Consider the following 57,109-nt stretch of genomic DNA (forward strand, 5'->3'; position numbering starts at 1 on the left):
AATAACGATCAATGATAATTGCACCGATTCCTGAAATGAGTGTCGCCAAAATGGTTGGTCCTACAATGTCTGTCGGCTGATCTGCGCCATAGGTCATTCTAATGGCAATGACGGTTGTAGGCACAAGTGTGATAGAGGATGTGTTGACCGCTAAAAATGTAATCATAGACCGGCTTGCCTCATTTTTCCCACCGTTTAATGCTTTCATCTGCTCCATCGCCTTAATCCCAAGCGGTGTAGCGGCATTTCCGAGACCAAAGAAATTCGCCATCAGATTGGACAAAATATATCCCATCGCTGGATGGTTAGGCGGAACATCCGGAAATAGCTTTGAAATAAATGGGCGGCACAATTTACTAAAGAAATTTAACAGACCTGCCTCTTCTGCAATCTTCATTAGACCGAGCCAAAAAACAAGGACACTAATTAGACCAATTGAAATGGTAACCGCTTCTTTTGAGCCCTTAAAGACAGCCTCGTTCACTTCCTGCATCGTTCCATTAAACATCGCATAGACAAGACCGATGACAGTGAGAAACACCCAAATTAAATTGACCATGAAGATCCGCCTATAGATGTCTGAAAGACAGACTTAAACATTTCTTGAAAGCTTTTTTGAGGCATGCGGTTTCGTTTATTTTCATAAAAAATCGGGACTTGCTCGATCACCTTTCCATCTAATATAAACGTCATTTTCCCAACAACATCTGGGATGGCTTCGGCGTTTTTTTTCCATTTCTTTTTAGGAGTGAGCATTTCCGTTTCAATTTCGACAAGTTTTTTCTCATCTTCATTTAAAAAATAGTCCACATCACGCTTGATAAACGCTTTTTTTTCATAAAAGGTTCCTTTTAACGAAGCAAGCCTTCCTTTTTCAGCAAGTACATACGTTTTGTAGTGATCAAATGCATACTCGAACATAGAGATATGATCCTTCCAGTCATCCGGCGCATTTATGGTCACAGCGATCAGCTCAGCATCCCCTTTTGCAGCTGTAGAAACGAGTGTCCGTTTTGCAAGTTTTGTATATCCTGTTTTTCCTCCAGTAGAATACTCATATAAACCGGTGAGCAGCTTGTTTTTATTTTTCCAATAGCCTTCCATTGTCTTTGCTTTATAAAAGGTCGTGCCGGCGATTTTTTGATATTGTTTATGCTCCATTGCGTATTTTGTTAGAATGGCCATGTCATAAGCTGATGAATAGTGATTTTTATGATCATCTAGTCCGTGTGGATTTTGAAAATTCGTATTCTTCATTCCTAGTTCAGCTGCCTTTTGATTCATCATAAAAATAAAGCCTTCTAAGCTGCCGCCAACATGCTCTGCAATGGCAACAGCTGCATCATTTCCAGAACGCAGCATAAGCCCATACGTCAAATCTTCTAAGCTTACCTTCTGCCCTTCCTTCAAATAAATGGATGAGCCCTCCGCTTGAATCGCGTGTTTTGATACTTTGACGGTGTCTTTCATTTTTCCTGATTCAATGGCTAATACAGCCGTCATAATTTTTGTAATACTAGCGATTCTTCTTTTTTCATGCTCGTCCTTTCCAAATAGGACTCTGCCTGACTGTCCATCTATTAAAATGGCACTTCTTGCACTCACTGATAATGATGATCTATCTGCTTTGGCATGTGAGGAAAAAGGCAGTAAGAGTGTAAATAGAAGAAGGACTGCTGTTCCAATTTTTAAATAGGGCATGTTCATTCACGTCCTTGTCCGTTTTGTACAAGTGTATGCACGGCTGAAAAAGTTATGATGCCTCGTCCATAAAAAAGCGCCTCTACAAAGTAGAGACGCTTCTTAAAACTTACTTATACCATTTTCATTTGCGGATGAGATGTCGTATATTCCAGCTCTTCTCTCATCGCTAAAAAATCCTTTTCTAATGAAGAAAATAATTGTTTGATATCCGGGGATACTTCATGGTGAAAAACAATGCTGCTTTTTCCTGTATAAGCCGAACGGCTGTCTTCGTACCATGTATCCTTTTTCGGCGTAAAAAATTCTTCAATACATTGATGATAAATACGGTGAAGCATCTGCTGTGCGGCTTGCTGCGGGAATGTCTGCTGCTGCCTTATTTTCTGACAAACTGCTGCTGCATCCTCGCTATACACTGCAAGCTTCCGTAATGTACTTAATATGTCACAATAATAGGCTTCCGCTTCGGGGTTTAATCGTTTCAAGCTTGATAAGGTGGCTTCGTTCAGAAAACCATTCATTTCAATTGCAACCTTTGATAAAAAGACGCCTGCTTGATCAACTTGAGCCTTTACATTCATATGTGCCATTTGTTTCTTGTTTACCTTCCCCTCATGGCTTTGTCACCATTTTATCTTTCATCAAAAGATTTTAGACCTAAAATCTTTTTTATATTTTATCATATGTTTTTCCTTCTTTTGAACTATTTTATATCTTCAAATGTTTGATTGAAGTTTTCAAAAAATAGATCAGCCTCTTCTTGTACACCATCTGCTTCCACATTCTCTGGAAGAGGCGGTAATTCATCTAAGGCTTTTAAACCAAATTGCTCTAAAAAGGTAGGGGTTGTCCCATAAAGAATTGCTCGTCCCGGGCCATCAGCTCGGCCAACTTCACATAGCAGTGCTTTGGCTACTAAGCTATGAAGCACACGCTCTGATTTGACGCCTCTGATCTCCTCTACCTCACTGCGTGTAATCGGCTGTTTATAAGAAACAATTGCAAGCACCTCAAGCGCTGCCTGCGACAAACCTTTGGATGGTGTTTCGACCAATTTTTTTAAATAAATACTGTATTCTTTTTTCGTCAGCAGCATATATGAATCTGCATATTCAATGAGCTCGATCCCTCGTTCTTGTTTTTGGTATTCTTCCTTTACGGCAGACATAATGTCGAGTAATACCGACTCATCTACCTCAAGAACAGACATGAGCTGTTTTCTTGTTAAGCCTTCGTCACCTGCTGCATAAAGCAGCGCTTCTAAGATGGCTTTCCAATTCACGATATCAAGCGTCATGAATCGTTTCACTCCCTATGATATAAATGTCTTCAAAGTTCCCTTCCTGCTCTAGCATGATTTGATGACTTTTCATCAATTCGAGAACAGCAAGAAACGTCACGACAAGGTGTTCCTTTTGATCATGTTGAAATAGAGTCATGAAATTGGTCCGCTTTTTTGTTTTTCTTAAATGGTTCATAATCTCATTCATTTTGTCTTCAATCGGGATTTCTTGTCTTGTAATCTTTGATGGTGCTGGTTTCGTTATTTTCTTTCGGTTTAATACCTTTTGGAACGCACCTAACATATCATACACCGTTACGTGTAAATTTGTGTCCTTCGCTTCTGATTCTTTTGCAAATTCGCTTAAATCACTCGGTGGTTTTGTAAAGGCATTTTGCCTTTCTTCTTCGCGCTCCTTCAGTTCTTGTGCTGCATTTTTATATTTGCGGTATTCAATCAATTTGCCAATCAGCTCTTCTCGAGGGTCCTCTTCCTCTTCGAGCAGGTCTTCATCAAACAGCTCCTCCTCTTGTTTTGGAAGAAGCATTCTGCTTTTAATACTGAGAAGGGTTGCGGCCATGACCAAGTATTCACTCGCAACATCGAGCTCAAGCTCCCTCATCGTGTGAACATATAATAAATACTGCTCCGTAATTTTAGCGACGGGAATATCATAAATATCAATTTCCAACCGGTTGATTAAATGTAAAAGTAAGTCCAAAGGACCCTCGAACGAATCTATTTTCACCTGATATTCCAGCATCTTTTTCTCACCATTTCTACTGTCTTCTAAGTACCGTTTCACCGGCTAACCTTTAGTATAAGACAGGATAAAGCTCTCGTCCAATATAATTTCGGCCATGATGTCCTAGGCAAATCAAGAAAAACAGTGGATTCGCCCATACCAATGAGGGCATTTATACATAGAATACCATTGTAATCAGAACTGATGAAAAAGGAGGCCGTATCATTATGGGAGATGGCTATAACTTTGGCGGAGGATTCGCGCTTATTGTCGTGCTTTTCATCTTGCTGATCATCGTTGGCGCGGCTTGGGTTTATTAAAGAAACAGAGCGTCCTTTCACGAAGGGACGCTCTTTCTTCTTTTCTTTTCGATATGTTAGACTGAGAGTGGAAAAGGAGATGACCGCTGTGTATCCTGACGCGTACGTGGCTTTTTTACACGAATTTCATACGACAAGAGATTATTTTGAGTGTCATGAAATTCTTGAGGAATATTGGAAGGAAGATCCCCCTGAGCAGCGCAAAGAATATTGGGTTGGGCTCATTCAGCTCGCTGTTGCCTTGTATCATCAAAGACGGGGAAATGGAAAAGGAGCAAAACGGCTCATTTCAAACAGTCTTCATTTGTTAGAAGCAAACCGTCCCGTATTATCGAATCTTGGTCTGGACGATGAGGCATTTCTGATGCTTCTGAGAACACTAAAGAAGAAAATGGATGAAGACATGCCTTACAAAAGTGTGATGCTGCCAATCAAGGATGAAGCGCTGCTTTCTTTATGCCAAGAAATGGCCCAAAAAGAAGGACTGCTCTTTGGACAGGAAAGCAACTTATCCCATATTTTTTTAATCGAAAAACATAGACTCCGTGACCGGACAGATGTATTGCTTGAACGAAAAAAACAAATCGAACGTAAAAAAAGCAGAGGATTGTAGCCTCTGCTTTTACATGTGTGATATTCAATTTGTTTCGCTGTGACACTTATGAAAAAAGCCTTGCGTTAATTCATTTGGAATGAGTGTTTTGGTTTTGAATACCTCTTCTACGGCTAAAACCATTTCCTTACCGATTCCTTGATCACGATGGGATGGATTCACACTAATATGCTCGATTTGCACTTGGTCGTCTGTTTTCAACACACCAATGGCACCTACAATATCCTCGCCATCTTTCCATAGGAACAGCTGCCGGTCTTCATCCATTTCATACGACTTCATCGTCTGCTGAAGCTGTTTGACGTCTTTCTCACCTGGCATAAAGGACAGAAGCCCCATGGCAATTTTTTCAAAAGACCTCTTGTAACGAATTAACATATATACCCCTCAATATTCAAATTATCCTAATGTCCAGCAAATGTCTCATGAATCATTTGCTCATCACACATTATAAACATTTTTATATCGTTTTTAAACTCTTTTTCACTAAATTAAGAAAACGTTCGATTTAGATTCGCCATTTCAATAGCAGCTGCAGCCGATTCACTGCCTTTATTACCAGCTTTTGTACCAGCTCTTTCAATGGCTTGTTCAATGGATTCTGTTGTCAGTACACCAAAGATAATCGGTACCCCTGTTGACATAGCACTTTGAGCAATTCCTTTAGCAGCTTCATTACAAACGTAATCATAGTGAGTTGTTGCACCCCGGATCACGGTTCCAAGTGTAATGACCGCATCGTATTTATTCGTTTCCGCTAATTTTTTAGCCATGTACGGAATTTCAAATGCACCTGGTACCCACACGACATCAATATCGTCACCGTTTGCTCCGTGTCTGAGCAATGTATCTTCTGCTCCATCTAACAGTTTACTTGTAATAAAGTCATTAAATCTCGCTACGACGATTGCAAATTTTAGTCCTTCTGCTACTACATGCCCTTGTATTGTATTCATATGTTGATCATCCTTTTTTGTGATTTTTATTTTGTTTCGAAAGTCGCTGTTTGATGACTGTTTAAATATGTCTGTAATGCTTCTATTGTAAGCATCTTTAAATCATGTTGTTTTTGGATTTCCTTTAGTTCAGGGACGCGTGCCATCGATCCATCTTCATTCATGATTTCACATATGACACCCGCTGGCTCTGACCCTGCCAGTTTAGCAAGATCAACCGCCGCCTCTGTATGACCTGGTCTTTCTAATACGCCGCCCTCTTTTGCAATGAGCGGAAAAACATGACCTGGGCGGGCAAATTCTTCTGGTTTTGCATCTTTATTTAACATGGAAAGCATGGTTGTAGAGCGCTCAAAAGCACTAATACCAGTCGTCGTTGTCACATGGTCGATGCTCACTGTAAATGCTGTATGGTGTGCATCCGTATTATGTTCTACCATTGGATGCAAGTTTAGATGTTGGGCGATCGACGCATCGACTGGTGTACAAATGAGGCCTCTTCCATGTAAAGCCATGAAGTTAATTACCTCAGGTGTGGCATGCTCAGCAAGTGCCACAAAATCTCCTTCATTTTCTCTGTCTTCATCATCCACTACGATAATGATTTCTCCTTGTTTAAGAGCATTTACTGCCTCATCAACTGAATGATACATACAATCGCCTCCTAGAATCCGTGCTCTTTTAAAAATGATGGGGTCAATCGGGATGGTTGCTTTTCGCCTTGCTCTTTCGTTAAAAAGCGATAAATGTATTTACCGATCATGTCACACTCTATATTTACTACTTCCCCCATAGATTTAGTCGGGAAAATAGTTCCTTCAAGCGTATGAGGAATAAGAGAGACTGTGACAAGTGAATCTTGCAAATCGAAAATGGTCAAGCTGACACCATCAATTGCGATCGAACCCTTTTGGGTGAGCATATCTGTGAGGGTCTTGTTCATCTTTAGATCATAGTAAATGGCATTACTCTTCTTTTCTATTCGGGTAATGACAGCCGTTCCATCAACATGACCTGAGACAAAATGGCCGCCGAATCGTCCATTCGAGGACATGGCCCGCTCTAAATTCACTGGACTGCCTACTGTCAGCTGATCCAGCGATGTCGCTTTGACCGTCTCTGGCATCACATCTGCCGCGAACTGTTCTTTTGTGAAGCTTGTGACTGTGAGACATACTCCATTAATCGCGATACTGTCTCCAAGATGGACATCTTCCAGCACACGGCTGCACTTAATGACAATTTCCATGGCATCCGCTGATTTTTTACTTAATGACTGGACGGTGCCAACTTCTTCAATTATCCCCGTAAACATGTGATCCTCCCTTTCTTTTCATTTGTATTTCTCACTTTATAAAAAAGCGATGTTTGGGACATGTGATCGATTGAGCACCTTCGTCGCTTTTTATGGTCCATACAAGGTAGATGAGGGATCACCTAATAAACACTGCATGCAGTCTACTAACGACAAAAACATACAGAAAGCCCCGGAAAAAATTCCGGGGCTGTGGTTTTTTTGCATCAGAAATAGAACTATGATCAATAAATATTTTTAATTCATAGCTTTCTTTATCCTTCTCCCATCCAGACTTTCACTGTCGGCTTCAGCTTTTCACTGAATCAACCGTTAATAAATTAACGGGTCACGGGCTGTAAAGCATTTGCTTTATTACCGTCGGTCGGGATTTTCACCCTGCCCCGAAGGATACAATCGATATTTAACTGTCCTTAGAGGCTATTATAGCGATCCTTGTTGACAAATGCAACAATCAAGATTTCTTGATTTATTTCACAAAAAAAGCCTCCTTATAGGAAAGGAGACATGTTAATTAACGACTTTTACTACTTTTATCAGTCCATCTATTCTTTTTTCATTACTAAAATAGGCTTTAATATGATCGCCTTTCTTCAAATCAGCCACATCATCTTCAAATTTCTTTCCATTAAAAATGATTTTTGTGCCGTTCTTCGCTTGACCGTAATATTCATCTCCATCAATCTTCGTAATAGTATATTCATAGATGGTGTAATCTTTATCATTATTTGTTAAGCTTTCACCAATGGCTGTTGGTACATCTTCAATTTTCATATCATTCATGTATAAATAACCTGCGCCTAAACAAAGCAGTAAGACAAATAAAATCGCCATTTTCAATTTAATTTTCCCCATATTTAGAACCTCCATCATTTGCACTTCGCCTATTTGTATGTTTTATTCCTTCTTTTGCTGAAATAAAACCCAAAAAGTTGATTTTCATTAATGGTTACTTATATAACGATTCAGATGGCCCTTTGGTTCCACCTCTTAATCATGCCATATGATACGAATATGCGTTCTTTATTAAGGGGGTCTTTTTCCTCTTTATCCGTTCGTTCAATACAAACCATAGACTGTTGGCTTTTTGATTATATTCTTTTTTCAAGTGCGAATAAGTCTTCCTCTAACAATTGCGACCGCTGAACAGCGATGCTGCGGCTGTCACGAACCCCTTGATTATAATAGTAGACTCCAAGATTTTTTGTAATAAATTCTAGCATATTAATCGCTGCTAATTCACCAATCTCTTCTTCTCGTTCTTCGGCAAAGTAACGCTGAATGGCATTCATCATTTGATTTTTTTCTTCTTTTGTTAATGGTTTCAAAGTATCCCCTTCTTTCCGCATATGCAGCTGGATGTATTGACATCCACGTATACGAATGTTTGTTCTCTTATCATATCATAAAAAAGGGGGCTGTGCATGCTGTCCTAAAAGAAAAAGCGTGTTTTGATGGAATAGATCAAAACACACTTTTCGCTATATTGAATGATTTTTTTCACGGCAGGTCTCATAGCGTGCTGCCCAATTCATTTTAATACGGACAGTATCGTCGCTACAGAATTCTCTACAAATGAACGCTCTGGACGAGACTTCATGAAGACCGTCAGTCCGATGAAAGAAACGACCAGTGTCTGTGCTAAGGCTTTAGCATTCGGGCTGCTCTCGAGTTCACCCGAGCGAATACCTTGCACAATCTTTTCTTCAAAAATGACAGAAAGATACATCTGGTGCTCTCTCGTCAGAATTTCAAATTTCTCTTCGTGTGGAGCAAGCTCCACTATAGTATTAATGCAAAAGCAACCCTTACTCGGACCATCTTTATATTCCTCTTCCACTACATCTGCAAATAATGTATAAAATGCTTCTTTTACAGATCGATTGTTTTGAAGTTTTGTTCGAATACGAGCTGCATGCTGCTTTGTATATTTGCGTAATGCAGCCTCAAATAATTCCTCTTTATCCCCAAAAGCAGCGTATAAGCTTGGCCGCTTTATTCCCATTTTGGCAGTCAAATCGCTCAATGAAGTAGCCTTATATCCCTTCTCCCAAAAAAGCATCATTGCCTCGTCCAACGCTTTTTCCTCATCAAATTCACGCTGTCGAACCATCATTTATCCTCCATTTCAACAATAAAATCTCTTCTCGATAACAACTATCTATTTCTTTGTTTGTAAGTTTTCATTACCAATCGGTACATAATAATTTTATTTTATTCATGTAACATTGTCAATTTGTCTATCTGATCTTAAAATCAGCATAGAATAACTGAAATAAAATCTTGACTTTAAAACATTTCGCTGGTTATTCTTAACTAAAATTATTTTATACCGATCAGTATATTACAAAAAGAGGAGATGCAATGAATGGTTAAAGAAAAAATCACTTCAATCGATCATCGTGATATGAAAACAGCTCATTTACAAATAAAACCTAGATCAACGATGACCCGCTATATGGCGCTACTGTTTGCTACGGCCTGCGGGATGGCTGTTGCAAACATATACTTCGCACAACCGTTACTAGACTCACTAGCAGACGAGTTTGGCATGACCTATTCATCCATCGGTATTATCATGACGATTACTCAGCTTTGTTACGCGGCAGGACTGCTACTATTAGTACCACTTGGGGATCTAGTGAATCGACGACGGCTCATCATTGGTCAGATGCTTTTATCCGTGCTGTCTCTCATTCTAGTTGGCATCGCTCCTATTGTTACTGTCCTGTTTATAGGATTAGCTGCGGTCGGACTTCTTGCCGTGGTCACTCAGGTTCTCGTAGCGTTCGCAGCGACTTGGGCCGCTCTAGAAGAGCGAGGCCGTATAGTTGGCTTGGTGCAAAGTGGAATTGTGATCGGTATTCTTCTCGCACGAGCGTTTGCTGGTGTACTAACTGATCTTGCTGGCTGGAGATCGGTCTACCTCGTGTCTGCGGTCATTATGCTTCTCATAACTGGGGTGTTATTCAGAGTCCTCCCTCGTGATGACATCGAAAGAGAGTCCTTATCCTATGCAAACCTAATTCGTTCAATGTTTACATTGTTCATACAAGAACGAATTCTCCGCATCCGCGGGATTCTGGCTCTTCTGATTTTTATCGTGTTTGGTACATTATGGACTTCACTCGTCCTGCCTCTCAGTACCGAGCCATATTCTCTTTCACATACTGCAATTGGCGCTTTTGGTCTTGCTGGAGCAGCCGGAGCATTAGGTGCCGCTCGGGCTGGCAGTCTTGCCGATAAAGGATTAGGGCAGTTTACAACCTGCATCGCCCTTGTCCTATTATTCATTTCGTGGTTTTTCATCAGTTTAACTGAACATTCACTTATTTTATTAATCATTGGCATCATGATTCTTGACCTATCTGTGCAAGCAGTACATGTGACCAATCAGAGTATGATTTTCACAGTCCGGCCTGAAGCGAGAAGCCGTCTTACTGCCGCTTACATGATTTTTTACTCTATCGGCAGTGCGACTGGTTCAATTGTTTCAACCAGCATATACGCAAACTATGGCTGGAATGGGGTATGTTTATTTGGTGCCTCTATCAGCGCCATAGCCATTTTGTATTGGATCATCACCTACCGCCTAACAGAACAAATAACCGTAAAATCAGATACAAAATAAAAAACACCGCGTTTAGCGGTGTTTTAGATTAAGCATCTACAACTTCAACTTTTTCCATGCCTTGTCCTTGTTCCATATCAAGAACAGCCTCGATACCAGAAGTTACCTTACCGAAAACAGTGTGAACACCGTTTAAGTGCGGCTGCGGGTCATGTACGATAAAGAATTGGCTTCCGCCTGTGTCTTTACCAGCATGTGCCATTGATAATGAACCTCTTTCGTGTTGATGTGGATTTCCTTCTGTTTCACATTTAATTGTGTAACCAGGGCCACCTGTTCCATTCCCGTTTGGATCTCCGCCTTGGCTGACGAAGCCTGGGATCACGCGGTGGAATTTCAATCCATCATAGAAGCCTTCATTCGCTAATTTTTCAAAGTTTGCGACTGTACCTGGAGCTGCCTCTGGGTAAAGTTCAAACTCAATTTTCTTACCATTCGTTAGTTGTATGTATCCTTTTTTCGCCATTTTTCACATTCTCCTTTCAGGTTAAACAACGCTCATTATAGCACATTTTCGGTGATGTTAAACATCCCCTGCTTTATGATAATGATTTACCTCTTTTCTTATTATTGATAAAATGGAATGAGCTTGATCCTATTTACCTAACAAAATGATGACAGAATGAGCAAAACGTCTTCATTGATTGGAAGAAGAAAACATCTTCAAAAGAAAATTGAAACGCCAGACGGATTTGTTACGTCTAAATGATGGAGTGCATTTCATCGTGTACTCAAAAGATGAGTTTCTCTTGAAAGAGGAACGCTTTCGACTTGAAGGAGGTCAACATGTTTAAAAAAACGATGCTTGGTATGATGGCAGCGCTCCTTTTCCTAATTGGTGCGCCAAAAGTCAGCTTAGCGGATGCAGCTGTAGGCGATGTCATCGTCACACTCGGGCAAGACTTAACTCCGGCTGATCGCCAAAAGGTGCTTGACGAGTTGAATCCACCTGAAAACGCGACAAAAATTGAAGTAACCAATAATGAAGAGCATGAATATTTAGGAAAGTACATCCCTCGTTCACAAATTGGGACGAGAGCATTGTCATCTTCATCTATCACTATCGAAAAATCTGGTACTGGTCTGACTGTAGATACACACAATATCAAAACCATTACAGATGAGATGTATTTAAATGCTTTAATGACAGCAGGTGTTAAGGATGCGAAGGTTGTCGTGACTGCTCCATTTGAAGTCTCTGGTACAGCCGCACTGACGGGCTTATTAAAAGCGTATGAAGTGTCAAGTGACAAAGCCATTCCAGAAGATGTGAAGCAGGTTGCAAACGAAGAGCTTGTGACAACTTCTAAATTGGGTGATTCCATCGGGAAAGACAACGCTTCTGCCCTTATTGCAAAAATCAAAGATGACATTGCGAAAAACGGTGTCCCTAAAACAACAAAAGAAGTAGAAGAAAAAGTCGATCAAGCTGCTTCCGATTTGAATTTAAACTTAACACAAGACCAAAAAGATCAGCTTGTCTCTCTATTCGATAAAATGAAAAACATCAATATCGATTGGAAACAAGTCGGATCTCAAATTGATAAAGCAAAAGACAAGATTACGAAATTCATAGAATCCGATGAAGGGAAAAACCTTCTTCAAAAGATTTGGGATTTCTTTGTCTCCATTTGGAACGCAGTCGTCTCTGTATTCACTGGAGGAAAATAAGTCATAAAAAAAGCTGCCTGTATACCAGGCGGCTTTTTTTAAGTAGATGATTTCACTTTTGATTGATACGGTAAATCGAGTTTGACAATGTCCTCATATGTTTCACGCTCAACTACAAGCTGCGCTTCCCCGTCTTCTACAAACACAACAGCTGGGCGCGGGATACGGTTATAGTTGTTTGACATACTGTAGCCGTAAGCACCGGTACAAAAGACAGCTAATAAATCACCTTGTGATAACTCTGGCAGATCGATGTCCCAAATGAGCATATCTCCGCTTTCACAGCATTTTCCGGCAATTGAAACTGTGTGATCATGCGTTTGGCTCATTTTGTTGGCACTTGCCGCTTCATATTTCGCTTGATATAAAGCCGGACGAATGTTGTCACTCATACCACCATCTATCGCAACATAATCACGGATGCCAGGAACATGTTTTGATGAGCCGATCGTATAAAGTGTCGTCCCTGCATCTCCAACAAGAGAACGGCCTGGTTCAATCCAAATCTCTGGCATATCGAACTCGTAGCGGGCCACATTTTCTTTTACCGCTTGGATAATTTTCTCGACATATTCTGTCGCAGGAAGCGGTTCATCCTCTTCTGTATAACGAATGCCAAAGCCCCCGCCCAAGTTTAATACTGTAGAAATAAAACCAAATGATTCTCTCCATTCATCCAGCTTCAAAAAGATTTTATCTGCTGCAAGGACAAAACCAGCCGTATCAAAAATTTGCGAACCGATATGGCAATGGACACCTAAAAGCTCAATGACTTCTGATCCAAGCACTTGTTTCACCGCTTCATCTGCTTGTCCATTGTGAAGATCAAAGCCAAATTTTGAATCCTCTTGACCTGTCGTAATGTAATCATGTGTATGCGCTTCGACACCTGGCGTGATGCGGAGCAATACTTTCACTTTTTTTGACAGCTCTTGACCAAGCTGTTCAATGAGCTTCATTTCATAGAAATTATCCACAACAATACAGCCAATCCCATGCTCTAATGCCATCTTTAATTCTTCTCTGCTTTTATTGTTCCCATGGAAATGAATTTTTTCTACTGGGAATCCAGCGCGAATGGCTGTGTGAAGCTCGCCGCCTGATACGACATCAAGAGATAATCCTTCTTCTTTGGCAAGCTGAAACATTGCAATGGAGGAAAATGCTTTACTCGCATACGCTACCTGCGCTGTTAATTCTTCTTCTATAAATGCTTTTTGAAAGCTTTTTGCGCGCTCCCGTATTAAAGCCACATCATATACGTAAAGTGGTGTCCCATACGTTTCAGCTAACGAAACGGCATCAACACCACCAATTTCTAAATGACCGAGTTCATTTTGTCTGCAAGTGCCGTGTAAATACAATGTCATTCCCTCTTTCTCCGCCTCGGCTGAAAAAAGACAGCTGCGTGAGCTGCCTTTTGCCGTTTCTCAAAGTTAAAAATACAATATCACAATCTTCAGCCACTTTCAATGAGCGCTAAGAATTTGGCGGAATTTTTGATCTGTTTTGAGGGTGCACAATGCTTGGCCTTACTTTTGAGCCCGGAACAGACGTCCGAATCAGCACTTGCCACAAAGCTTTCCCATTAAAAGGAAGGAACGGCCACATATAAGGCGTCTGCAATGAACGAATGGACGTTAAATAAATGAGTAACAACGTAAACCCAATGATCAGTCCATTCAGCTTAAAGATCGCCACTAGTGCTAGTATGATAAGACGTACAATCTTATTGGCTACACTTAATTCATAGCTCGGCGTCGTAAATGTACCGATCGCAGCTAACGAAACGTACAGGATGACCTCTGGCGTAAATAAACCGACATCAATGGCGATTTGTCCAATTAAAACGGCCGCAATCAGACCCATGGCGGTCGACAATGCGGTTGGCGTATGAATGGCTGCCATCCTTAAAAATTCTACCCCGAAATCAGCAAGGAATACTTGGAGAATGACAGGGATATGAGAAGGTTTGTTAAATCCAATATAGCTTAAATGGTCAGGCAGGAGATTTGGTTCTAGGATAAAAAGAAACCAAATCGGCAAAAGAAATGTAGAACATAAAATACCTAAAAAACGTACCCACCTTAGGAACGTACCAACGGCAGGCGCCTGACGGTATTCTTCTGCATGCTGAACGTGGTGAAAAATAGTGGTTGGTGTAATGATGACGCTAGGGGATGTATCCGTAATGATGATGACATGCCCTTCTAATATGTGGTTAGCGGCGACATCTGGGCGCTCGGTGTAACGCACTAGCGGAAAGGGATTATATCCTTGCTTTATAATAAATTCTTCAACCGTTTTATCAGACATCGTCAGCCCATCGACTTTGATTCCTGATACTTCTTTTTCTATAATATCCACAAGATCTGGGTCTGCAATATCTTCAATATAGCAAACACAGACATCCGCTTTCGAACGTTCGCCTACTTTGAGCATTTTGTATCGCAGCTTTTCATCTCGTACTCTTCTTCGAATAAGCGCTGTATTTACAATAATGTTTTCAACAAATCCGTCTCTTGCTCCCCGGACAACCTTTTCAGTATCCGGTTCCTCCGGCATTCTGCCAGGATAGCTTCTGACGTCAATGATAAATGCGTAGTTTTCACCTTCTACAACGACTGCTACAAGCCCAGAAAGCACTTGATCCACCGCTTCATCCAGCGTTTCTACTTTGGAAACCTGCTGATTGACAAGGCGGTTCTCAACCACACGGGCAAGGTCATCTGATTCAGGTTCGTTGTCATTGATTTCGATTAGTTCTTTTAATAAGTAGATGATATACTGCGTATCACACAATCCGTTTACATAGTAAAGCTGGATTTCCTGATCGTGTATATAAATTTTCCGAACACCAAGGTCGAAGCTGAGACCCATTCCCACATTTTCCTTGAAGTAATCTTCATTTTTCTTCGGATCTCGGTACACGCTTACCTTGTCTTTCTTCACGGAAACCACTCCTTTCTAATATCAATTCAACTGCTTTCATCGTGATTGGAGATCCTTTGCTCAGATCATCTTTCCGTCCCATTTTGCCAATATCTCCAATCCCGACAACGAACGGAAGATTAAGGGAGTCAAGACAATACACTGTATCCCCGCTCATTTTATGGGGCTCCATTTCGGGAAGACCGTGCTTGTCGACACCGTATTCAGTCAGTTCCCCTTCCCTGTCAATGGAGACATGGACTTTTGTCCATTCGGCTTGATGCGTCTTGGATGCAACTGCGATCGCTCCAATGACTTCGATTTCAGGGTGGCGTGCCACATGTTTCATCGCCGTCTCCCCTGTTCCTTCACCTGTCAGACCAGAATCATCAAACATTACAAAGACTGGATCATATGGCGTTTTTAAAATCATCTGAACAAGTTCAGGTCCTGTCCGTTTGCTTGGATTTCCTTTTGAGCTGGAAATACATCGTCCGCCGACATTTTTAGCGGCAAGCTCAATGGTTTTGGCAGCATATATATCTCCGTCTGTCACTAAAATGACCTTCCGTCTTTGCCCCATATTAGGTTATCCTTTCGGTTTAAAGATAAGTGCGATAATAAATGAGAATAAAATCGCAGCTGATATACCAGCAGAGGTTAATTCAAAAATACCGATGCCGATACCGATGAATCCATGTACATCCGCTTGGTGCATCGCCCCGTGAAGCAAGCTATGACCAAAGCTGACGATTGGTACGGTTGCGCCTGCACCGGCAAATTCAATAAATTTATCATAAATACCGAATCCATCTAAAATGGTACCCGCCACAACAAAAGTAGTCATGACATGTGCAGGTGTGAGTTTGAGTACGTCTAGCAAAAGCTGGCCGATGACGCAAATAAGTCCGCCTGCAACAAAAGCGATAAGATAATCCATTAGCTCTCTCCTCCTGCACGCTCAAATACAACACCGTGAGCAATGGTTGGAATGGTCTCTTTTTGCTGAACCATCATCGGGCTGAGTAATGCCCCGGTTGCTACAACCAAAACTCTTTGCAGATTCCCTGCTTTCATTTCTTGAAAGATATGACTAAATGTCACAATCGCTGAACAAGCACAGCCGCTGCCCCCAGCGAATACATTTTGATCGGGTGTATAGATAATTAATCCGCAATCATCGTGTTTTCGACCAAGCTGAATGCCGTCTTCTTTCAAAAGATCCTTTAAGATCGGTGAACCAATACCAGATAAATCTCCAGTTAAAATGAGATCGTAATCATCAACTGTTCTTCCTAAGTCTTTTAAATGCTGCTTGATGGTGTCTGCTGCTGCAGGTGCCATGGCCGATCCCATGTCAAATGGATCTGTAATGCCAAGATCCATCACCCTGCCTACCGTTGCGCTCGTAATTTGAATTTGAGAGGGCTCTTGGCTGATAATAACAGCTCCGCTTCCGGTCACTGTACTTGTTGCTGTATCGGGCTTTTGTCCGCCGTATTCTGTCGGATTACGAAATTGGCGTTCTGCCGTCGCATTATGGCTGCTCGTCGCCGCAATGGCTTTATTTGCAAAACCGCCATCAATGAGCGCTGACGCAATGGCGACCGATTCCATTGAAGTGGAGCATGCCCCGAACAAACAAAGGAATGGGATTTTCAGTTCTCTTGCCACATAGTTTGCTGTAACGTTCTGATTGAGTAAATCTCCAGCCAATAAAAGGTCAATATCATTTTTTTGTAAATTTGCTTTTGATAAAGCGGTTGATATCGCATCATCCATGAGCTTCCTTTCAGCCATTTCCCAGTTCTTTTGATCACAATGCATTTCATCGTATGTTTTATCAATTAAATGTCCGATCGGTCCTTCTTTTTCCTTCGGTCCTGCAGCGGTGCCTTCTGCATTGACATAAAGCTTGTTCTCAAATACCCAAGACTGTTTACCTGTTAGTTTCACCTTTCATTCCTCCTACGAAAACATCTTTTCCAAGATGTATCGAATGATCCCTACGACATATGCCGAGACAACACCAAACACAATGACGTTCCCAGCGAGCTTAAACATATTTGTGGCAACACCTAAAACAAGCCCTTCACTTCTATGCTCAAGGGCAGCACTTGTCATGCTGTTTGCAAAGCCTGTCACCGGTACAGCGGATCCTGCTCCAGCAAACTGGCCAATTTTATCGTAAATCCCGATACCAGTTAATATAGAAGAAATTAAAATGAGGGTCGCCACTGTCGGGTTCCCTGCTGTTTTTTCGTTAAAATCAAAAAAGTGGATATAGAAATTTTGCAGCCCCTCTCCTATCAGACAGATCAAGCCGCCAACTAAAAACGCCTTGATGCAGTTGAGGACATAAGGAGGTTTAGGCTGATACGTTTTCACCTTAGATGGATAGTTCTCTTTTAAACTCGACACGTGTTGTTCCCTCCAATTTCTTAAATATAAATAAGCCAATGAAATAACGAACCAAATACCTTTCCTAAGACGATGGCCATGAGCAGCAAAACAATTTTCCCGTCCATTCCAATTCTCTTCGTTAATATAGGAAGTACATTTAATACTTCAGTGAGTGCAGCTGCAAGCATGCCGACGAAGATGCCTGATAAAAGACCAACCGGCAGCACCAGCCATTTGGTTAAATGCAGATGCATTTGACTTAAGGTTGCCCATCCGCCAACGACCGCCCCGCTAATAACAGCCGCCTCGTACCCTTGTATGAAGCGCTGCGTTTTGGTTAATTGCATTAAGCGAGGAATGATACCAAGCACTGTAAGAAATGCCACAAATCCTGCTCCGACCGTTAAACCGCCGCCAAGTCCAACGAGTACGACAAAAAGCCATTTACCGATCATGGATATCTTTCAATGTTTCTTTATTTTCGTTGAGTGCGACGTAATGATCGAGATCGAGCTGATATTTAAACATTTCCACCTCAAGCGGACTTGGCTCTTCATTTAAACGCTTTTTAAACACATGATTGAAAAACAAAATCATGCCAAAACCGAGTCCAAAACTATATGGAATTTGTAATAAATACGGGTGCTCAACCGTTTTCCCAGTGATCATTTCATATAGGCGGATATGAACAAGCCGCATACTGACATCCTCGTGGAAATTCATAATGGCAAGCGCCGCTCCGACAAATAATAGGAGCCATACAAACACAAATAAAACGGGAGAAAGCTGGCGTTTACCTGTATCAATTTCAACAATGGCCTCAGAGCCGCCAACGGTTTGAATATCGATATCTGGCCACGTTTTTTTGATCGTTTTGACCACATGCATAATATCAAGAACAACGATGTGACGATCCTTTTTACTGACATGATACACCGGCATTTTACTTAGCTTTTGCACAGCAAACTCATCACCAGTAATTTGGGCGATATCCTCTAAATAAATGAGCTGATCAATACCTGTCTTGATTCGATGGCGCAGCCGAATAAAGATTTGTCCGTCCATCCAAATCACTTCCTATACGATGGGTTAAAATTAGTATGTGGTGAAAAATGGTTCTCATACTGGCAGAACTCGATTTACCGGTAATTACCACACAAAAAAAGCCAGCCGAATTGGCTAGCTGTCTTTCTGATCCATTTGCATTTGGATTTGTTTTAAAATTTTCTTTTCAAGCCGTGAGACTTGTACCTGTGAAATACCGAGCCGCTCTGCCACCTCAGATTGTGTCTGGTCTTTATAATACCTTAAATAGACAATGAGCTTTTCCCGCTCTTCTAATTCCTTGATCGCTTCTTTCAATGCGATTTTATCAAACCACCTTTCTTCGGAATGATCGGCAATTTGATCAAGCAATGTAATCGGATCACCATCATTTTCATACACAGTTTCATGAATGGATGATGGTGAGCGGACCGCTTCTTGGGCGAGGACGACATCCTCTGGTGTAATATCAAGGTATTCGGCAATTTCCTGAACGGTCGGCATTCTTCCATGAGACTTCGATAATTCATCTCTTGCCCGCCGAATTTTATTTCCGAGTTCCTTTAATGACCGGCTGACTTTGACTGTACCATCATCCCGAATGAATCGCTGAATTTCACCGATGATCATCGGAACGGCGTACGTCGAAAACTTCACATCATATGACAAATCAAATTTATCAACAGATTTTAACAGTCCAATACAGCCAATCTGAAACAGATCATCTGGTTCATATCCTCTATTCAAAAAGCGCTGAACGACGGACCAAACAAGACGCATGTTTTTTTCTACGAGGAGGTCTCTTGCTTGCTGATCACCGTCTTGGCTTTTTTTGATGAGCTCTTTGACTTCATCATTTGACAGCTGGGCTTTTTTTGCTTGCTTTTTTACCTCCACATCCATATGAGCAGCTCCTTTAATTACAAAGCGCTTTGCTTTTTGATAGATGCTTTGTTAAACGGATGGTCGTGCCCATTTCTGGAGATGAGTCCACCATGACATCATCCATAAAATTCTCCATGATGGTAAAGCCCATACCAGAGCGCTCTAAGTCTGGTTTTGTAGTGAAAAGAGGCTGTCTTGCTTCCTCAAGATCTGTAATTCCCATGCCTTCGTCACGGATGGTGAGGTACACGACATGATCATCTAGTGTGACATGAATATACACCTTGCCGTCTGGATTCCCATCATAGCCATGGATGATGGAGTTTGTTACTGCCTCTGATACGACTGTTTTGATTTCTGTTAATTCATCCAATGTCGGATCAAGCTGGGCAATAAACGCAGCAACTGTTACTCTCGCAAAGGATTCATTTTGACTTAAAGCAGAAAAGGTCAGGTTCATTTCATTTCTCATGATGCCACCCCCAATGTTTGCAAAGCCGTTTGCTCAGAAGGCTCCATACGAATAATTTTAAACAAGCCAGACATATCAAATAACCGGTTCACCGCTGGCGAGATGGCACAGACGACCATTTCCCCGCCAAGCTGCTTAATTTCTTTATATCTTCCTAAAATCACTCCAAGTCCAGAGCTGTCCATAAACGATAAATCAGCCAAATTCAGCACGATGTGGCGAATGTCCTCTGTTTCCAAATAATTCGTCACCTTTTGTCTCAACGTTTCTGCGGAGTGATGATCGAGCTCTCCTGTTAACCGAATGCAAAGTACGCTCTCTTTTACTTGAAAATCAATACCAAGGCTCATCTTTTCTTCCTCCTTGCTCTAATTTCGGATAAAGAGTGTTTCTCTTTTATATGAAGTAAATCCTTCACCATGACAAAACTAGTGACCATTCGTCACATTTAGATGTTCTTTTCTTCTTCATAGCAAAAAGACTGCCAATTACAGCAGCCTTTCGCCTTTTATTTCCATTTTACAAATTCAGCCATCGCTCGTTTGAAGAAAGTCCAAACGCCCGCTTTTTCCATTCCTTCTTTTGCTTGTACAGGGCTCTCATGCAGCACTTTCCCGTCTTTTTTCAAGACAATCGTACCCAGTTCCGTTCCTTTTGAAAATGGAGCCGTGACATCATGAGACAATTTGATTTCTTTTTTAATCTGATCCACATTTTCGCCTTTTTTCGTTAAAAGGGAGATGGGTTCAGATGTGACGAGCTGAACTTTTTTCTTTTTTCCTTTGCTCACTTTGATCTCCGCCACATCCTGCCCTCGTTTGTAAAGCGGATGGGTCGTATATTGACTAAATGCGTAATCTAACATTTTAACTACCTGAGCATTTCTGTCTTTCGGTGTACTTGCGCCGAAGACGACTGCAATGACGCGCATGTTGCCTTTTTTAGCGGATGCGGTTAAACAGTATTTCGCTTCACCTGTAAAACCTGTTTTTATCCCATCAACACCTGGATAAAATTTAATCAGACGGTTTGTATTGACAAGCCAGAATTTTTTATCCGTGTTTTGCCTGAGATAGTCTTCGTAGACACCTGTGAATTTGGTGATTTGTTCATATTTCAATAGCTCTTTTGCCATTTTTGACATATCATGAGCTGTACTGTAGTGGTCTTTTTCAGGAAGTCCCGTTGGGTTTTGAAAGACGGTAGAGGTGAGCCCAAGCTCTTTCGCCTTTTTGTTCATCTGCTCAACGAACTGTTCTTCAGATCCGGCAATATGCTCTGCCATGGCAACAGATGCATCATTTCCTGACGCAATGGCAATGCCTTTCAGCATTTCTTTCACCGTCATTTCTTCTCCAGGTTCAAGGAAGATTTGTGAGCCTCCCATAGATGCCGCATAGTCGCTCGTTCTGACCTTATCTGTCATTTTTAGTTTCCCTTGATCAATGGCTTCCATGATCAGAAGCATCGTCATGATTTTGGTCATACTTGCAGGAGCAAGTTTTTCATCACTGTTTTTGTTGTAAAGCACCTTCCCCGTGTCACGTTCAATTAAGATGGCTGATTTGGCTTCGTGCGCCAATTCTGATGTTTGTTTTTCTCCTGGTTTTTCAATCTTTTCTTTTGCTATCGCTGATGGTGAAATCATTGAAATAAGGATCATGAAAATAAACAATGCACATATATGACGTTTCAAGTGGCAGACCTCCATTATCGTAATCCTTTGTATTTTTTCCTTATACAGGCTGTTTTATTCAGAGATCGTTTGATTGCCATAAAAAAAGCCTTCTGCTTAAAAAACAGAAGGCTTCTGGAAACTTGCTATGAGAGTTGTTTAACAATATCTTTTACTAAATCAAGGAAACTTGCTTTCACTTTTTCCGTTACTTCAATGACTTCATCATGAGTCAGCGGTTGATCTAAAATACCAGATGCTGCATTGGAAATGCATGAGATCCCAAGCACCTTGATTCCTGCATGACGTGCAACAATCACTTCTGGAACAGTCGACATACCCACTGCATCTGCTCCAAGTGTTCTAAGGAAGCGAACTTCAGCAGGTGTTTCATATGAAGGACCCGTCATCCCTGCATAAACACCCTTCTGTACAGAGATACCTAGACGCTCGGCTATTTCTTCTGCAAGTGCCAGCAACGCTTTATCATATGGTGCTGACATATCAGGGAAACGAACGCCCTGACTGTCATTAGGTCCAATTAATGGATTGGTCCCCATCATATTGATATGATCTGTGATCAGCATGAGATCTCCTGGATGGAAGGACGTATTCACACCGCCAGCTGCATTTGTGACAATACATGTCTCAATGCCAATTTCTTTCATCACACGGACAGGAAATGTCACTTGCTTCATATCATATCCTTCATAGAAATGAAAACGTCCTTGCATAGCGCAAACGACAGTGCCTTTCAGCGTTCCAATCACGAGCTGCCCTGCATGTCCCTCTACTGTTGAAACAGGGAATCCAGGAATATCTTCGTATTTTAATTTGATTGGATTTTCAATCTCATCTGCTAAAACACCCAGCCCTGATCCTAAAATGAGCCCAACTGTTGGTACGTATGTCGATGCTTGTTTAATGTATGCCGCCGCTTCTGAAAACTGTGCTCCCACGAGATTTCCCCCTATTTGAGTTTAGATAAAAAGCTTGTTCCGTATTTTGGCATCGTTGACTTGAAATTATCTGCAACCGTTGCCCCAAGATCAGCAAAGGTTTTTGCCGTTGGCAGTTCATTTGCTTCCTGATGCTTTTTACTGTAAGCAATGAGCGGAACGTATTCTCTTGTATGATCTGTTCCGTGATGAACTGGGTCATTTCCATGATCTGCTGTGATGACAAGAAGATCATCCTCTTTCATCAGGTCAAACACTTCTGGAAGACGTGCGTCAAATTCCTCTAGTGCTTTTCCGTAGCCCTCTGGATCTCTTCTATGTCCGTAAAGAGCGTCAAAATCAACAAGGTTTAAAAAGCTGATTCCTGTAAAGTCTGTTTTAAGTGTATCGACCAGCTTGTCCATTCCATCCATGTTTGATTTCGTTCTGAGTGAAGAGGTAATTCCTTCGCCGTCGTAAATATCAGAGATTTTTCCGATCGCGATGACATCGAGTCCATCATCTTTCAGTTCATTCATCACTGTACGGTCAAATGGTTTTAACGCATAGTCATGACGGTTTGGCGTTCTAACAAATGCGCCAGGCTCTCCGACAAACGGACGAGCAATAATGCGTCCAACCATATATTTTTCATCTAATGTCAGTTCACGTGCAATTTCACAAATGCGGTACAGCTCATCTAACGGCACAACTTCCTCGTGCGCAGCAATTTGCAGCACAGAATCGGCAGATGTATACACGATTAAATCGCCTGTTTTCATGTGCTCTTGGCCAAGCTCGTCTAAAATTTCAGTACCAGACGCAGGTTTATTTCCGATAATGCCTCGGCCTGTTTTTTCTTTTAATTCATTTAATAGTTCATCTGGGAATCCGTCTGGAAAGACTTTAAACGGTGTGTCTATGTAAAGACCCATGATTTCCCAGTGTCCTGTCATTGTGTCTTTTCCGTTTGATGCTTCTTGCATTTTCCCATAATACGCAAGCGGTTTTTCATCCGCTGGAATTCCTTTGATTTCTTTAATATGACTCAGCCCAAGCTTCGCCATATTCGGCATATGAAGCCCGTTCATTTTTTCAGCAATATGTCCAAGTGTATCTGCACCTACATCATTAAAATCAGCAGCATCTGGTGCTTCCCCAATCCCTACTGAATCCATTACGACGAGGAAAATGCGTTTATACTGATAATCAGGCATTAAAAAGCGCCTCCTTCAATATTCTTGTCTTTTGACCTTTCAAAAAGAGAGAGGTCAGACATCTCAAGTATAAACCGTTTACAAGCCAGTTGACAACCATAAACGGTGCAAACATGAAAAAGCATGACACACGCTCACCGTGTCATGCTTTACTTATGCCCTTGGATGGAATTTGTGATACACATCTTTCAGTCTTGTTTTCGTCACATGCGTATAAATTTGTGTTGTTGAGATATCGGCATGTCCGAGCATTTCCTGTACGGCTCTTAGATCAGCACCATTTTCAAGCAGATGTGTAGCAAATGAATGTCTAAGCGTATGCGGGGTCAGTTCCTTTTGAATCCCTGCTTCGATGGCTCGTTTTTTTAAGTTCTTCCAAAAGCCCTGCCGCGACATCTTTTTCCCATGATGATTGAGAAATAGGGCATCTGCCGGCTGTTTTTTTAACAGCTTGCCTCTTCCTTTTTCAATATATTCTTCAATCGCACTTGCAGCAGTCTCGCCAATTGGCACAATTCGCTCTTTTCTTCCTTTTCCAAAACAGCGGATAAAGCCCATTGTGAGGTGGACATCGGCAAGGGTTAGATCCAGCATTTCACTAACGCGTATGCCTGTTGCATATAAGAGCTCAAGCATCGCTTTGTCACGGTAGTCAAAGGGCGTGTGCTGATTTGGTGTATCAAGCAGTTTTTCGACTTCTCCTAGTGATAGAACTTTCGGTAATTTACGCTCTGTTTTTTGCGATTCAATGTTCCATGACGGGTCATCCGTTGTCACTTTTTCCCGGAGCAGAAATTGATGAAAGGAACGGATCGATGATAAATGCCGTACAGACGTTTTACTCGATTTCCCTTCCTCTTTTAGCTGCTTTAAATAATGAATAATATGCAGGCGCGTGACATCTTTGATATCCGTCAGTTGTTCATGTGTCATTAAAAAAGACAAATAGCTCTGTAAATCTCTTTTATAAGAAACAATGGTATTTTCAGAGAGTCCTCTCTCTACTGTCATAAAATGAATAAAGTCGGATAATTGATCGTTCAATGATTTCTACTCCCCGTTTTGATAAAAATAAATCAATCGGTCTTGCCAATTGTCATGATTCGGCTGATCCATTTCCATCACTTTAATTGCTGCACCCTCTGGTTTATCATAACGATGGTAGCTTTCATATTCTGAATTTATCCATATCATAGCATAATAGAACAGGACGGTAAAACCAGTGAACAAGATAAAGACTTTCATCACTTCACCTGTTGTTTTGAGCCATTTTCGCATGATCCTCATGTCCTTTCTCATCTTCTCATTACTTCAGCATATGCCAGGTAGGACAAGGATTATACAGCGAAAATGCAAAAAACCTCTTCATCTTAAATGAAAAGGTTCCAATTCGGATTATTTGCCGGATTCATCATCATGACACCGGTGGCAAATACCATGGAATGTCAATCTATGATCCTTAATTTTAAATCTCCAGTCGCGTTCAATAATCTCTTCGACATCTTCTAATAAATCATCTTCTATCTCATCGACTGTTCCGCATTCCATGCAGACAAGATGATGATGGAAGTGGGCAGCCCCTTCTTTGCGAAGATCATATCGCGAAACGCCGTCTCCAAAGTTAATTTTATCAACAACTTTTAGTTCAGTAAGCAATTCTAACGTCCGATAAACAGTAGCAAGACCAATTTCAGGAGACTTCTCTTTTACGAGGAGGTATACATCTTCTGCACTTAAATGGTCTTCTTCATTCTCAAGCAGTACTCTTACTGTTGCTTCACGCTGTGGCGTGAGCTTGTAACTGGAAGAATGAAGCTGTTTCTTAATTCGATCAATTCTATTTTCCATTGACTTTCCCTCCTACGCCACATTACTTGATCATTATATCAAATGATGTGCTGAGAGCCAACTATAATCATTTTAAATTGATAAATAAATTGATTATTATTTAATAACAATTATAAAATATTTAAAAAAGAACACCTGCCAGCTTTTTCATTAGCATAAATGAAATGTACGATTCAAAAAAGGACGAAAGTGCAGCAAGCGCTAAAATCATCAGCAGAACAGATGCATACCGGCCAAACCACTGAACAGGTGCTTGACTGATGGTTTTCTTCATGAAAAGCTGTCCAATGAGACGGATAGAAAATGCAATCGCACAGGTGCCTATCACTAAATAGGCTGGAATGAGCAAAATGTTTTGCGGAAGCACTGATACAAACGAGAGAAAAAATCCGCTGAGTCCCATTTGATTTACTAGAAAACCAACCGTAAACCCTACAACAATTCCTTTTAAAAAGATCATGAGAAAGATGAGCGGCAGACCAATGATAGATATTCCTAGTATCCACATAAGGCCTAAATATTTCATATGATGCAGGAAGCTTTGCAAAAACATTTCTTTTGATTCTGCTGCTTTCTCATTCGTCAGCTGACCAAAAAATTGATTTAAATAATAAAATAAATCCTCTTTCTGACTGAAAGTCATACTATTAACAATAATGGCACCGAAGATCACACCCATTAAAAAGAGTACAGAGACAAATAAATAAATCGAGAGATGATCTTTTACGTGCTGAAGAAGATGTTCCTTCCAAGACTTTTTCCGCATGCGTCTTCCTCCCAAATAGTAAAGGTTACTAGATTCTATGAGAGAGATTACGAAACATGACAGTTTTATTAGAAAGAAAAAAGAGAAAGCAGCTGTAACCTGCTTTCTCTTTTCGTTTATCGTGCGGCTTTTTGTACATTCACAAGCCCAGCACCATAATAAAAAGGATCTCCAAGCTTTGTCGCCGTTTGTGACAGTCTCTCACGCACTTCGTCGTTTGTCAGATTCGGATGTTTTGATAGAATGACAGCCGCAGCGCCCGTGACATGCGGGGAAGCCATTGATGTTCCGCTCTTGTAACCATACTCGTTATGAGGAATGGTGCTCAGCGTTGAAACGCCTGGTGCTGAGACTTCCACTTCCTCGCCAACAGATGAATCAAAGGCTCTTTGCTTTGTTTGGTCAACAGAGGCAACAGCCACAACTGAGCTGTATTTAGCTGGATAGTCAATCGTATTGAGAGAGCCATAGCTTCCTGCATTCCCTGCAGAAGCTACAATGAGAATCCCTTGATCATACGCTCGATCTACCGCCTCTTTCAGCGCCTCAGATTCACTTGCGCCCCCCATACTAATATTGATGACATCCATATTGTTCTCAATGGCCCATTCAATCCCTTTAATGATCCAGCTATAATAGCCTTCACCATTCTCATCTGCCACCTTAACAGCATAGATCGAAGCTTTTGGCGCAACGCCAACGACACCTACCTTATTATCTAATGCGGCAATGGTGCCTGCCACATGCGTTCCGTGTTCATGCGGGTCAACAAGCGGATCTGACTCTGTGGGAACAAAGCTGATCCCGCCCGTAACATGTAAATCTTCATGCTTACCATCGATGCCGCTGTCAAGAACTGCTACTTTGACATTCTGTCCGGCGTATCCTCTTTTATGTACCTTTTGTGCTTTGATGCTTTTGATGCCGTATGGGACAGTTTGACCGCTTGTTTTTGCTTTATGGTCCTCCTCAATGAAGGTTACTTCTTTTGCTTTATTTAGTTTCTCTTTGGATGTCTCATTCAATGACACTTTCATCATATCTATTTGCTCTATGGATTCTTTTACATGCCCACCAGCTTCTTCTACAAGCTGTTTTTGTGTTTTGTCTTGAACGGAAGAAGAAAAGCCGATCATGTACTCTTTTTTCGCTTGCTCCTTTGCAGAAATATCTGACGCGCCAAACGTGATCGATGCCACAAGCATACTTGCCATACAAAGCCCTGCTCCAAATGACTTGACGTTCACAATCCTCACTCTCCCTTTCATTTCTTTTTGTCATTTAACTACATTTTTAGACAAAAAGAAACGATCATTTGTCCTATTTTTTAAAATTTTACCATTTATTTGATCTAGTTGTCATAAAAAAGCAAAATAAAAATGCTTATGATCCTCTTGATAGTGATCATAAGCATTTCGTCCTTTATGTTTCTTCATCATGTTCTGTAAGGCTTCTTGTTTTGTTTTTGTCTTTCTTTCATGTGTGCTAAAATGCGGCATATTTCCTCTCGACAGTTCTGGGTTTCGGCTGTGCTGCCTTTGAATATGTTCTCGTTTTTTCTTTGCTTTGCTTTTTCCCATTTGGCAAAACCCCTTTCGTTGACGTTATGATACACGATGTCACATAAAAAAGATAGACGTATACACGTCTATCTTTCTTCTCTCACCATATCAAGATGGGGAATTCCATCTTCGTCATAACAATTTGAAACGACTTTGAAGCCGAATGATTCGTAGAATGATTTTAAATATGCCTGCGCCTGAATTTTAATCCTTGTTTCACCTAACTCATTCAGCTTTTCAATTGCCTTATCAAGCAGGATTTTCCCGTAGCCTTTTTTCCGGCCGGCCTGCGTCACAAGAACACGGCCGATGGAAGCTTCTTTGTACATGATTCCGCTTTGGAAGATGCGGCAATAAGCGACAATCGCGTTATCTTCTTTTGCAACGAGATGAAGCGCTTCTTGGTCCCGGTAATCAATTTCAGGGTAAGGACATGTTTGTTCTACAACAAACACATTGACTCTTTCCATAAGAATCAGGTAAAGATCCTCTTTTGACAGCTGTTCAAACGTTTGACATGTCCATTTCATTTCATTCATGATTCATATCCACCTTACCGTACACTCCGCCTCCACCAGCGATCAGTCCGACTTCACCTTTCCTTGCTTTTATGATGTAGCCCGCTGTTTTTTCTGGAAGCACAGCTTTTAGTTCTTGTTCTGTAGCTTGATGAAGAATATTCATTTCCGTGTGAAAAACGGATTTTAGCTTCTCTAGCGTTTTGGGTCCAACACCCGGAATAAACTGAAGCGGGAGCTGATGAATATAAGGAGGTCTCGTTCCTTTTTCGCTTTCTTGGTCAGCAAGCTCCTTTAAACGCTCACTCACCCCTTTTGTCATTCGGGTATGCCCGCATTCGTGGCACTTTTCTTGGTCTAGCGCGCGAGGTCTTTCCCCGCATTTCTCGCAGGTCGTATGATAGTACTTCCCAAGCCGAGGGGCAAGTCCATAATTTCCAGTGATGGCTCTGCCATCTTTTCCTTCAAGGGCTAGCTTGAATTCAGCAAAGGAAGCATGATTCATTTGAATTTTTGTATATTCTCGCGCAATTTTCCCTAAAGAATGAGCATCTGAATTCGTTAAAAAGGGATAACGGTCCAGCTCACTTAGATGAGACGCCATGGACGTATCACAGCTAAGACCAAGCTCAACAGCATCAATGAGATCTGGATCAAATACTTCCGTTAAAGAAGTGTTGACCCCTTTACCGTATAGGCTTTTATGCGGTGTGAAAATATGAGCAGGAATAAACAATCCTCCCAGCTCCTTAACCTTGCGCTGAAGTGTTTTCCCATCAACATAGAGGCGCTGTGAACTCAAATGCACATTTTTCATATGAAGAGAAAGCCATGCAGAAAACTCAGACATCTTGTCTAGTGTGGGCATAAATGCAAGCACGTGAATTGGACCCTTTGAATGCTCGTCATTGATTTCTAATTCACTGCCTAAAAGCAGCACTGTCTGTCCAAATGATAGGCCGCCGTCTTCTAGTTCAGAGTACGTACCTTTCTCGACACCCTCTATTAACTCTTCAAGGACTTCTGGAGATTGTGCATCAATCACACCAATCATCCCCATTCCTTTACTTTGCGCTGCTTCAATGAGAATTTGGTCAATTGTTAGTGACCTTGCACCTGTAATTTTGACAGCTCTGCCTGTTCTTGTTCTGCCAATATGAATATGGATGTCTGCAAAAAACTCTTTCATTTTGTTGACTCTAGTACCTCTTGCAGCTGTAAGTATTGAATGGCATAGGCTGTTTTTGCATCATAAATGTGCTGCTTTTCAATGAGGTGCAAGGCTTCTTCTAATGAAACTTCCATCACTTCGACAAATTCATCTTCATCCAGCTCTCTTTTTTCTTCAAGCGGAACTAGCTGATCCGCTAAATAGATGTGGACAATTTCATCTGCAAAACCAGGTGATGTATAAAAGGCGGTCAGCTTTTGAAGCTGCTGAGTTGTGTACCCTGTCTCTTCTTCCAATTCTCTCAATGCAGTATGTGCCGGCTCTTCCCCTTTTTCTAGTTTTCCAGCCGGAATTTCCACGATGGCTCTCTCCAGTGCTTTACGGTATTGCTTAACCAAGATGATTTTATTTTCATCTGTACGTGCAATGACAGCTACTGCACCCGGATGTTTAATGATTTCACGTTTACCTTGTTTTCCGTTTGGTAATTCTACATCTTCAAGTACCAAATCAATGATTTTTCCGTTATATAATTCTTTCGACGATAATGTTTTTTCTTCAAAGTCTTTCAATTTTGTCAGCTCCTCGTTCTACTTTCACTTTTTACTTCATTTATTTTAACATAGATGATTTAAGAGAAGCGAAAAGCGATCGCTTGCTTCAATGCGCCATTTGAAATCGCCTAGCTTGAATTCCTGATTTTTTTCACTTAATGTGAAAGGATAGGAGTGTGATGGAATTGAAAAAAAGACGAATTGGCACCTCAGATCTCTTGGTGAGTGAGGCGGCATTAGGCTGTATGTCTCTTGGAACTGAAAAAGAAAAAGCGCTCTCTTTATTAGATGAGGCGATTGATCTTGGAATTAACTACTTGGATACAGCCGATTTATATGATTTTGGGACAAATGAGGAAATTGTCGGAGAAGCCATTAAAAATAGACGGCAAGATTTGATTTTGGCAACAAAAGCCGGTAACCGCTTTGAAAAAGGCAAAACAGGCTGGGACTGGGACCCTTCAAAAGCATACATAAAAGAAGCAGTCAAACAAAGCCTCAAACGCCTTCAAACAGATTATATTGATTTATATCAATTGCACGGCGGCACGATTGAAGATCCCATTGACGAGACCATTGAGGCTTTTGAAGAATTAGTGGAAGAAGGCGTTGTTCGTTATTATGGCATCTCTTCTATTCGCCCGAATGTCATTAAAGAATACGCCAAAAAGTCGAACATCGTGAGCGTGATGATGCAATATAGTTTACTCGACCGCCGCCCAGAAGAATGGTTCTCCCTTCTTGAAGAACAAAGCATTAGTGTCGTCGCAAGAGGTCCTTTAGCGAAAGGATTATTAACTGAAAAACCACTTTCGCAAGCAAGTGCAGCGATTCAAAAGAATGGCTATCTTCAATATTCATACGAAGAGCTCCAGCAGGTCATTCCTTCTTTAAAAAAAATCGCCTATGACCTATCACTCACTGAACTATCCATTCAATACTTACTTAAGCATTCTGCGGTCAGTTCCGTTGTATTTGGCGCAAGCTCGGTAAAACAGTTAAAAGAAAATGTGGCAGCGGCAAATGCCCGCTCTTTAAGCGATCAAGAAGCCAAAGCATTAACTTACTATACAAAACCATCTGTGTATGAGGCGCACCGGTTCAAATAAAATGAAAAGAGATCACATGATGTGATCTCTTTTTAGCTTTTATATTTTCTCCAGTCTAAATGGCTCTCATCTAGCAGCTCTGAAAAGCTTTTATTTTTTTCTTTTTCTTTTTGCTGTCGAAGGAGGTCTTGTCGTTTTTGTTCTTCTCTTTTTTCTGTCTCAACGGCAAGGTTCTGCTTCATTTGAAGAAGCTGTTGTTTGACATCATCATTTATGCCATCCTTTAATTTCGCTTGATCTTGATTGGTCTTTTTCATTGTGACTCTCTCCTTTTGACTTAGTGTATCATCCGTTTTATTTCCTAAGCAAGAGTCACGCCAATCTCCTAACATGTGGTATGATCTTCATAGAAAAAACTTCGGAAAGGAAGAATTGGCTAGATGAAGAAATGGATCGCTATACTTGTCTTGATATTGTGTCCACTCGCTGCAATCGGCATTTTTTTCACCAATAAAATGATGTATATTCGAAAATTAACAGATGAGGAGCTTATTAAACGGGAATCAGATGAAGGGCATTATCATCACGAGGAATTTCAACAGCTTTACAAAGAGAAAGTGTGTATACCGTCAGTATTTGGGTATAACCTTCATGGCTATTTTGTGCCGTATCCACATACAACACGAACTATTGTGCTTTGCCATGGCGTTACCGTCAGTTTAATTAATTCCGTTAAGTATATGAAATTATTCCAAAAGCTCGGATGGAATGTGATGCTTTATGATCATAGAAGACATGGGATGAGCGGCGGGGAAACCACGAGTTATGGATACTATGAAAAAGAAGATCTTGCGCAGGTCGTCAAGTGGATTAGACAACGACTCGGGGAAAATGCCATCATTGGGATACACGGTGAGTCAATGGGCGCAGTCACGACCTTGTTATATGCTGCAAAGCCGGAAGCAAACGCCAATTTTTACATTGCAGATTGTCCTTTTGCTTCTTTTGAGGATCAGCTTTTGCATCGATTAAAAACAGATTTTCGTCTTTCAGGGCAATGGATTCTTCCACTAAGTGATCAAGTGTTAAAATGGCGGGACGGATACCGCATCCGGCAAGTTTCCCCTCTTGATGTAATCGATCAGGTGAAAGAACCTGTACTTTTTATTCATAGCCGCCATGACGACTATATCCCTTGTGAGCAAAGTCAGCAGTTATTTGCACGAAAAAAGGGTGATAAACAGCTATTTATTGCGCCACACGGTGCGCATGCAATGTCTTTTAGTGAAAATAAGGAAGCTTATGAGCAAGAAATTCAAGCATTTCTTCAAAAATTTAAATTGAATGAAAATAAAAGAGGAGAATGAACAGCAGTTCGCCCCCCTCCTTTTGAGCTAACTTATGCGATAGTCACCACTGTTGTATGATGTCTGCCCGCAAGCTCCATATGGCTCTCTTCCGATTGCTGCTGACTCATGACCGATAATCCTGCAGTTGCTGCCAATAAAAGAACTATCAAACTCGTTTTCATATAAATGACCCCCATTTTGAATTTTTGATATGGCTTGAATTTTCCTTTCGTAAAACCGGGTAGATACTTCAAACAGTCCAAGCTCATTGTAATAATGAGCCGCATCAAGTGCCAATTCCTCAATATCCGGGTATAAGCGCTTGTCCTCCAGCAGGTCTAATGTATCGTCTATGATTGTTATTTCTGCATCAACGTATAATGCTTTTAAGAACTGAAATTTGCAGATGTAAATTTCGTCTTCTAATTCACAGGCCTTCATAATACCTTGTTGATAGAGGGTTAACGACTCTTCTATTTGTTTTTGTTTAAACAGGATTTGTGTCAGCATAAATAGTGGGTCTAGAGAGCGATTAAGATGGGTTAAATTCTCCTTTTCAAACACTTCAATAGAATCTTTCAGATAACGGCTTGCTTCCGCAAGGTCATTCATTTGATAATAACAGTTACCTAAGTTGAAAAGGGCCGAACCTATGACTCGAGGGTTTCCAATTGAGCGTGCTCGCTTTAGAGCATTTTTAAAGTAGGGCAATGCATGTTCATAGCATTTCAAATCATCATAGTTTGCACCGATGACAAATTCACAGTGGATGATTCTCAGCGTGTACGTTCTGTAGGCAGAATACGTATCTAACGCTTGCAAGGCATAGTGCATCGAAAAGTGGGTTTGTTTCATGTGGTAGTAAATTTCTGCTAATTTAAAGTAAAATTCTGCTCTTTCTATATCATCTGATATGAGATTGAGCTTTTTTTCTGCTGAACGGTAATAAGCAATAGCACTTAAATAGTTTCTCTGTTCAAATTCAAACATTCCTGTGAAAAAATGAACATAGTATTCAAGCATATCCGTTAATTTTGTTTGCGAATGTTCAATCGTTTTCAGCAAATTTTTAATCTCTTCATCATTCGAGGCTTTTTTTGCCGGTTCAAAATATTCAAGCATCACCTTATGGCGAAAATCCATCAGCTGGTAAAACAATAACAAATTTTGATCCTGCTCCATCTCCAGGATTTCCTGCTCGATTTCCGCCTTCAGCTTCTCTGCTTTCATCACATGAAATCCGCAAATCTGCCTATACCATTCGTTTATTTTGATTCCAACCTGAGGCGATGACAACTTGAGCTTCAATTCACTTTAGCACCTCCCTTCTCATATACGATACATGTTGTATTCTATCACATTTCCTCGAATGGAAGAAATATGAAAAGTCATTTTTCGCAAAGTTTTCGGTATCCCGCAATAAACGCTTCAAATGCCTATTTTTCGGCATTCACAGCCATTATTTTTTATTTCTAGTTTTCTCATTTTGTCGAGTTTTTTGTTGAAAAATGGCTTTTTTCTGTCTCAAAAGACCATTTTTTAGATTAGACAACGGTGCTGTTTGATGAGATGATGAATGCACGAAAAAAACCCTTCCGAAAAAGGGTTTTTATAATACATCTGTTACTTGATCCATATTCTCTTTGATCCAATTGACAGCTAATTCGAGCGTTGGAAATTCTTCCGTTTCAAATGTGACTTCATCCTGAAGTAGCCAAACATCCTTTTTCACAGAATCCATTCCACCTATTGACCAGTGCAAAAGGCTATAGGGGTGATTATTATTTAAAAACGACACCCACGTTTTATTTTGTGCCGTGTTTTGTATCACTTTTAGCTTTTGATCCACTACATTTCCACCTTACTTTACAAGTATACCCATTCTCGGGCTGAGTATTTGTTGAGGACTTTTCAACATGAGTGTGTTGGCTTTTTCATTAAAATCAATCGTCATTTCCTCATCAAAAAAGACCTTTTGTGCCGTGTGTATGTACAGCTTAAAGGGCTGATTATGCTTGATCTCTTCCCACTCACCTGTTCTTTCACCTGTGAGCCAAATCATTGGGACACCGCTTACCGCACAGCCGCATCCATCTGAATCATAGCGAAGGAGCAGTTCTTTTGTTTCATGCTCTGCTTGTCGTTTTGTAAGGAACGCTGCTGCTGGTTCTGTTATATGAATATACATGCCGAACATCCTTTTTTCGTTGATTGTTACATTGTAACATATCCGCCATCAATTAAACATGTTCACGCCCTGTCAGTTCTCACTTCAGCATACCATGTTCTATATCATGGTTATCATTTGTCTTTATACTGCTTTGACCAATTGTACGCTTCTTGTTCAATTTCTTTAATGATGGCATCTTTTCCATTGATATAACTTGCCATATCCTCCGGATAAGCTTTTGCCAATTGACGCTTTTTATTTGCATAGGCCTTGGCACGCTCAGGTGCAGCTTTTAAATAATCACGGAACACCAAATGCCTTTTTACATCATCATGACCAGCTTCATAGGCGTGAACGTGATGTGTTTGGTTTAAGCCGCCTTTTCTAAAAAAACGTCTTCCTTTGAGTCCGTTCTCTCCGAGCGGTTCATATCCTAGCTGACGAAATAAGTGGTTACATTCATCTAAGCCACTGATATGCTTGACCTCTAGCAAGATATCAATAATTGGCTTAGCGGCCATTCCTTTGACTGACGTACTGCCAATGTGGTGGCCATATATCCAGTTGTCGCCAACTATCTTTTTCAGCTTGTCATGCTCATCTTGAAATTGTTCTGACCAGCTCGATTGGTATTCAATCACTTCCACCTTTCGAAGCATCGAACATTCCATCTTTGTTAACACCAGATTGTTTTCCACCTGCAAACGGCTCTTCTGTTTAAACCCTAGTTTTTCATAGAGCTTGATTGCTGGTATATTCGCTTCCGCTGTTGTGAGCTCGATTGTTTTTTGCTGCTGGATAATGGCTTGCATGAGCTCTGTTCCGATTCCTTGATGGATATGCTGAGGATGCACAGCTAATCGGCAGAGGACAATTCGGTCCTCATGCATTTCATATGAAGCGATTCCTAACAAATGACCCTCTTTTTCAAACCCTATGAAAATCTCATCTGTTTCCATAATATCTTTAACCGTTTCTTTTAAGGGCGGTAAATCTTGATAGCCAATTTGCTCTGCCTCCCGCTGATATGCGGCCAATTGGATATGTAATAGCTGTTTTGCTTGTTCTTTATTTTTTTGATCCAGTCTGATGATCATGCTTTTGCCTCCAGTTTTTTCACAAATAGCACACGATCTTCATGAATACCATCGTAATCTGAAAAAACCGAGATGCCTTCCACTGTTTTATCTCCCTTTTCGATCTGAAAACCGAGCTTTGTATGGTAAGCAATCGAGACTTTGTTAACAGGAGCTGTGACGGCCTTAATCGTTGTTCTTCCTTCCTTTTCAGCCGCTTCATAAAACGCTTGATAGAGAATTTTGCCGATCTTTAATTTTCGGTGGTCTGGATGTACTCCAACAAAGTGAATATATGCTTCATCTGAATGAGATTGCGATAAAAAACCGACTAAAAAGCCGATCAGTTCACCTTTTTCAACAACGACAAAACTTGTTTGCTGAAAATGTTCAAAAAATAGCTTTGGCAATTTTGCACGCAAATCTCTGCCTCCCCACCAGCTTTGGATGACGGATGTGACGGCATAAAAATCTGACGGCTTCACTTGACGTATCATGATGGCCTCGCCCCTTTTCATTTTTGGTTTTACCGCTCTCTTTTTCACCAAAAATCAATTGTTTCAATAGTCTACCTGTCCAATCAATTGTTTGTAAAGACACGTGTCAGCCTTTTTTCCTTTTAGCTTTGTTGGTTCTTCGGCCTTTTGCTGGCATCTCCTTTTAAATCTTCACACTTATTTCAAAAAGTTCACTTTTTGTGCGAAAGTTTCATTCTTTTTTTATGTTAAGATTAGTTCATGTAGGAAATGGAACAAAAGTTTATTGGAGATGATGATATTGGTTTGGATTGTTACTTCACTTGTTGTGTTTAGTCTTTTAAAGCTGCTTGTCACTTCACTGCCTTCTGGTGTTGTTGAACGCCTTTTTAGTCGTTATGCAGTGCATTCAAAAGTAACAAGTGATCAAACAACGATGACGTTTCAAGGACGTCCACTTGATGATCAGCAAACATCTGAAATTATTCAACATTTTAATGATGCGATCTTTATTGAACGCTATTATATTTACCCTGGTGACGAAGAACGTTTTCTTCATCCGCAGGAAGGGCCGACACCGCTTACGATGCAGACAAAGCTTGGGAAGCATGATGTGACCCTTTATCTGTACCATTACGATGACCACGTGGATGTAGTGCGGCAGTTTACACATAAGCCTAAGAAAAAATTAACGGCCTATCGTTTGCGCTCTGAGCCACTCCAAACATCCCACAACTTAGCACACGCTTAAACATACGATTATTTTGCATCAAAAAAGACGAAGTGGAAAACACTTCGTCTTTTTTGTATGGATTGACACTCTTCTCTTTGAATGATTTACCAGTATCAATTTTGCCTCCTGACGGTTACAATAATACAGAACATACGTTCTAAGAGGTGAAAACAATGAATGAACGAGCCATTCTGCTTGTGGATATGCAGTCATTTTATGCGTCAGTCGAAAAAGTAGAGGCTCCCCACTTGAAGGATGTACCGCTCATCGTCTCAGGAGACCCCGAGCGGCGGAGCGGAGTCGTACTTGCAGCGTGCCCGCTCGCTAAAAAACGGGGCGTCCAAAATGCATCAAGATTATGGGAAGCAAAGGAGAAATGCCCTGAAGCCGTCGTTGTACGGCCACGTATGCAGCGCTACCTTGATGTTTCTGTCATGATGACAGAACTGCTTGAACAATACACAGATCTTGTCGAACCCTATTCAATCGATGAACAATTTCTCGATATTACAGGGAGCCTGACACTACTCGGTTCTCCCCGGGAGATCGCTCAAAATATACAAACAACCATTATGAACCAGACTGGCATTTACGCACGTGTCGGCATCGGTCCTAATAAAGTGCTCGCTAAAATGGCCTGTGACCATTTTGCTAAAAAAAACACATCTGGCATCTATGAGCTTTGTGCAGACCGGGTTGCGGCTGATTTATGGCCGCTTCCAATTGGAAAATTATTTGGCGTCGGCAGACGGATGGAGCACCATTTAAAACGAATGGGCATCAGTACTATTGGGACGCTTGCTACTTATCCGGTAGACCGGCTAAAAAAACGCTGGGGAATTAACGGGGAGCTTCTGCAGCGAACAGCTTTAGGGCATGATCCCTCCCCGGTCACTATTCACACACATGATCAGCAAAAAGCGGTCGGGCATCATATGACCCTCCCCCATGATTATGCGGCTTTTGAGGACATCAAAGTCGCCCTTCTTGAATTAAGTGAGGAAGTGGCAAGACGTGCACGCTTTAAGCATTATGTTGGGCAAACAGTGTCTGTTGGCGTAAGAGGCGCTGATTTTTCTCACCCGACTGGATTTCATCGACAAATCAAGCTCCATTCCCCCACACAGTATGGGACAGATATTGCAGATGCAGCCATTCAGCTATGCCAGAAACACTGGGACGGCCAGCCTATTCGCAGTGTAGGTATTACGCTCTCACAGCTGCAGCCTGACAGCCAATATCAGCTGAGTTTATTTGATCATCCTTTTAAAAAAGACAGACTCAGCAAAGTATTTGATGCGATCCATATGAAGTATGGACCTGCTGCACTGCTGCACGCTTCGTCACTGACAAGTGCAGGGCAGGCGTATCACCGCGCCGAAAAAATTGGTGGACATTACAAATAACGGAGGCGAACAGCTATGAATCCCAATAAATTAACACCCGGATACAACATCATGTGGGAATCAAGCCGAATGATGCTGCCAGAGCACCGTGAACAGCTGCTTGCTCAAAAACGGAAGAAAAAAGAATACACCCCTCCCCCGCTGAGTACCGATCAGCTGGAGGAAATGAATTTTTTGATCACGCAGTCGATTACCGAGGATCAAGCCATTTGCGTGACATATGCCGAAGCAGGTATGAAAGAGCAGTTTTGGGGCTGGGTGAAAACCATTCATTATGAAACGCAGCGTATAAAAATCGTCAATGATGAAGATGTTCTCCACCTGTCCTTGCAGCAAATTGTTGCGATTGATCTTGATTGATGTTGCCAATGACATCAAAGCAATCAAAATTCTTTTTTCTAAAAAATATGACGCCTAAAAGACCCAGAGCAAAGAACATGCTCTCCAAATTTGCAAGTATTTAAGCTCCTCTACCATACGACGGATGTCTCCTCCATCAAATTGTGTATTTAATTCGCACAATTTTTCATGTATGATTGGAACATCTTAACACTCAGGGGAGAAACAGCATGAAAAATAACTTACGTACTTTACATCCACTTAGTTGGACGATCATCATCGGCACTATATTCGGCCGAATGGCGACGTCCATGAGCATCCCTTTTTTAGCCGTTTATTTAACACAAGTCAAAGGGGCCTCAGCTTCTTCAGCTGGGCTAATCATTGCCGTCAGCTCTCTTATTGGGATCGTTGCGAGCTTTTACGGCGGCTATGTTTCTGACCGAATCGGCAGAAAGAAGGTGATGCTGCTATCCATTTTCGGCTGGTCACTTGTCTTTGTTGGCTTTGCGTTTGCAGATGCCATTTGGGTCTTCTTTCTCATGAACGCTTTAAACGGACTGTGCCGGGCACTGTTTGAACCAACGTCTAAGGCGCTCTTATCTGATGTCACCCCGTCTAGTATTCGGTTGTTTGTTTTTAATTTACGGTATACAGCCGTTAATATTGGTGTGATCTTCGGCCCGCTGCTTGGCTTATATCTCGGGTCATCGAAAACGACCTTTCCATTTCTCGTTGCTGCCTTCATTTATTTGTTATACGGATTAACGCTGGCCTGGCAATTTCAGAGGCATCCAGTGGCTGCTCCAGAAAGCACGAAACAAATCAGCGTCAAAAAAGCTCTTTCCATTATCCAAAAAGATACGGTCTTTAGCATTATTCTCATCGGTGTTACCTTATGTTCATTCGGATATTCGCATTTAAGCTCAACACTTCCTCAATATTTATCAGCGTCACCGCTTATTGAGGATGGACCTAAACTGTTTGGATATCTTTTATCTTTAAATGCAGTCGTTGTGATTGTCATACAATACCCGCTCATCATGATTGCCAAGCGCTACTCCACCATTTTGTCGCTGACTACTGGGAATATTATTCTTGCCGGCAGTTTGTTTGCCATTGCTTTTTCACAGAGTCTCGGCATGCTTGCTTTCATCATTGTTGTGTTTACAATTGGGGAAGTTCTGCTGTTTGCGATGATGGATCTTTTTATAGACAATATTGCCAAGCCTGAAGTGAAGGGATCGTACTTTGGTGCGATGGGGTTTTCTCAGCTCGGCAGCGTGGTCGGACCATTTGTCGGCGGACTGTGTATTGACTATTTTGGCGCAGCCCATCCCCTCTCCATTTTTTCGGTCTTGTCGATCATTACCATCGCAGGTGTCCCGTTCTTACTCATTGGGTACTATCGCCTGAAAAAACGATCGGCGGCTGCCGTAGCTGTTAAAATAAGTGGAGGTCATTAAAAAAACCGCTCTCCTTTGAGCGGTTTTTCTTTATACCCGGCGGATGGCGATCTCTTCCACCTTGTGCTGATCGCCTTTTTTCAAAATGAGATCAGCTCGATATTTTGTCGGTAAAATATTTTGATATAAATTAGGGCGATTCACGGTATTCCAAATCGTGCTTGCCATCTGATCTGCCTCTTCATCCGTCAAATCTTTATATTGATGAAAGAAGGATTCAGGGTCTTGGAAGGCCGTTTCCCTTAGCAAACGAAACCGTTCTTTATACCATGATTGAATTTGCGTTTCAGCGGCGTCTACATAAATCGAAAAATCAAAGAAATCTGATACAAACACACGCGGTTCATCCTTTAGATCATCCAGCGCCGGTGATTGGAGCACATTGATTCCTTCAATAATGACAATATCAGCATCCTCTACTGTTTCATACACCCCTTCAAGCCGGTCATAGGTCAGATGCGAATATACCGGGGCATGTACAGTTTGTTTACCTGATTTTAATTCATTTAAAAAAGACAGCAGAGCCTTAACATCATAGCTTTCAGGGAAGCCTTTCTTTTCCATCAGTCCTCGATCTTTTAATTCTTTTTGAGGATATAAAAAGCCATCCGTTGTCACAAGACTCACCTTCAGTCCATCTCCAAGTCTTGATAAAAGCGTTTCAATGATACGAGCCGTTGTGCTTTTCCCGACAGCTACACTTCCAGCAATCCCAATTAAAAAAGGAATTTTGGCATGATGCGGATAGTTTAAAAAGGCATTCACATGCTGATTTTTTTGTTTTTCTGCAAAGACATGTAATGTCAGAAAACGAATAAGTGGTATGTAAATATCTCGAACTTCTTCAAGCGATAAATAGTCATTTAATCCTTGAAGCGCTCTCGCTTCCTCTTCTGAAACAGATACCGGCATATATTCACCAAGAGCTGCCCAGGCCTCTCTCGTATGGCGCGTATATAGCGTATTAAAATCTAATCGCGTATCACTCAAAGTCTTTCCCACCAATCTTCACTAAACTCGTAACCCAAAAAGACGATAATCCGATTGTAGCTTAAAATGAAGGCGCTGTCTTTATTTTTCAACTAAAGTTTGCTTCTTTTGCGAAAAAAAGCATTAAAAAAAGGAAAATGAGGGTAAATAAGAGTATTCAGTACGATAGATAGAAGGGAGCACACCAAATGAAATATGTGATGATTGGCGGAGATGCAGCAGGAATGAGCTGTGCGATGCAAATATATAGAGAGGATCCAGATGCACACATTGTCGCTTTTGAAAAAGGAGAAATTTTCTCATATGGGCAGTGCGGACTCCCCTACTTGATCGGCGGTCTCATTGATCATCACAGAAAGCTGATCGCACGCAGTGCTGAAACCTTTCGTGACAAATATGGAATTGACGCTAGATGCTTACACGAAGTGACCTCCATTGACCCAGAGCAAAAAACAGTGTCAGGTCATCATACGAAAACAAAAGAACCCTTTACAGAAAGCTATGACCGGCTCTTAATTGCGACAGGCGCAAGCCCTGTCACACTCGATTTAGACAGACAGCCATTAGAAGGCGTTCACATATTAAAAACCATTCCGCATGCGCTGTCCATTTTAGATCAATTAAAAAAGGATATCACACATGTCACCATCATCGGCGGTGGATATATTGGCTTAGAAATGGCAGAAAATTTAAAAGCGCTTGGAAAAGACGTTCATATCATTCAGCGGGGTTCAACACTTGGACCGGGCTTTGACCCTGATATGGCCACACACCTTAAAGAGGAAGCAGACGCCCAAGGCATCCACGTATCGCTTGGAGAAACGGTGCAGACATTAGAGGGACAGTCACATGTCACAGCTGTTCAAACTGACAAACAAACCATTCAAACAGATATGGTGATCATAGCCATCGGCGTCACTCCGCAAACATCCTTTTTAGAACGTGCAGGCATCAAGAGGCTTCAAAATGGTGCCATTGCCGTGAATGAATACATGCAAACCAATGTAAAGGACATTTATGCTGCCGGGGATTGCGCAGCGACTTATCATCGCATCAAAAAATCACTGGATTATATTCCGCTCGGCACCACTGCGAATAAACAAGGAAGAATCGCAGGCTTTCATATGACAGGGACAAACCGGGCATTTCAAGGCGTGACCGGAACAGCAGTCATGAAATTTATGGACGTGACAGCGGGACGAACAGGCTTATCAGAAAAAGAAGCAAAAGAAGCGGACATTCCTTTCTCCACCATCACCATTGACAGTACGGATCATGCAGGGTATTATCCAGATGCGCAGAAAATGAAAGTCAAACTGATCTACAGAAGTGATGATAACACCTTGCTTGGTGCCCAAATCATCGGCAAAAGCGGTGTCGATAAACGGATCGATGTGATGGCAGCGGCCCTTTACCAGGAGCTGACCATCACAGACCTTGAAGATTTAGATATTAGCTATGCACCGCCTTTTAATAGTGTATGGGACCCGCTTCAGCAAGCAGCAAGACGGATATAGAAAGACTGTCAAAATGAAGCCTTACATCAAAAAAGAAACCAGTTCATGACCGGTTTCTTTTTTATTTTTTCATCATCGCTTTGCGTGCTGCTTTTTCAAATAAAAATGGGAATAATTGATACAATTTACTGCCAGCATTCATCCAGCCAGGCAGATTAATCTCTCTTTTTTTCGTCATCATGGCTGATACGACCTTCCCAGCCACCTTGTCTGCACTCAGCATCATGAAATCCACGTTCTTCACATATTCACCGCTGCGATCAGCGATGGTAAAGAAGTCTGTGGCAATCGGTCCTGGATTCACCGTCGTGACGTGAATCCCGCAGTCTGCCAGCTCCATTCTAAGGCTGTTTGAAAATCCAAGGACGGCATGCTTTGATGCAGAATAAATGGCTGATTTGGGAGTCGCAATCTTTCCTGCCTGGGATGCGATATTGATAATATGTCCCTGCCCTCTTTGTTTCATCTCTGGGATGACCTTTTTCGTGCAGGCGATCAAGCCAAACACATTCACCTCAAACATCGACACCATTTCTTCGATGGACGCATCTTCGACGAGATCGAAAACACCGAAGCCGGCATTGTTGACCAAAATATCGACCGGCCCTACTTCTTCATACGCGCGATCAATGTCCTCAAGCTGACTGACATCAAGCTGAGCAATGTGACACACTCCTCCAGCGCTCATAATTTTTTCTTTCACACCTGTAAGCTTTTCCGTTCGTCTTGCTGAAATAATGATCTCTGCGCCTTCTACTGCTGCCAAGTACGCCATTTTTTCACCAATACCACCAGAAGCGCCTGTAATCCAAATTCTCTTTCCTGTCAATCGCCCCATTCGTTTCACTCCTTAAGTAGCTCTGTAATAGAGGATTCCATCTTTTTGCACTTCTTCAATTTGTCCAGCCGCTAAGAGCACATCCAGCTGACCGACTGTCTCTGACATCGTTAAAAATAAGGCCTCTTCATATAGCACTGGAAATAGCTTGCGGCAGAGATGAAAGGCCGTCATTTCTTTTTGTTTGAGCAGCTGATATATCGTGTTTGCCCGTTTCTCTTGTTTCTTAAATCTTTCTTCGATCAATTCATGATGAGATGTGATCAATTGGCCGTGTCCTGGATAAATTGTCTTGATGGGCAGATGCAATAATCGGTGAAGTGATGCTTTATATTGAAGCAGCGATTTTTGACGTTCCTCGCCTTCATATGGCGCTTCCATTAAAGGATTTGACGAAATGGTCGTCAAAAGCAGGTCGCCGCCAATAAAATTCCCTGTAATTTCATCTAGAAAAGAAAGATGAGACTGTGCGTGTCCAGGTGTTTCCATCACAAAGAAGTGTTCATGCCCACTTAAACGATCACCTTCTTTTATGACCTCATCTACATGTGAAGTACAAGAATATGTATAAGATTGCTTCACCATTCTTTCACACTCATCTTTTCGAAGCGGCACACCTAACTGCTGAAAAAAGAGAGTCATAAAATCCACCTGACGCTGCTTAAACAATGGATCCTGGCTAATATACGGCTCATTTAGCTGGTGTCCGATCACACGGACATGAGGTTTCATCAAATTTAATAAACCGACGTGATCTGCATGATGATGAGTCAACACCACTTGATCAATATCATCTATCGATAAACGATGTTCCTTTAATTTTGTGACAAAGACATGCTCTGCCTCTTCTGTCATCGGCCCGCAATCCACTAAGGTCACGGCCTCTCCTTTTAATACATATGCATGCACATCCCCAACGGCAAATGGCGTTGGGATGGATAATTGAATGATGTCTTCTTTCACTTTTATACGTCATCTCCTGCTTTTTGACTCTTGATCGTCGGAACTCAGTCTTCTTACTTCATTGTATCCTGCAAAAGGCAGACTGTCATGCGGTTTAGATGAGCAATTTTTTTAACTGCCCCTATTGACATAAACTTGTCCATCGTTGCATAATGAACAACAAATATAAGATGCGCGATGACAAGGATTAGTAAGCAAATAATGATGCAAGAGAGTGAGGTCCGCCGGCTGTAAGACTTCACCATCCTCTTATTTGCTGAACCTGCCCTTTGAGCTGTTAGGCAAACCTAAACGTTTCCCGCGTTAAGGGACTAGAGCTGAGTATGCATGATTGCATGCTAATTGAGGGTGGTACCGCGAAAAACCTTTCGTCCTTTTCAGGCGAGAGGTTTTTTTATTTTCTACAAGGAGGAGCAGCTTATGAGTAAAATTGGATTTATCGGTGCAGGCTCGATGGCAGAGTCTATGATCAAAGGGTTATTAAAAAGCGGCATGATGTCGAATGAAGATATCATTGTCACAAACAAAACAAATGAAAAACGATTAGAAGAATTAAACATGCGTTATGGGGTCAAAACGGATTTTGCTCGTTCCTTTATTTATGAAGAAGCTGATATTCTCGTCTTTGCTTTAAAACCGAAGGATGCGGAAAGCGGGATTTCTGATGTACGGCCACATTTACATGGACAGCTGATCATTTCTATTTTAGCGGGTATCTCCATTGAAACGATTCAACACTATGCTGGCGAGAAGACTGCAGTGGTTCGTGCGATGCCAAATACATCAGCGGCAATTCAGCAATCTGCAACAGGTGTTGCCGTAAGTCATGAAGTCACAGAAGAGCAAAAGAATAAGGCCGTCGAGCTATTTGAAACAATTGGTCATGTGACTGTATTAGATGAATCGCAGCTAAATGCTGTGACAGCCATCGCAGGCAGCGGCCCTGCCTTCATTTATCATTTGATTGAAGGAATGGAGCGAGGCGCTTCGGAACTTGGAATGGACCAAGCAACAGCAAAATTACTCATTTGCCAAATGATCGCAGGCGCCGCCAATATGCTTCAAGACAGCGGAAAAGAACCTGCTGAACTGCGCAAAGAAATCACAAGTGAAGGCGGGACAACAGAAGCCGGCCTGAACACACTGGCTGCCTATCATTTTGAAGAAGCCGTTGTCGATTGTGTCAAAACAGCCACTAAACGCGCAGCAGAATTAAACGAAATGTTTTCAGCAAGTACGTATAAATGATAGAGAAAAGCACCTGTTTTGATGACAGGTGCTTTTTTATTTTAATCAAGTGAATATTGTTTTATTAAAACAAGGGTTTCTTCACAAAAAATTAACAAATATTAACAAGGGATTTATTACCTTTTGTAGAATTACTTATATGTACCACAAAAAATCAGGAAGAGGAGTGTTTTGAATGAAGTTAGTTAAAGTTCTTACTGGATCCGCATTGTCACTTGCTTTACTTTTTTCCGCAGCACCGGCATTTGCTACAAGTGCACATTCTAAAGTAGAGGATGTCCACGTTACAAGTGATTTTAAAGCTCAACTTTACACATGGGATATCACCAACACTACTGGTATTTTTGCCAACTCGTTCGAACAAGATGGAATAAAATGGTATTTAAAAGGCATCACTAAAAATTCTGATGGAACTTGGACAGCTCATTATGAGGGTAGACGAGTATAATCCTAACTGGGAGCCTAGGGCTCCCTTTATCTATTTTAAAGTAACGAAACATTGTATACCCTTCATCATCTTAACCTTCATTTTCTCTTTACATCTCTCACTCAAAAGCACATTAATTTTATCTGACTTACTTCTTCTCTAACAAAGCATGAATCGTTGATTCTAGTAATGATGGCAAAATGCCAAAAGAGAACGGAACGTGCAGCCGCTCTGTCCATTTGTGCGGGTCTTTTCCTAATGGACCTACGTTGATAACTGGAACGAAAAGTGTTTCCTTTTCTCCTTGCGGTAAAGAATAGCCTTTTTGATCAAGCGGCATATTGGTCGTGTAATGACCTATATCCTGCTTTTCGAGCTGTAAGTAGCTTAAATCAGACAATCCCGGGAAATATTTCACTTCTTCTACTTCAAGTCCATACACCTCTTTTGCCTCTATTTGAATCTTCTTTAGTGCCGTCTGGATATGCGGATCTTCTGTTGAGGACACAGAAGGATAAAATGGCGGACTATAAAATAGAACAATGAGCGGCCCTTCTTCCTTACAAAGCGTCGTCAGCTCTGAGACAATTTTCGTTGAAAAATCACGATCTCCAAGCTCACCCCTGTTGGCAAAGGCATAGTTGACAATGCGCTCAACCTCCTGTTCGCCAGAGCGTTCTGCGGCTTTTTGATACAGCTCACGATACGTGAGAACTGTGACCCGCGTGTCAATCGGTGTAAAGTGTTTAAAGCGCTGGAATTCAGCTGTTTTTTGTTTAAGACTGACCTCAATTTGGTCTGCTGCTTGTTTGGCAGTATCATAGAGAAGGCCGTGCAGTTCTTCACTTGAACGTTTCATCATGAGTACGTTAAATAGAGAAACTGCTGTATGAGGTGTTTGAACGGAATAGGCTTCTTTTAAGTCCTTTTGCATTAAATTGGTTGGAGGCGGCGTTACTTCACCATCTACTTCCTCACAATAATCACTATTTAGCTCTAACAGCCGGTTTAATTCAGAGACCATAAAATTCGCATTTAGACCAGAGAATGGCTCTCCTACATGCGTTTCAATTCCTTTACAGAAAAATCCGGCAAGCACCTTCCCTATACTGCCTGTATACAAATATTGATGTTCATCACCTGGATATTTTTCAAACATCGGCTCACTGTTTAAGCATGCTGTATAGTCAAGATCATACTTTTCTTTCAGCTCCTTTAATTTCGGAACAGCCTCAAGCATTCCTTGTGAATTCACTTCTTCATCAGGAACTGTGACGAGCAGGACATTTCCATCAAATGTTTCTGTCATCGCTCTTTCCAGCATAGAAAGCTGCACGGTGAGACCTGCTTTCATATCCATGGCACCTCTTCCAAACAACCAATCGCCTGAAGCAAGGTCCTCTCTTGCCCTCTTTGGAAGAAGCGCACTTTTTTGCGTAAATGATGCCATTAACTCTTCAGGCTTGCAGGCCATGTTTTGAAATTCGCCGTAATCTTCTGTATCGACGACATCAAAGTGACTCAGAAGTAAAACAGTACGAGACAGCGTGCTGCGCCTCACAAGTGCCGTTAAATAATACCTGCCATCTTTCATTGGATGCAAGGCCAAATGGTCAGGGTTCTGCTCAAAATAAGGCCGCTCCCTCAGCAAGTAATATAAATATTCCGCTAACGCAACTTCTCCTGTTGTACCAGATATACTTTCATACTGCATAAGAGCTGTAAGCAGCTCCTTTAGTTCACTCTCTGTTTGCCATTTCATCCGTTCTCCCCCTTTGATGTCTCTATCTCTCCATTATACAAAAACGTATATAAAAGCTATATTCATTGAGCACCTTTTATGACGAAAGTTTGAATGGCTGTTATAATCGGCTATACAATTCCATGAGGAGGCGAAGGTATTTGGAAACAAAACTCTTTTCACCTTGGACATTAAAAGGTGTAACACTGAAAAACCGCATCGTGATGTCTCCGATGTGTATGTATTCATCCTATGATCGTGATGGGAAATTACAGCCTTTCCACTTTACACACTATATTTCACGCGCACAAGGTCAAGCTGGCCTCATCATGGTTGAGGCAAGTGCTGTTTCTCCCGAGGGAAGAATTAGTGATCAAGACCTTGGCATTTGGAGTGATGAGCACATTGAGGGATTTGCTTCATTAAACGAACAAGTGAAAGCATATGGAACCAAAACAGCCATCCAGCTCGCCCATGCAGGACGTAAGGCTGAACTTGATGGAGACATCCTTGCACCATCAAGCATTCCATTTGATGAAAAATCTAAAACCCCTATTGAGATGTCTGATGTTCAAATCAAAGATATCGTTCAAGCATTTCAAGATGCAGCTGTACGGGCAAAAAAAGCCGGCTTTGACATCATTGAAATTCATGCTGCACATGGCTATTTGATCAATGAATTTCTTTCACCGCTTGCGAACCACCGAACAGACGACTATGGCGGTTCACCAGAGAATCGTTATCGTTTCCTAAGAGAAGTAATAGATGCAGTCAATGACGTATGGGACGGACCTTTATTTGTCCGTGTGTCCGCTTCTGATTACACGACAAAAGGCCTTGATATTGCCGATTATATTGGCATTGCCACTTGGCTCAAAGAACAAGGTGTCGACTTAATTGATGTCAGCTCAGGCGCTGTTGTACAGGCGAAAATCAACACATTCCCCGGCTACCAAGTCACATTCGCAGAGAAAATAAAAGAAGGTGCCGGCATTCAAACAGGAGCTGTCGGTCTCATCACATCCGGTGTACAGGCAGAGGAAATTTTACAAAATCAGCGTGCTGATTTGATCTTTATCGGCAGAGAATTTTTACGGGATCCGTACTTCCCCAAAACAGCTGCTCAAGAGCTTCGTACATCGATTGAAGGCCCTCGTCAATATGGTACCGCTTGGTAAAAACTCATAGGAAAAAGGTGTCTATTTTTCGAAATAGGCATCTTTTTTGTTTTTAAGAGAAACATCTCTGCCTTTTGTGCCGTCTTTTAGCTAAAGAACCACTTAGAGGAGATGGAAGAATGAACTTGGCAATGATTGAAAGAATTTATCATATAGATGGACATCACTTTTATACAAAGCATCGTCAAGGCAATAGGCAAGCCACGATTATTTTTGAAGCAGGCTACGGCATTTCCGGTGATACGTGGTCGAACATAGCCCGTGATATTGACCCGGAGCTTGGGGTTTTCTTATATGACCGTTTAGGAAATGGGAAGAGCAGTCACAGCGGTGAAGAAAGAACCTTGCATGACCTCGCCGATGATTTAGATGCGCTGCTGAAAGAAGCCAATATTCAGCCGCCATTTCTCATTGTGGCTCACTCATTTGGCTCTCTTGTCAGCCGGTTATGGGCAAGCCGCAGAAAAGATGATGTGATCGGCATGGTGCTGCTAGACCCGGCAAGTGAGGAGCAAGAGCAGGTGATCCTGCCGCTTTTATCAAAGGAAGAACGCTCTTCATATATGGCGCAGTTTACAGCAGAATGTACACATGAGGGCTTTCAGCAAATGCTAAGCACAATGAAAGAGGAGCAAACACATTATGGGATGATGCCGCTCCTTGTCATTTCATCAGGCAAGAGCCGATTGTTTCATCCAGCGCACGAAGCTTGGCTTAGACTTCATAAACGCATGCTGTCTTTGTCATCCCAAAGTGGGTGGATCCAGGCGCAGAACAGCTCGCACTATATTCATCACGATGAACCGCATATTGTACAACTTGCTATCTATGATGTATGGTGCGCTGCCAAACAACCTGTCTCCTACTATCAAACAGCCAATTAAAAACAAAAAACTCCTTGACCGGTTATGGGTCAAGGAGTTTCTTTTATTTATACCGTTGGAGCAGATTGATTTTTCTTAGAAAGCAGCTTTTCAATGCTGACTAACTGAACACATAATGTAAAGATATCAATCGCTTGCTCTAGTTCTTCAAGTGTTGGGAACGTTGGCGCAATGCGGATGTTACGATCAAGCGGGTCTTTTCCATATGGATATGTCGCGCCCGCACCTGTCATCGTGACACCTGCTTCTTTTGCTTTTTGCACAACAGCTTTTGCACAATGATCCAGTGTATTTAAACTAATGAAATATCCTCCATTTGGCTTGTGCCATTCAGCAATGTCTTTCCCGCCAAGTTTTTCGTCAAGAATGGAAAGAACGAGGTCAAATTTCGGCTTAATGATCGCTGCATGCTTTTTCATATGTTCTTTCAAACCTTCTAGATTTTGGAAAAAGCGGAGGTGTCTTAATTGATTGATTTTGTCTGGTCCGATCGTTTGAACCGCTAATTGCTTCTGAGTAAAACTCACATTATCTTGACTAGACGCCATCAATGCAACACCTGAGCCTGGGAATGTAATTTTAGAAGTAGACGCAAACATAAACACACGGTTTGGATGTCCTGCCTCTTCTACTGCTTGGAAAATATCTTTTAACGTATCAGGTGTATCAGTTAGATGATGGACTGCATATGCATCATCCCAAAAAATACGGAAGTCTTCTGCTTTTGTTTTCATTGAAGCTAGACGGTCAACGACCTCATCAGAATACGTAATGCCGTCTGGATTGCTATATTTCGGTACACACCAAATGCCTTTAATGGCTTCATCTTCTGCGACTAATTTTTCTACCTGATCCATATCAGGTCCATCAGCCTTCATATCGACCGTGATCATTTCTATGTTAAATAGCTCACAAATGGCAAAATGACGGTCATACCCTGGACTTGGTGCAAGGAATTTTACCTTTGGCAGCTCTCCCCAAGGTGTTTTGCTGTCAAATACGCCGTGAGTCATGGCACGTGCAATGGTATCATGCATCATATTCAGACTTGAATTACCACCGATGATGATTTGTTCTGGCTTTAAATTAAGTACATCTGCAAAAAATTTCTTCGTTTCAGGAAGGCCTGTCAAGCCGCCATAGTTTCGCACATCTGTGCCATCCTCAGCTACCATTGCATCCTTTGATGTCACAACATCGAGCATGCCCATAGACAAATCGAGCTGTTTTGGTGAAGGCTTCCCTCTAGACATGTCTAAGTGCAAGTTTTTACTTTTGTAAGTTTCATACTCATTTTGTAGTGCCACATATAGGTCATTCAATTCTGCTTCACTTAATGCTGTAAAACCGCTCATCTTTGATTGTGCCTCCCGTATTCTTCATAGTTTGATTCATCATTTGTTTTTTCTTCACCATTTTACCACTACCTGAAAAAGAGCGTCATCATAAATATCAAAAAAGTCACACAACTTTTTTTGACGATTCATCCAATTTTTACAGGGTGCGTTCAATGGGGAAAGAAGAGAAATCATGTGCAGCTTCTGTCAGCGGGAATATATCGCGGGCTTCTTTCAACAGTTGTTTCAGTGCCTCTTCTCCTTGGTAACGTGCACTAATATGGGTCAGAATGAGTCTTTTTGCGCCTGCTTCCTGCGCTGTTTTCGCTGCTTGTTCTGTTGTACTGTGATAATAATTGTAGGCTAAATCTGCATCTTCTTTACCGAATGTTGCTTCATGGACTAACACATCCGCATTTTTGGCAAGCCTTGTTATATTCTCGCACAAACGGGTATCTCCTGAAAATGCAACAATTCTCCCTTTTTTAGGGGGTTCCAAATAATCGGTTCCATCGATGATTCTTCCATCTTCAAGTGTCACGGTTTCCCCATTTTTCAACTTCTGATACAAAGGTCCGGGTTTTACACCGATTTCTTTTAGGTCTTCGGCTTTTAATGCACCAGGCACATCTTTTTCCACAATCCGATAACCGTAAGCTGGAATGCCGTGAGATACTCTTCTTGCTTCTACTTGAAAAGTATCATCTTCAAACACGACCCCTTCATCTATTTCTATCATATGCAGTGGATATGTCAAATGCGTTTGTGTAGCTGTAAGGGCTGCGTCCACAAAGGCTTTAATACCCTTTGGTCCATAGATGGTCAATTCATCCTCCCCGCCTTGAAAAGATCTGCTGCCAAGCAGTCCCGGAAGGCCGTATACATGATCACCGTGCATATGTGTGATAAATATTTTCTCGATCTTTCTCGGTTTAATAGTTGTATGTAAGATTTGATGCTGCGTCGCTTCTCCGCAATCAAAGAGCCACACTGCTTTTCTCTCTTCTAAGAGCTTTAGCGCTGTGCAAGTGACGTTTCTTGTTTTTGCAGGAATGCCTGCACCTGTTCCTAAAAAGAGCAGTTCCATTACTTTTCCTCCTAAAGCCGGTATACAATATCTTCATTCATATAGAATACATGAAGACAAGAGAAATGTGAATTCAGCGGAATTTTTGAAAAAAGTCAAACGAGAGTAGAAAAAGTCGAATCAAATGTTTGCTTTACGAACAATGAACCTTTAAAATAAAGAAAATGTACATACATTCTCGGTTTTTACAACAACGCTACGAATAAAGTGAGGTACTTCTCGTGAATACAGAAACTAACAACCCAAAAGCAGTTATTGTCATTTTTGGCGCAACAGGAGACCTTGCAAAACGCAAGCTCTACCCTTCTATACATAGACTTTATCATAGCGGAAAGCTCGGTGATCAATTCGCCGTTGTCGGAGTTGGGCGCCGTCCGTGGTCTCATGAGGACCTCAGAGCTGTGGTAAAGGAATCTGTTTCTTCTGATGATGCAGAAGCGAAAATAGAGGAATTCATTTCACATTTCTATTATCACGATTTTGACGTATCAAGTCCCGCTTCCTATCAATCGCTTAACACACTTCTAACAGGCCTTGAAGATACGTACAGTATCCCGAATAACCGGATGTTCTATTTAGCTATGGCACCGGAATTCTTCGGAACGATTGCGAAGTTCCTAAAGAGCGAAGGCGTATCAGAAACAACTGGCTGGTCACGACTAGTGATTGAAAAACCATTTGGGCATGATCTGCCAAGTGCAAAAACGTTAAATGAAGAAATTCGTGATGCATTCACAGAAGATCAAATTTATCGTATTGATCACTATCTCGGTAAACAAATGGTCCAAAACATTGAGGTCATCCGTTTTGCGAATGCCATTTTTGAACCACTTTGGACAAACCGCTATATCTCAAACATTCAAATTACCTCCAGTGAATCATTAGGGGTTGAAGACCGGGCTCGATATTACGAAAACTCTGGTGCATTAAGAGATATGGTTCAAAACCATATGCTTCAAATGGTCGCCCTTTTAGCAATGGAGCCGCCAATTAAACTCAATACAGAGGAAATCCGCAGCGAAAAACGGAAAGCATTACGCGCTCTTCGTCCTATCTCTAAAGATGAGGTGGATCAATTCTTCGTCCGCGGACAATATGATGCTGGTACGATGAATGGCAGCGTGGTTCCTTCTTATCTTGAAGAGCAGAATGTTGACCCGAACTCAAATACAGAAACATTTGTGGCAGGAAAACTGCTGATTGATAACTTCAGATGGGCCGGAGTACCCTTTTACATTCGTACAGGAAAACGATTAGAAAAGAAATCTACTCAAATCGTGGTTCAATTTAAAGACATTCCAATGAACCTGTACTATGGAAATGGAAATTCCATGCATCCAAACCTACTTGTCATTCACATTCAGCCAGATGAAGGCATCACCCTTCACCTGAACGCTCGCAAGCTTGATGGCGGCACGTATGCGAAACCGATTAAACTCGACTACCAAACGAACTATAACGACATCATGAATACACCAGAAGCATATGAAAAACTGATTCATGACTGCTTGCTAGGCGATGCGACAAACTTTGCTCACTGGGATGAAGTGGCACTTTCTTGGAACTTTGTAGATCCGATTTCTGAGAAATGGGCAGAAAACAACACATTAAAACCAAACTACCCTGCTGGTTCAATGGGACCGAAAGAAGCGGATCAGCTTCTAGAAAAAGACGGGTACCATTGGTGGAATATATAAAATCATATAAAAAAAGAGCAGTCTCCCTCGGGGGTTCTGCTCTTTTTTTAACGTCCTGTTTTCGTAATTTCAACCGTTGAAAAGTCAAACTTATCATAGCGATGATGACTAAAGGAGTATTCAAATGGCCGACCTGTGTTTAAATAAGCGACCTGCTCGACTTCAAGCACTGGATCCGTTGGGTCACAGCCTAAATACTGCTGATCCAGCTGATCTGATTTAGCTGCTCTAATTTTCTTATGCGCTCCTGCTACTTTTAAATGAAGTTGATTTGAAATGTAGCCATAGATAGAACCTAGTAGAACCTCTTCATCTATACCCTTAATGAGATTGACGGGCATAAACGTTTTTTCTAATACATAAGGCTCTTCATCTACAAGACGGAGCCGGATGATGTCATAGACGGGTGTGGTTGCGTCAATAGAGAGGTGGGCTGCCACCTCTTCGCTTGGAAAATGGACATCAAAGTGAATGATTTGGGTCGTGACGTTTTTATCTGCCATGACTTTTGTGAACCCTTTATTTTCATGGCCTGATACATTGATTGCCCCTTGATTGAGCGCTGCCTTCACAATAAATGTACCGTGACCTCTTTTTCTAAAGAGAAGACCTTCTGCAACGAGAAGATCGAGTGCACGCTTCATCGTCATTCTGCTGCATTGAAATTCAGCGGCAAGCGAGTTTTCATCTGGAATGGGTTGATCTTCTGGATAATATGCTGTTCCTATTCGTTTTCTGATTTCTTCTGAAATGAGTTCGTACTTCTTCATCTCACACCACCAACTGACTTGTTTTTTCTTAGCGCCTTCTTTCTAGAAAGAAGGATGGCATTTCTTTAGCCTTCCTCTCATTCTACACTAAGGGATGTAAGCTTAAAAGGTGCAGCCATTTTTGTTTCATCCACTTACCGTCACATAAGAAAAATACTTGCCCTTTTCTAGGAAAGAGCAAGTATTTTGATTAAAAACCGTTATTCTCTGAAACTGATTGAAACCAGTATCCGCTTTTCTTAATCGTTCGTTTCCCGTCTTCTTGAAGATCAACTGAGACAAATCCATAACGATTCTTATATGCATTTGACCATGACCAGTTATCCATAAACGTCCATAGATGATAGCCTTTCACATTACTTCCTTCTTGAATGGCTTGATGCACCCATTTGAGATGCTCAGAAATAAAGTCAATGCGGTAATCGTCATGAATCATTCCTTCTTCATCCTTAAACCGCTCTTCTCCTTCGACACCCATTCCATTTTCAGAAATAAAGCATTCAATATTATCATAGTCTGTTTGGACTTTTTTCAATATATCATAAATGCCCTTTTCATAGATTTCCCAGCCTCGATACACATTCATTTTTCTACCCGGCATATCAAAAGAATCAAAATAATGGTTCGGCATAAATGGTGCATCAGGATGAGGCAGATGCTCCTTCGCTTTCACTCTTCTTGGCTGATAATAGTTGATGCCTAAAAGGTCGACCGTATTTTCTTGAATGAGCTCAAGGTCTCCTTCTTCTATCCTTGGCATAAAGCCTTCTTTCTTTAAAATTTCTACTAGTTTTTCCGGGAAATGTCCTTTCACCGCAGGATCTAAGAAGGAACGGTTAAAGAAAGCATCCGCTATCTCAGCTGCTTCTACATCGCGTGGATTCTGGCTTCTTGGGTATGAAGGAGTAAGATTTAGGATGATGCCAATCTTACCGTCTTGCTGCAATTTTTTATAAGCCGCAATCGCCTTCGCATTTGATAAGAGTTCATGAAAACCGACCTGTACTGCCTTTTGGAAATCGACTTCGTTTGGATAATGAAAGCTATACATGTATCCGCCCTCTACAGGAACAATCGGTTCATTATGCGTAAACCATTTTTTCACCCGGTCGCCAAATAATTGGAAACACAATGTCGCATAGCTGACATAATCGTCCACTACTTGTCTGTTCACCCAGCCGCCTTTCTCCTGCAGCGCCATGGGCATATCGAAATGATACAGGTTCACAAATGGCTCGATATCATGTGCAATCAGTTCGTTGATCACATCATTGTAAAAGGACACCGCTTCTTCATTGACGGCACCTGTTCCTTCAGGTAAAAGGCGCGACCATGAAATGGATAGCCGAAACGAATTGTGCCCAATTTCTTTCATTAAACGGATATCCTCTTTATATTTTCGATAAAATTGAGATGTCACGTTCGGCCCTACACCATCAAAAAAGCGAGTCGGCTCTTGTTCAAACCAATGATCCCAAATGTTCGGTCCCTTTCCATCTCCAGGGACACTTCCTTCTGTTTGCGTCGCAGAAGCAGAAGATCCCCACCAGAAACCTTCTGGGAATGTATATGATTGCTTGTTAGTTTCCATCGACATGTATTGAGTCTCCTTCACCTTTGATGTTTGCTGTCTTCGTTTTTTCTGTTGTCGTTACTTTTTCATTTTTTACATTCATCCGGTCAATAAACTTCAGGAACGGGAACCAAATGACAAACACAATCATGAGATTAAACAGCTGAAGCAGACCGCCCGCTAGTGAATTTGTTGCCATCATTCCACTAATAAAGATCGGCACTGTCCATGGAATATTCACGCCTGTTGGCGGCGGTACAATGCCTGATGCCATCGCAAAATAAGTAATACATGTAATGACCATTGGTGCCAAAATCCATGGAATGAGAATAAGCGGGTTCATGACAATCGGCAAACCGAAGATAATCGGTTCATTGACGTTAAATAATCCTGGTCCTAAGCCGAGCTTTGCTACTTGTTTTAATTGCTTACTTTTCAGGAAAATTAAAATCGTAAACACAACAGCCAGCGTCATACCGGTTCCACCCATTCCAACCGTATAGATTTCGATAAACTGCTTGCTGATGATATTAGGAACCTCACCTGTTTTTGTATAGCTCTCTAGGTTTTGAAT

General features: G+C 41.5%; 66 protein-coding genes, 1 pseudogene, 1 riboswitch and 1 other annotated feature (2 of these 69 cut by a window edge). Of the genes and pseudogenes, 16 read left to right on the forward strand and 51 right to left on the reverse strand.

Going from position 1 to position 57,109, the window contains the following annotated elements; all coding sequences use genetic code 11:
* The 5 genes from AKG37_RS01190 to AKG37_RS01210 all read right to left on the reverse strand — a co-directional run.
* Positions 1-559 carry the 5' portion of a nucleoside recognition domain-containing protein gene (locus AKG37_RS01190; protein WP_060697216.1) on the reverse strand. Its footprint begins 29 nt before the window's first position, so the window shows 559 of its 588 coding nt (coding positions 1-559); it begins with the start codon at positions 557-559; its stop codon lies off the left edge, out of view.
* Entirely contained in the window at positions 547-1,701 is a 1,155-nt protein-coding gene (locus tag AKG37_RS01195; RefSeq protein ID WP_060697217.1) for a D-alanyl-D-alanine carboxypeptidase family protein, read from the reverse strand. Before AKG37_RS01195 ends, AKG37_RS01190 begins: the two co-directional genes overlap by 13 nt.
* 113 nt (positions 1,702-1,814) lie before the next feature.
* Positions 1,815-2,294: a YpuI family protein gene (locus AKG37_RS01200; protein WP_060697218.1), complete on the reverse strand. Its 480-nt coding sequence runs from the start codon at positions 2,292-2,294 to the stop codon at positions 1,815-1,817.
* A gap of 113 nt (positions 2,295-2,407) precedes the next feature.
* Positions 2,408-3,001: an SMC-Scp complex subunit ScpB gene (gene scpB / locus AKG37_RS01205; protein WP_060697219.1), complete on the reverse strand. Its 594-nt coding sequence runs from the start codon at positions 2,999-3,001 to the stop codon at positions 2,408-2,410.
* A complete protein-coding gene (locus tag AKG37_RS01210) occupies positions 2,991-3,749 on the reverse strand; it encodes a segregation/condensation protein A (RefSeq protein ID WP_024422848.1) in 759 nt (252 codons plus the stop codon). The genes scpB and AKG37_RS01210 overlap by 11 nt, the downstream gene beginning before the upstream one ends.
* A 209-nt stretch (positions 3,750-3,958) precedes the next feature.
* Between AKG37_RS01210 and AKG37_RS18355 the strand changes: the two genes are divergently transcribed.
* A complete protein-coding gene (locus tag AKG37_RS18355) occupies positions 3,959-4,051 on the forward strand; it encodes a YjcZ family sporulation protein (protein WP_012010430.1) in 93 nt (30 codons plus the stop codon).
* A gap of 88 nt (positions 4,052-4,139) precedes the next feature.
* Entirely contained in the window at positions 4,140-4,664 is a 525-nt protein-coding gene (locus AKG37_RS01215) for a DUF309 domain-containing protein (protein WP_060697220.1), read from the forward strand.
* Between the two features lie 24 nt (positions 4,665-4,688).
* On the opposite strand, the gene AKG37_RS01220 is transcribed toward AKG37_RS01215, so the two are convergent.
* The 7 genes and pseudogenes from AKG37_RS01220 to AKG37_RS01250 form a co-directional block, all read right to left on the reverse strand.
* Positions 4,689-5,042 carry a GNAT family N-acetyltransferase gene (locus AKG37_RS01220; RefSeq protein ID WP_034318785.1) on the reverse strand — a complete coding sequence of 118 codons (354 nt, stop codon included), beginning with the start codon at positions 5,040-5,042 and terminating at the stop codon, positions 4,689-4,691.
* Between the two features lie 113 nt (positions 5,043-5,155).
* Positions 5,156-5,620, reverse strand: a complete 465-nt coding sequence (gene ribH, locus AKG37_RS01225) for a 6,7-dimethyl-8-ribityllumazine synthase (RefSeq protein WP_060697221.1) — start codon at positions 5,618-5,620, stop codon at positions 5,156-5,158.
* A gap of 65 nt (positions 5,621-5,685) precedes the next feature.
* Positions 5,686-6,273: pseudogene (ribB, locus tag AKG37_RS01230) on the reverse strand (3,4-dihydroxy-2-butanone-4-phosphate synthase); the annotation flags it as partial.
* An 11-nt stretch (positions 6,274-6,284) separates the two neighbouring features.
* Positions 6,285-6,935 (reverse strand): riboflavin synthase, encoded by a 651-nt coding sequence (gene ribE, locus AKG37_RS01235; protein WP_060697222.1) that lies wholly within the window; start codon positions 6,933-6,935, stop codon positions 6,285-6,287.
* Between the two features lie 253 nt (positions 6,936-7,188).
* Positions 7,189-7,330, reverse strand: a riboswitch (FMN riboswitch).
* A 115-nt stretch (positions 7,331-7,445) separates the two neighbouring features.
* Entirely contained in the window at positions 7,446-7,790 is a 345-nt protein-coding gene (locus AKG37_RS01240; protein WP_060697223.1) for a hypothetical protein, read from the reverse strand.
* A gap of 236 nt (positions 7,791-8,026) precedes the next feature.
* Positions 8,027-8,263, reverse strand: coding sequence for a DUF2164 domain-containing protein (locus AKG37_RS01245; RefSeq protein ID WP_060697224.1), 237 nt, complete (start codon positions 8,261-8,263; stop codon positions 8,027-8,029).
* Between the two features lie 203 nt (positions 8,264-8,466).
* Positions 8,467-9,048, reverse strand: a complete 582-nt coding sequence (locus AKG37_RS01250; RefSeq protein WP_060697225.1) for a TetR/AcrR family transcriptional regulator — start codon at positions 9,046-9,048, stop codon at positions 8,467-8,469.
* Between the two features lie 255 nt (positions 9,049-9,303).
* Here AKG37_RS01250 and AKG37_RS01255 point away from each other — a divergent pair, with 255 nt between their 5' ends.
* A complete protein-coding gene (locus AKG37_RS01255; RefSeq protein ID WP_060697226.1) occupies positions 9,304-10,566 on the forward strand; it encodes an MFS transporter in 1,263 nt (420 codons plus the stop codon).
* A 28-nt stretch (positions 10,567-10,594) separates the two neighbouring features.
* Here the strand turns inward: AKG37_RS01255 and AKG37_RS01260 are convergent, their stop codons facing one another.
* Positions 10,595-11,032 (reverse strand): peptidylprolyl isomerase, encoded by a 438-nt coding sequence (locus AKG37_RS01260; protein ID WP_008359679.1) that lies wholly within the window; start codon positions 11,030-11,032, stop codon positions 10,595-10,597.
* 320 nt (positions 11,033-11,352) lie between these two features.
* On the opposite strand from AKG37_RS01260, the gene AKG37_RS01265 reads away from it, so the two are divergent.
* The gene (locus AKG37_RS01265) at positions 11,353-12,237 is read left to right on the forward strand and encodes a DUF1002 domain-containing protein (RefSeq protein WP_060697227.1); all 885 of its coding nucleotides are present in this window, start codon (positions 11,353-11,355) and stop codon (positions 12,235-12,237) included.
* A gap of 38 nt (positions 12,238-12,275) precedes the next feature.
* Here AKG37_RS01265 and lysA read toward each other — a convergent pair whose 3' ends face one another.
* From lysA to AKG37_RS01380, 23 genes are all read right to left on the reverse strand, one after another.
* Positions 12,276-13,601 (reverse strand): diaminopimelate decarboxylase, encoded by a 1,326-nt coding sequence (gene lysA / locus AKG37_RS01270; RefSeq protein WP_060697228.1) that lies wholly within the window; start codon positions 13,599-13,601, stop codon positions 12,276-12,278.
* A gap of 115 nt (positions 13,602-13,716) precedes the next feature.
* Positions 13,717-15,198: a spore germination protein gene (locus tag AKG37_RS01275; RefSeq protein WP_149865060.1), complete on the reverse strand. Its 1,482-nt coding sequence runs from the start codon at positions 15,196-15,198 to the stop codon at positions 13,717-13,719.
* On the reverse strand, positions 15,143-15,751 hold the full coding sequence (gene spoVAEA / locus AKG37_RS01280; RefSeq protein WP_060697230.1) for a stage V sporulation protein SpoVABEA: 609 nt from the start codon (positions 15,749-15,751) through the stop codon (positions 15,143-15,145). The genes AKG37_RS01275 and spoVAEA overlap by 56 nt, the downstream gene beginning before the upstream one ends.
* A 6-nt stretch (positions 15,752-15,757) precedes the next feature.
* Positions 15,758-16,108: a stage V sporulation protein AE gene (gene spoVAE, locus AKG37_RS01285; RefSeq protein WP_007501045.1), complete on the reverse strand. Its 351-nt coding sequence runs from the start codon at positions 16,106-16,108 to the stop codon at positions 15,758-15,760.
* Positions 16,108-17,124: a stage V sporulation protein AD gene (gene spoVAD, locus AKG37_RS01290; RefSeq protein WP_060697231.1), complete on the reverse strand. Its 1,017-nt coding sequence runs from the start codon at positions 17,122-17,124 to the stop codon at positions 16,108-16,110. The genes spoVAE and spoVAD overlap by 1 nt, the downstream gene beginning before the upstream one ends.
* Positions 17,125-17,136: 12 nt before the next feature.
* A complete protein-coding gene (spoVAC, locus tag AKG37_RS01295) occupies positions 17,137-17,589 on the reverse strand; it encodes a stage V sporulation protein AC (RefSeq protein ID WP_060697232.1) in 453 nt (150 codons plus the stop codon).
* Between the two features lie 20 nt (positions 17,590-17,609).
* Positions 17,610-18,026, reverse strand: a complete 417-nt coding sequence (locus AKG37_RS01300; protein WP_060697233.1) for a stage V sporulation protein AB — start codon at positions 18,024-18,026, stop codon at positions 17,610-17,612.
* Positions 18,016-18,636, reverse strand: coding sequence for a stage V sporulation protein AA (locus AKG37_RS01305; protein ID WP_034280357.1), 621 nt, complete (start codon positions 18,634-18,636; stop codon positions 18,016-18,018). The genes AKG37_RS01300 and AKG37_RS01305 overlap by 11 nt, the downstream gene beginning before the upstream one ends.
* A gap of 114 nt (positions 18,637-18,750) precedes the next feature.
* A complete protein-coding gene (gene sigF, locus AKG37_RS01310; RefSeq protein ID WP_024422864.1) occupies positions 18,751-19,518 on the reverse strand; it encodes an RNA polymerase sporulation sigma factor SigF in 768 nt (255 codons plus the stop codon).
* 13 nt (positions 19,519-19,531) lie between these two features.
* Complete coding sequence (gene spoIIAB, locus AKG37_RS01315; protein ID WP_060697234.1) at positions 19,532-19,972, reverse strand: anti-sigma F factor; 441 nt, start codon at positions 19,970-19,972, stop codon at positions 19,532-19,534.
* Positions 19,969-20,322 (reverse strand): anti-sigma F factor antagonist, encoded by a 354-nt coding sequence (gene spoIIAA, locus AKG37_RS01320; RefSeq protein WP_024422866.1) that lies wholly within the window; start codon positions 20,320-20,322, stop codon positions 19,969-19,971. Before spoIIAA ends, spoIIAB begins: the two co-directional genes overlap by 4 nt.
* 158 nt (positions 20,323-20,480) lie before the next feature.
* Entirely contained in the window at positions 20,481-21,635 is a 1,155-nt protein-coding gene (locus tag AKG37_RS01325; protein ID WP_420805450.1) for a D-alanyl-D-alanine carboxypeptidase family protein, read from the reverse strand.
* Positions 21,636-21,793: 158 nt separating this feature from the next.
* Positions 21,794-22,606, reverse strand: a complete 813-nt coding sequence (locus tag AKG37_RS01330) for a purine-nucleoside phosphorylase (protein ID WP_060697236.1) — start codon at positions 22,604-22,606, stop codon at positions 21,794-21,796.
* An 11-nt stretch (positions 22,607-22,617) separates the two neighbouring features.
* Positions 22,618-23,802, reverse strand: a complete 1,185-nt coding sequence (deoB, locus tag AKG37_RS01335) for a phosphopentomutase (protein WP_060697237.1) — start codon at positions 23,800-23,802, stop codon at positions 22,618-22,620.
* A 153-nt stretch (positions 23,803-23,955) separates the two neighbouring features.
* On the reverse strand, positions 23,956-24,846 hold the full coding sequence (xerD, locus tag AKG37_RS01340) for a site-specific tyrosine recombinase XerD (RefSeq protein ID WP_060697238.1): 891 nt from the start codon (positions 24,844-24,846) through the stop codon (positions 23,956-23,958).
* Between the two features lie 6 nt (positions 24,847-24,852).
* Positions 24,853-25,080 carry a YqzK family protein gene (locus AKG37_RS01345; RefSeq protein ID WP_060697745.1) on the reverse strand — a complete coding sequence of 76 codons (228 nt, stop codon included), beginning with the start codon at positions 25,078-25,080 and terminating at the stop codon, positions 24,853-24,855.
* Between the two features lie 117 nt (positions 25,081-25,197).
* Complete coding sequence (fur, locus tag AKG37_RS01350) at positions 25,198-25,650, reverse strand: ferric iron uptake transcriptional regulator (protein WP_060697239.1); 453 nt, start codon at positions 25,648-25,650, stop codon at positions 25,198-25,200.
* A gap of 121 nt (positions 25,651-25,771) precedes the next feature.
* Complete coding sequence (spoIIM, locus tag AKG37_RS01355; RefSeq protein ID WP_060697240.1) at positions 25,772-26,416, reverse strand: stage II sporulation protein M; 645 nt, start codon at positions 26,414-26,416, stop codon at positions 25,772-25,774.
* 116 nt (positions 26,417-26,532) lie between these two features.
* Positions 26,533-27,663, reverse strand: coding sequence for a S8 family peptidase (locus tag AKG37_RS01360; protein ID WP_078060953.1), 1,131 nt, complete (start codon positions 27,661-27,663; stop codon positions 26,533-26,535).
* A 111-nt stretch (positions 27,664-27,774) separates the two neighbouring features.
* Positions 27,775-27,996 carry a hypothetical protein gene (locus AKG37_RS01365; RefSeq protein ID WP_060697241.1) on the reverse strand — a complete coding sequence of 74 codons (222 nt, stop codon included), beginning with the start codon at positions 27,994-27,996 and terminating at the stop codon, positions 27,775-27,777.
* 68 nt (positions 27,997-28,064) lie between these two features.
* On the reverse strand, positions 28,065-28,517 hold the full coding sequence (locus AKG37_RS01370; protein ID WP_060697242.1) for a GNAT family N-acetyltransferase: 453 nt from the start codon (positions 28,515-28,517) through the stop codon (positions 28,065-28,067).
* Entirely contained in the window at positions 28,510-29,685 is a 1,176-nt protein-coding gene (locus AKG37_RS01375) for a TIGR00375 family protein (protein ID WP_060697243.1), read from the reverse strand. The genes AKG37_RS01370 and AKG37_RS01375 overlap by 8 nt, the downstream gene beginning before the upstream one ends.
* A complete protein-coding gene (locus tag AKG37_RS01380) occupies positions 29,682-30,239 on the reverse strand; it encodes an NUDIX hydrolase (RefSeq protein WP_046311676.1) in 558 nt (185 codons plus the stop codon). The genes AKG37_RS01375 and AKG37_RS01380 overlap by 4 nt, the downstream gene beginning before the upstream one ends.
* A gap of 167 nt (positions 30,240-30,406) precedes the next feature.
* On the opposite strand from AKG37_RS01380, the gene AKG37_RS01385 reads away from it, so the two are divergent.
* Positions 30,407-31,330: an aldo/keto reductase gene (locus AKG37_RS01385; RefSeq protein ID WP_060697747.1), complete on the forward strand. Its 924-nt coding sequence runs from the start codon at positions 30,407-30,409 to the stop codon at positions 31,328-31,330.
* Between the two features lie 32 nt (positions 31,331-31,362).
* Here AKG37_RS01385 and AKG37_RS01390 read toward each other — a convergent pair whose 3' ends face one another.
* Entirely contained in the window at positions 31,363-31,587 is a 225-nt protein-coding gene (locus AKG37_RS01390; RefSeq protein WP_060697244.1) for a YqkE family protein, read from the reverse strand.
* 123 nt (positions 31,588-31,710) lie between these two features.
* Here AKG37_RS01390 and AKG37_RS01395 point away from each other — a divergent pair, with 123 nt between their 5' ends.
* Entirely contained in the window at positions 31,711-32,637 is a 927-nt protein-coding gene (locus AKG37_RS01395) for an alpha/beta hydrolase (RefSeq protein WP_060697245.1), read from the forward strand.
* 27 nt (positions 32,638-32,664) lie between these two features.
* Here the strand turns inward: AKG37_RS01395 and AKG37_RS01400 are convergent, their stop codons facing one another.
* The 5 genes from AKG37_RS01400 to AKG37_RS01420 form a co-directional block, all read right to left on the reverse strand.
* On the reverse strand, positions 32,665-33,927 hold the full coding sequence (locus AKG37_RS01400; RefSeq protein WP_060697246.1) for a response regulator aspartate phosphatase: 1,263 nt from the start codon (positions 33,925-33,927) through the stop codon (positions 32,665-32,667).
* A gap of 301 nt (positions 33,928-34,228) precedes the next feature.
* Positions 34,229-34,468, reverse strand: a complete 240-nt coding sequence (locus tag AKG37_RS01405) for a YqkC family protein (RefSeq protein ID WP_024422884.1) — start codon at positions 34,466-34,468, stop codon at positions 34,229-34,231.
* A 12-nt stretch (positions 34,469-34,480) separates the two neighbouring features.
* A complete protein-coding gene (locus tag AKG37_RS01410; protein ID WP_060697247.1) occupies positions 34,481-34,807 on the reverse strand; it encodes an iron-sulfur cluster biosynthesis family protein in 327 nt (108 codons plus the stop codon).
* Between the two features lie 113 nt (positions 34,808-34,920).
* Positions 34,921-35,886, reverse strand: a complete 966-nt coding sequence (locus AKG37_RS01415) for a GNAT family N-acetyltransferase (protein WP_060697248.1) — start codon at positions 35,884-35,886, stop codon at positions 34,921-34,923.
* Positions 35,883-36,362, reverse strand: coding sequence for a GNAT family N-acetyltransferase (locus AKG37_RS01420; protein ID WP_060697249.1), 480 nt, complete (start codon positions 36,360-36,362; stop codon positions 35,883-35,885). The genes AKG37_RS01415 and AKG37_RS01420 overlap by 4 nt, the downstream gene beginning before the upstream one ends.
* A gap of 280 nt (positions 36,363-36,642) precedes the next feature.
* Here AKG37_RS01420 and AKG37_RS01425 point away from each other — a divergent pair, with 280 nt between their 5' ends.
* The 4 genes from AKG37_RS01425 (at position 36,643) to AKG37_RS01440 (ending at position 40,285) form a co-directional block, all read left to right on the forward strand.
* A complete protein-coding gene (locus AKG37_RS01425; RefSeq protein WP_060697250.1) occupies positions 36,643-37,092 on the forward strand; it encodes a YfmQ family protein in 450 nt (149 codons plus the stop codon).
* Between the two features lie 155 nt (positions 37,093-37,247).
* The gene (locus AKG37_RS01430; RefSeq protein WP_060697251.1) at positions 37,248-38,480 is read left to right on the forward strand and encodes a DNA polymerase IV; all 1,233 of its coding nucleotides are present in this window, start codon (positions 37,248-37,250) and stop codon (positions 38,478-38,480) included.
* A gap of 15 nt (positions 38,481-38,495) precedes the next feature.
* Positions 38,496-38,840, forward strand: a complete 345-nt coding sequence (locus tag AKG37_RS01435) for a YolD-like family protein (protein WP_060697252.1) — start codon at positions 38,496-38,498, stop codon at positions 38,838-38,840.
* Positions 38,841-39,049: 209 nt separating this feature from the next.
* Positions 39,050-40,285: an MDR family MFS transporter gene (locus AKG37_RS01440; RefSeq protein ID WP_060697253.1), complete on the forward strand. Its 1,236-nt coding sequence runs from the start codon at positions 39,050-39,052 to the stop codon at positions 40,283-40,285.
* A gap of 30 nt (positions 40,286-40,315) precedes the next feature.
* Here AKG37_RS01440 and coaA read toward each other — a convergent pair whose 3' ends face one another.
* Positions 40,316-41,275, reverse strand: coding sequence for a type I pantothenate kinase (coaA, locus tag AKG37_RS01445; protein WP_024428044.1), 960 nt, complete (start codon positions 41,273-41,275; stop codon positions 40,316-40,318).
* A gap of 188 nt (positions 41,276-41,463) precedes the next feature.
* Between coaA and AKG37_RS01450 the strand changes: the two genes are divergently transcribed.
* Positions 41,464-42,792, forward strand: coding sequence for a CoA-disulfide reductase (locus AKG37_RS01450; protein WP_060697254.1), 1,329 nt, complete (start codon positions 41,464-41,466; stop codon positions 42,790-42,792).
* Positions 42,793-42,853: 61 nt separating this feature from the next.
* Here the strand turns inward: AKG37_RS01450 and AKG37_RS01455 are convergent, their stop codons facing one another.
* Complete coding sequence (locus AKG37_RS01455; RefSeq protein WP_060697255.1) at positions 42,854-43,630, reverse strand: SDR family NAD(P)-dependent oxidoreductase; 777 nt, start codon at positions 43,628-43,630, stop codon at positions 42,854-42,856.
* 12 nt (positions 43,631-43,642) lie between these two features.
* Entirely contained in the window at positions 43,643-44,593 is a 951-nt protein-coding gene (locus AKG37_RS01460; RefSeq protein ID WP_060697256.1) for an MBL fold metallo-hydrolase, read from the reverse strand.
* 168 nt (positions 44,594-44,761) lie between these two features.
* Positions 44,762-44,972: a binding site (T-box leader), on the forward strand.
* Between the two features lie 41 nt (positions 44,973-45,013).
* Between AKG37_RS01460 and proC the strand changes: the two genes are divergently transcribed.
* Together proC and AKG37_RS01470 are read left to right on the forward strand one after the other, a co-directional pair.
* Positions 45,014-45,841 (forward strand): pyrroline-5-carboxylate reductase, encoded by an 828-nt coding sequence (gene proC / locus AKG37_RS01465; RefSeq protein ID WP_060697257.1) that lies wholly within the window; start codon positions 45,014-45,016, stop codon positions 45,839-45,841.
* 175 nt (positions 45,842-46,016) lie between these two features.
* Entirely contained in the window at positions 46,017-46,289 is a 273-nt protein-coding gene (locus tag AKG37_RS01470) for an antimicrobial peptide LCI (RefSeq protein WP_060697258.1), read from the forward strand.
* A gap of 127 nt (positions 46,290-46,416) precedes the next feature.
* Here the strand turns inward: AKG37_RS01470 and AKG37_RS01475 are convergent, their stop codons facing one another.
* On the reverse strand, positions 46,417-48,030 hold the full coding sequence (locus AKG37_RS01475) for a M20/M25/M40 family metallo-hydrolase (RefSeq protein WP_060697259.1): 1,614 nt from the start codon (positions 48,028-48,030) through the stop codon (positions 46,417-46,419).
* 140 nt (positions 48,031-48,170) lie between these two features.
* Here AKG37_RS01475 and namA point away from each other — a divergent pair, with 140 nt between their 5' ends.
* Both namA and AKG37_RS01485 read left to right on the forward strand, forming a co-directional pair.
* Complete coding sequence (gene namA, locus AKG37_RS01480; RefSeq protein ID WP_078060954.1) at positions 48,171-49,187, forward strand: NADPH dehydrogenase NamA; 1,017 nt, start codon at positions 48,171-48,173, stop codon at positions 49,185-49,187.
* A gap of 119 nt (positions 49,188-49,306) precedes the next feature.
* Positions 49,307-50,071 carry an alpha/beta fold hydrolase gene (locus AKG37_RS01485; RefSeq protein ID WP_060697261.1) on the forward strand — a complete coding sequence of 255 codons (765 nt, stop codon included), beginning with the start codon at positions 49,307-49,309 and terminating at the stop codon, positions 50,069-50,071.
* A gap of 47 nt (positions 50,072-50,118) precedes the next feature.
* Here the strand turns inward: AKG37_RS01485 and AKG37_RS01490 are convergent, their stop codons facing one another.
* Positions 50,119-51,426, reverse strand: a complete 1,308-nt coding sequence (locus AKG37_RS01490) for an aspartate aminotransferase type Ic (protein ID WP_060697262.1) — start codon at positions 51,424-51,426, stop codon at positions 50,119-50,121.
* Positions 51,427-51,565: 139 nt separating this feature from the next.
* Positions 51,566-52,495 (reverse strand): ribonuclease Z, encoded by a 930-nt coding sequence (gene rnz, locus AKG37_RS01495; protein ID WP_060697263.1) that lies wholly within the window; start codon positions 52,493-52,495, stop codon positions 51,566-51,568.
* 221 nt (positions 52,496-52,716) lie between these two features.
* Here rnz and zwf point away from each other — a divergent pair, with 221 nt between their 5' ends.
* Positions 52,717-54,192 carry a glucose-6-phosphate dehydrogenase gene (gene zwf, locus AKG37_RS01500; RefSeq protein WP_060697264.1) on the forward strand — a complete coding sequence of 492 codons (1,476 nt, stop codon included), beginning with the start codon at positions 52,717-52,719 and terminating at the stop codon, positions 54,190-54,192.
* A gap of 47 nt (positions 54,193-54,239) precedes the next feature.
* On the opposite strand, the gene AKG37_RS01505 is transcribed toward zwf, so the two are convergent.
* From AKG37_RS01505 to celB, 3 genes are all read right to left on the reverse strand, one after another.
* The gene (locus tag AKG37_RS01505; protein ID WP_060697265.1) at positions 54,240-54,962 is read right to left on the reverse strand and encodes a GntR family transcriptional regulator; all 723 of its coding nucleotides are present in this window, start codon (positions 54,960-54,962) and stop codon (positions 54,240-54,242) included.
* A gap of 190 nt (positions 54,963-55,152) precedes the next feature.
* Positions 55,153-56,559 carry a glycoside hydrolase family 1 protein gene (locus AKG37_RS01510; protein WP_060697266.1) on the reverse strand — a complete coding sequence of 469 codons (1,407 nt, stop codon included), beginning with the start codon at positions 56,557-56,559 and terminating at the stop codon, positions 55,153-55,155.
* Positions 56,543-57,109: the 3' portion of a PTS cellobiose transporter subunit IIC gene (gene celB / locus AKG37_RS01515; protein WP_060697267.1), read on the reverse strand. 780 nt of this gene lie beyond the right edge of the window; the window shows 567 of its 1,347 coding nt (coding positions 781-1,347); its start codon lies beyond the right edge, outside the window; its stop codon occupies positions 56,543-56,545. The genes AKG37_RS01510 and celB overlap by 17 nt, the downstream gene beginning before the upstream one ends.

The organism is Bacillus australimaris, assembly GCF_001307105.1.
Classification (GTDB): domain Bacteria; phylum Bacillota; class Bacilli; order Bacillales; family Bacillaceae; genus Bacillus; species Bacillus australimaris.

Excerpts from the sequence above, each read along its gene's own strand:
- AKG37_RS01265 (WP_060697227.1), top strand. The coding sequence starts at position 11,353 with ATGTTTAAAAAAACGATGCTTGGTATGATGGCAGCGCTCCTTTTCCTA.
- rnz (WP_060697263.1), bottom strand. The coding sequence starts at position 52,495 with ATGGAACTGCTCTTTTTAGGAACAGGTGCAGGCATTCCTGCAAAAACA.
- AKG37_RS01345 (WP_060697745.1), bottom strand. The coding sequence starts at position 25,080 with ATGCGAAAATGGCTCAAAACAACAGGTGAAGTGATGAAAGTCTTTATC.
- spoVAE (WP_007501045.1), bottom strand. The coding sequence starts at position 16,108 with ATGGATTATCTTATCGCTTTTGTTGCAGGCGGACTTATTTGCGTCATC.
- AKG37_RS01220 (WP_034318785.1), bottom strand. The coding sequence starts at position 5,042 with ATGTTAATTCGTTACAAGAGGTCTTTTGAAAAAATTGCCATGGGGCTT.
- AKG37_RS01255 (WP_060697226.1), top strand. The coding sequence starts at position 9,304 with ATGGTTAAAGAAAAAATCACTTCAATCGATCATCGTGATATGAAAACA.
- spoIIM (WP_060697240.1), bottom strand. The coding sequence starts at position 26,416 with ATGCGGAAAAAGTCTTGGAAGGAACATCTTCTTCAGCACGTAAAAGAT.
- AKG37_RS01305 (WP_034280357.1), bottom strand. The coding sequence starts at position 18,636 with ATGGACGGACAAATCTTTATTCGGCTGCGCCATCGAATCAAGACAGGT.
- AKG37_RS01450 (WP_060697254.1), top strand. The coding sequence starts at position 41,464 with ATGAAATATGTGATGATTGGCGGAGATGCAGCAGGAATGAGCTGTGCG.
- AKG37_RS01370 (WP_060697242.1), bottom strand. The coding sequence starts at position 28,517 with ATGAATGAAATGAAATGGACATGTCAAACGTTTGAACAGCTGTCAAAA.
- spoIIAB (WP_060697234.1), bottom strand. The coding sequence starts at position 19,972 with ATGAGAAATGAAATGAACCTGACCTTTTCTGCTTTAAGTCAAAATGAA.
- AKG37_RS01470 (WP_060697258.1), top strand. The coding sequence starts at position 46,017 with ATGAAGTTAGTTAAAGTTCTTACTGGATCCGCATTGTCACTTGCTTTA.
- AKG37_RS01415 (WP_060697248.1), bottom strand. The coding sequence starts at position 35,886 with ATGATCATCAGACTGGATCAAAAAAATAAAGAACAAGCAAAACAGCTA.
- ribH (WP_060697221.1), bottom strand. The coding sequence starts at position 5,620 with ATGAATACAATACAAGGGCATGTAGTAGCAGAAGGACTAAAATTTGCA.
- AKG37_RS01420 (WP_060697249.1), bottom strand. The coding sequence starts at position 36,362 with ATGATACGTCAAGTGAAGCCGTCAGATTTTTATGCCGTCACATCCGTC.
- AKG37_RS01375 (WP_060697243.1), bottom strand. The coding sequence starts at position 29,685 with ATGAAAGAGTTTTTTGCAGACATCCATATTCATATTGGCAGAACAAGA.
- spoIIAA (WP_024422866.1), bottom strand. The coding sequence starts at position 20,322 with ATGAGCCTTGGTATTGATTTTCAAGTAAAAGAGAGCGTACTTTGCATT.
- AKG37_RS01325 (WP_420805450.1), bottom strand. The coding sequence starts at position 21,635 with ATGATCCTTATTTCAATGATTTCACCATCAGCGATAGCAAAAGAAAAG.
- AKG37_RS01475 (WP_060697259.1), bottom strand. The coding sequence starts at position 48,030 with ATGAAATGGCAAACAGAGAGTGAACTAAAGGAGCTGCTTACAGCTCTT.
- fur (WP_060697239.1), bottom strand. The coding sequence starts at position 25,650 with ATGGAAAATAGAATTGATCGAATTAAGAAACAGCTTCATTCTTCCAGT.
- AKG37_RS01300 (WP_060697233.1), bottom strand. The coding sequence starts at position 18,026 with ATGATCGGTAAATGGCTTTTTGTCGTACTCGTTGGACTTGGCGGCGGT.
- ribE (WP_060697222.1), bottom strand. The coding sequence starts at position 6,935 with ATGTTTACGGGGATAATTGAAGAAGTTGGCACCGTCCAGTCATTAAGT.
- AKG37_RS01510 (WP_060697266.1), bottom strand. The coding sequence starts at position 56,559 with ATGTCGATGGAAACTAACAAGCAATCATATACATTCCCAGAAGGTTTC.
- AKG37_RS01195 (WP_060697217.1), bottom strand. The coding sequence starts at position 1,701 with ATGCCCTATTTAAAAATTGGAACAGCAGTCCTTCTTCTATTTACACTC.
- AKG37_RS01410 (WP_060697247.1), bottom strand. The coding sequence starts at position 34,807 with ATGTATATTCATATAACAGAACCAGCAGCAGCGTTCCTTACAAAACGA.
- AKG37_RS01430 (WP_060697251.1), top strand. The coding sequence starts at position 37,248 with ATGAATGAACGAGCCATTCTGCTTGTGGATATGCAGTCATTTTATGCG.
- AKG37_RS01390 (WP_060697244.1), bottom strand. The coding sequence starts at position 31,587 with ATGAAAAAGACCAATCAAGATCAAGCGAAATTAAAGGATGGCATAAAT.
- AKG37_RS01485 (WP_060697261.1), top strand. The coding sequence starts at position 49,307 with ATGAACTTGGCAATGATTGAAAGAATTTATCATATAGATGGACATCAC.
- AKG37_RS18355 (WP_012010430.1), top strand. The coding sequence starts at position 3,959 with ATGGGAGATGGCTATAACTTTGGCGGAGGATTCGCGCTTATTGTCGTG.
- proC (WP_060697257.1), top strand. The coding sequence starts at position 45,014 with ATGAGTAAAATTGGATTTATCGGTGCAGGCTCGATGGCAGAGTCTATG.
- AKG37_RS01455 (WP_060697255.1), bottom strand. The coding sequence starts at position 43,630 with ATGGGGCGATTGACAGGAAAGAGAATTTGGATTACAGGCGCTTCTGGT.
- AKG37_RS01435 (WP_060697252.1), top strand. The coding sequence starts at position 38,496 with ATGAATCCCAATAAATTAACACCCGGATACAACATCATGTGGGAATCA.
- spoVAEA (WP_060697230.1), bottom strand. The coding sequence starts at position 15,751 with ATGGGGCAAAGACGGAAGGTCATTTTAGTGACAGACGGAGATATATAT.
- sigF (WP_024422864.1), bottom strand. The coding sequence starts at position 19,518 with ATGGATGTGGAGGTAAAAAAGCAAGCAAAAAAAGCCCAGCTGTCAAAT.
- AKG37_RS01395 (WP_060697245.1), top strand. The coding sequence starts at position 31,711 with ATGAAGAAATGGATCGCTATACTTGTCTTGATATTGTGTCCACTCGCT.
- AKG37_RS01250 (WP_060697225.1), bottom strand. The coding sequence starts at position 9,048 with ATGGTTCGACAGCGTGAATTTGATGAGGAAAAAGCGTTGGACGAGGCA.
- AKG37_RS01490 (WP_060697262.1), bottom strand. The coding sequence starts at position 51,426 with ATGAGCGGTTTTACAGCATTAAGTGAAGCAGAATTGAATGACCTATAT.
- AKG37_RS01210 (WP_024422848.1), bottom strand. The coding sequence starts at position 3,749 with ATGCTGGAATATCAGGTGAAAATAGATTCGTTCGAGGGTCCTTTGGAC.
- AKG37_RS01440 (WP_060697253.1), top strand. The coding sequence starts at position 39,050 with ATGAAAAATAACTTACGTACTTTACATCCACTTAGTTGGACGATCATC.
- AKG37_RS01260 (WP_008359679.1), bottom strand. The coding sequence starts at position 11,032 with ATGGCGAAAAAAGGATACATACAACTAACGAATGGTAAGAAAATTGAG.
- scpB (WP_060697219.1), bottom strand. The coding sequence starts at position 3,001 with ATGACGCTTGATATCGTGAATTGGAAAGCCATCTTAGAAGCGCTGCTT.
- AKG37_RS01200 (WP_060697218.1), bottom strand. The coding sequence starts at position 2,294 with ATGGCACATATGAATGTAAAGGCTCAAGTTGATCAAGCAGGCGTCTTT.
- AKG37_RS01240 (WP_060697223.1), bottom strand. The coding sequence starts at position 7,790 with ATGGGGAAAATTAAATTGAAAATGGCGATTTTATTTGTCTTACTGCTT.
- AKG37_RS01365 (WP_060697241.1), bottom strand. The coding sequence starts at position 27,996 with ATGGGAAAAAGCAAAGCAAAGAAAAAACGAGAACATATTCAAAGGCAG.
- AKG37_RS01505 (WP_060697265.1), bottom strand. The coding sequence starts at position 54,962 with ATGAAGAAGTACGAACTCATTTCAGAAGAAATCAGAAAACGAATAGGA.
- deoB (WP_060697237.1), bottom strand. The coding sequence starts at position 23,802 with ATGCCTGATTATCAGTATAAACGCATTTTCCTCGTCGTAATGGATTCA.